At 65.0% G+C, this 49,323-nt stretch carries 41 protein-coding genes, 1 tRNA gene and 3 pseudogenes; 14 read left to right on the top strand and 31 right to left on the bottom strand.

Annotated features, from left to right (window positions below; all coding sequences use genetic code 11):
* Positions 1–126 precede the first annotated feature (126 nt).
* The 11 genes and pseudogenes from ACTU6U_RS14850 to ACTU6U_RS14800 all read right to left on the bottom strand — a co-directional run bounded on the left by ACTU6U_RS14850 (position 127) and on the right by ACTU6U_RS14800 (position 14,775).
* Positions 127–1,704, bottom strand: a complete 1,578-nt coding sequence (locus ACTU6U_RS14850) for an MFS transporter (protein WP_443469886.1) — start codon at positions 1,702–1,704, stop codon at positions 127–129.
* Positions 1,705–1,817: 113 nt separating this feature from the next.
* Positions 1,818–4,376, bottom strand: coding sequence for a glycoside hydrolase family 2 protein (locus tag ACTU6U_RS14845; protein ID WP_443469885.1), 2,559 nt, complete (start codon positions 4,374–4,376; stop codon positions 1,818–1,820).
* Positions 4,377–4,460: 84 nt separating this feature from the next.
* Positions 4,461–6,608: a beta-glucosidase gene (locus ACTU6U_RS14840; protein WP_443469884.1), complete on the bottom strand. Its 2,148-nt coding sequence runs from the start codon at positions 6,606–6,608 to the stop codon at positions 4,461–4,463.
* Between the two features lie 140 nt (positions 6,609–6,748).
* A complete protein-coding gene (locus tag ACTU6U_RS14835) occupies positions 6,749–7,615 on the bottom strand; it encodes a mechanosensitive ion channel family protein (protein WP_443469883.1) in 867 nt (288 codons plus the stop codon).
* 401 nt (positions 7,616–8,016) lie between these two features.
* On the bottom strand, positions 8,017–9,510 hold the full coding sequence (locus ACTU6U_RS14830; protein ID WP_443469890.1) for a carboxylesterase/lipase family protein: 1,494 nt from the start codon (positions 9,508–9,510) through the stop codon (positions 8,017–8,019).
* Between the two features lie 108 nt (positions 9,511–9,618).
* Positions 9,619–10,215, bottom strand: a complete 597-nt coding sequence (locus tag ACTU6U_RS14825) for a TetR/AcrR family transcriptional regulator (protein WP_443469882.1) — start codon at positions 10,213–10,215, stop codon at positions 9,619–9,621.
* 281 nt (positions 10,216–10,496) lie between these two features.
* Positions 10,497–10,808: pseudogene (locus ACTU6U_RS14820) on the bottom strand (IS1634 family transposase); the annotation flags it as partial.
* 810 nt (positions 10,809–11,618) lie between these two features.
* Positions 11,619–12,527 (bottom strand): restriction endonuclease, encoded by a 909-nt coding sequence (locus tag ACTU6U_RS14815; RefSeq protein WP_443469881.1) that lies wholly within the window; start codon positions 12,525–12,527, stop codon positions 11,619–11,621.
* A gap of 254 nt (positions 12,528–12,781) precedes the next feature.
* Positions 12,782–13,354: a hypothetical protein gene (locus tag ACTU6U_RS14810; RefSeq protein ID WP_443469880.1), complete on the bottom strand. Its 573-nt coding sequence runs from the start codon at positions 13,352–13,354 to the stop codon at positions 12,782–12,784.
* Between the two features lie 408 nt (positions 13,355–13,762).
* Positions 13,763–14,305 (bottom strand): hypothetical protein, encoded by a 543-nt coding sequence (locus tag ACTU6U_RS14805; RefSeq protein WP_443469879.1) that lies wholly within the window; start codon positions 14,303–14,305, stop codon positions 13,763–13,765.
* Positions 14,306–14,514: 209 nt separating this feature from the next.
* Complete coding sequence (locus ACTU6U_RS14800) at positions 14,515–14,775, bottom strand: DUF3892 domain-containing protein (protein ID WP_443469878.1); 261 nt, start codon at positions 14,773–14,775, stop codon at positions 14,515–14,517.
* A 186-nt stretch (positions 14,776–14,961) separates the two neighbouring features.
* Between ACTU6U_RS14800 and ACTU6U_RS14795 the strand changes: the two genes are divergently transcribed.
* Genes ACTU6U_RS14795 through ACTU6U_RS14770 form a run of 6 tightly spaced genes read left to right on the top strand, consistent with a single transcriptional unit; the run spans position 14,962 to position 24,721 of the window.
* The gene (locus tag ACTU6U_RS14795) at positions 14,962–16,962 is read left to right on the top strand and encodes a hypothetical protein (RefSeq protein ID WP_443469877.1); all 2,001 of its coding nucleotides are present in this window, start codon (positions 14,962–14,964) and stop codon (positions 16,960–16,962) included.
* An 8-nt stretch (positions 16,963–16,970) separates the two neighbouring features.
* Complete coding sequence (locus tag ACTU6U_RS14790; protein WP_443469876.1) at positions 16,971–18,566, top strand: class I SAM-dependent DNA methyltransferase; 1,596 nt, start codon at positions 16,971–16,973, stop codon at positions 18,564–18,566.
* Between the two features lie 14 nt (positions 18,567–18,580).
* Positions 18,581–19,702 (top strand): restriction endonuclease subunit S, encoded by a 1,122-nt coding sequence (locus ACTU6U_RS14785; protein WP_443469889.1) that lies wholly within the window; start codon positions 18,581–18,583, stop codon positions 19,700–19,702.
* Positions 19,703–19,726: 24 nt separating this feature from the next.
* Entirely contained in the window at positions 19,727–20,344 is a 618-nt protein-coding gene (locus ACTU6U_RS14780; protein WP_443469875.1) for a hypothetical protein, read from the top strand.
* 14 nt (positions 20,345–20,358) lie between these two features.
* The gene (locus ACTU6U_RS14775) at positions 20,359–21,525 is read left to right on the top strand and encodes a GTPase family protein (RefSeq protein WP_443469874.1); all 1,167 of its coding nucleotides are present in this window, start codon (positions 20,359–20,361) and stop codon (positions 21,523–21,525) included.
* A 4-nt stretch (positions 21,526–21,529) separates the two neighbouring features.
* Positions 21,530–24,721: a type I restriction endonuclease subunit R gene (locus tag ACTU6U_RS14770; RefSeq protein ID WP_443469873.1), complete on the top strand. Its 3,192-nt coding sequence runs from the start codon at positions 21,530–21,532 to the stop codon at positions 24,719–24,721.
* An 8-nt stretch (positions 24,722–24,729) separates the two neighbouring features.
* Here ACTU6U_RS14770 and ACTU6U_RS14765 read toward each other — a convergent pair whose 3' ends face one another.
* A complete protein-coding gene (locus ACTU6U_RS14765) occupies positions 24,730–25,290 on the bottom strand; it encodes a hypothetical protein (RefSeq protein WP_443469872.1) in 561 nt (186 codons plus the stop codon).
* A 160-nt stretch (positions 25,291–25,450) separates the two neighbouring features.
* On the opposite strand from ACTU6U_RS14765, the gene ACTU6U_RS14760 reads away from it, so the two are divergent.
* From ACTU6U_RS14760 to ACTU6U_RS14745, 4 genes are all read left to right on the top strand, one after another.
* Complete coding sequence (locus tag ACTU6U_RS14760) at positions 25,451–25,786, top strand: hypothetical protein (protein ID WP_443469871.1); 336 nt, start codon at positions 25,451–25,453, stop codon at positions 25,784–25,786.
* Positions 25,783–26,724 (top strand): site-specific integrase, encoded by a 942-nt coding sequence (locus ACTU6U_RS14755; protein ID WP_443469870.1) that lies wholly within the window; start codon positions 25,783–25,785, stop codon positions 26,722–26,724. Before ACTU6U_RS14760 ends, ACTU6U_RS14755 begins: the two co-directional genes overlap by 4 nt.
* Positions 26,725–26,799: 75 nt before the next feature.
* Positions 26,800–27,792 (top strand): tyrosine-type recombinase/integrase, encoded by a 993-nt coding sequence (locus tag ACTU6U_RS14750; RefSeq protein WP_443469869.1) that lies wholly within the window; start codon positions 26,800–26,802, stop codon positions 27,790–27,792.
* On the top strand, positions 27,789–29,732 hold the full coding sequence (locus ACTU6U_RS14745; RefSeq protein WP_443469868.1) for a hypothetical protein: 1,944 nt from the start codon (positions 27,789–27,791) through the stop codon (positions 29,730–29,732). Before ACTU6U_RS14750 ends, ACTU6U_RS14745 begins: the two co-directional genes overlap by 4 nt.
* Before the next feature lie 244 nt (positions 29,733–29,976).
* On the opposite strand, the gene ACTU6U_RS14740 is transcribed toward ACTU6U_RS14745, so the two are convergent.
* Positions 29,977–30,053 (bottom strand) — tRNA-Pro (locus ACTU6U_RS14740).
* Between the two features lie 108 nt (positions 30,054–30,161).
* Here ACTU6U_RS14740 and ACTU6U_RS14735 point away from each other — a divergent pair.
* From ACTU6U_RS14735 to ACTU6U_RS14725, 3 genes are read left to right on the top strand one after another with little or no spacing between them, the layout of a single operon-like run.
* Positions 30,162–30,743 carry a GNAT family N-acetyltransferase gene (locus ACTU6U_RS14735; RefSeq protein WP_443469867.1) on the top strand — a complete coding sequence of 194 codons (582 nt, stop codon included), beginning with the start codon at positions 30,162–30,164 and terminating at the stop codon, positions 30,741–30,743.
* A gap of 24 nt (positions 30,744–30,767) precedes the next feature.
* Positions 30,768–31,436 (top strand): lysoplasmalogenase, encoded by a 669-nt coding sequence (locus tag ACTU6U_RS14730; protein WP_443469866.1) that lies wholly within the window; start codon positions 30,768–30,770, stop codon positions 31,434–31,436.
* Between the two features lie 35 nt (positions 31,437–31,471).
* Entirely contained in the window at positions 31,472–31,831 is a 360-nt protein-coding gene (locus tag ACTU6U_RS14725; protein ID WP_417512574.1) for an Hsp15 family ribosome-associated heat shock protein, read from the top strand.
* A gap of 6 nt (positions 31,832–31,837) precedes the next feature.
* Here ACTU6U_RS14725 and ACTU6U_RS14720 read toward each other — a convergent pair.
* Positions 31,838–32,329 (bottom strand): annotated as a pseudogene (locus tag ACTU6U_RS14720) (NUDIX domain-containing protein); the annotation flags it as partial.
* A 66-nt stretch (positions 32,330–32,395) separates the two neighbouring features.
* Here ACTU6U_RS14720 and ACTU6U_RS14715 point away from each other — a divergent pair.
* Complete coding sequence (locus ACTU6U_RS14715) at positions 32,396–32,953, top strand: phosphorylase family protein (protein WP_443469865.1); 558 nt, start codon at positions 32,396–32,398, stop codon at positions 32,951–32,953.
* On the opposite strand, the gene ACTU6U_RS14710 is transcribed toward ACTU6U_RS14715, so the two are convergent.
* The 17 genes and pseudogenes from ACTU6U_RS14710 to ACTU6U_RS14630 form a co-directional block, all read right to left on the bottom strand.
* Entirely contained in the window at positions 32,950–34,020 is a 1,071-nt protein-coding gene (locus tag ACTU6U_RS14710) for a Glu/Leu/Phe/Val dehydrogenase family protein (RefSeq protein WP_443469864.1), read from the bottom strand. The two genes, ACTU6U_RS14715 and ACTU6U_RS14710, sit on opposite strands and share 4 nt — an antisense overlap.
* Before the next feature lie 98 nt (positions 34,021–34,118).
* On the bottom strand, positions 34,119–35,642 hold the full coding sequence (der, locus tag ACTU6U_RS14705; protein WP_443469863.1) for a ribosome biogenesis GTPase Der: 1,524 nt from the start codon (positions 35,640–35,642) through the stop codon (positions 34,119–34,121).
* Positions 35,632–36,309, bottom strand: a complete 678-nt coding sequence (gene cmk / locus ACTU6U_RS14700; RefSeq protein WP_443469862.1) for a (d)CMP kinase — start codon at positions 36,307–36,309, stop codon at positions 35,632–35,634. The genes der and cmk overlap by 11 nt, the downstream gene beginning before the upstream one ends.
* A complete protein-coding gene (locus ACTU6U_RS14695; protein WP_443469861.1) occupies positions 36,302–37,426 on the bottom strand; it encodes a prephenate dehydrogenase in 1,125 nt (374 codons plus the stop codon). Before ACTU6U_RS14695 ends, cmk begins: the two co-directional genes overlap by 8 nt.
* Positions 37,423–38,235 carry a pseudouridine synthase gene (locus ACTU6U_RS14690; RefSeq protein WP_443469860.1) on the bottom strand — a complete coding sequence of 271 codons (813 nt, stop codon included), beginning with the start codon at positions 38,233–38,235 and terminating at the stop codon, positions 37,423–37,425. The genes ACTU6U_RS14695 and ACTU6U_RS14690 overlap by 4 nt, the downstream gene beginning before the upstream one ends.
* Positions 38,232–38,828, bottom strand: a complete 597-nt coding sequence (scpB, locus tag ACTU6U_RS14685) for an SMC-Scp complex subunit ScpB (RefSeq protein WP_443469859.1) — start codon at positions 38,826–38,828, stop codon at positions 38,232–38,234. The genes ACTU6U_RS14690 and scpB overlap by 4 nt, the downstream gene beginning before the upstream one ends.
* Positions 38,818–39,648 (bottom strand): segregation and condensation protein A, encoded by an 831-nt coding sequence (locus ACTU6U_RS14680; RefSeq protein ID WP_443469858.1) that lies wholly within the window; start codon positions 39,646–39,648, stop codon positions 38,818–38,820. The genes scpB and ACTU6U_RS14680 overlap by 11 nt, the downstream gene beginning before the upstream one ends.
* Positions 39,632–40,465, bottom strand: coding sequence for a ParA family protein (locus tag ACTU6U_RS14675; RefSeq protein ID WP_443469888.1), 834 nt, complete (start codon positions 40,463–40,465; stop codon positions 39,632–39,634). The genes ACTU6U_RS14680 and ACTU6U_RS14675 overlap by 17 nt, the downstream gene beginning before the upstream one ends.
* Positions 40,466–40,609: 144 nt before the next feature.
* Positions 40,610–41,512 carry a site-specific tyrosine recombinase XerD gene (xerD, locus tag ACTU6U_RS14670; protein WP_443469857.1) on the bottom strand — a complete coding sequence of 301 codons (903 nt, stop codon included), beginning with the start codon at positions 41,510–41,512 and terminating at the stop codon, positions 40,610–40,612.
* A 2-nt stretch (positions 41,513–41,514) separates the two neighbouring features.
* A complete protein-coding gene (locus ACTU6U_RS14665) occupies positions 41,515–42,087 on the bottom strand; it encodes an NUDIX domain-containing protein (protein WP_443469856.1) in 573 nt (190 codons plus the stop codon).
* Positions 42,080–43,777 (bottom strand): CTP synthase, encoded by a 1,698-nt coding sequence (gene pyrG / locus ACTU6U_RS14660; RefSeq protein WP_443469887.1) that lies wholly within the window; start codon positions 43,775–43,777, stop codon positions 42,080–42,082. The genes ACTU6U_RS14665 and pyrG overlap by 8 nt, the downstream gene beginning before the upstream one ends.
* A gap of 14 nt (positions 43,778–43,791) precedes the next feature.
* Complete coding sequence (recN, locus tag ACTU6U_RS14655) at positions 43,792–45,501, bottom strand: DNA repair protein RecN (RefSeq protein ID WP_443469855.1); 1,710 nt, start codon at positions 45,499–45,501, stop codon at positions 43,792–43,794.
* Entirely contained in the window at positions 45,498–46,409 is a 912-nt protein-coding gene (locus ACTU6U_RS14650) for an NAD kinase (protein WP_443469854.1), read from the bottom strand. Before ACTU6U_RS14650 ends, recN begins: the two co-directional genes overlap by 4 nt.
* Entirely contained in the window at positions 46,406–47,203 is a 798-nt protein-coding gene (locus tag ACTU6U_RS14645; RefSeq protein WP_443469853.1) for a TlyA family RNA methyltransferase, read from the bottom strand. Before ACTU6U_RS14645 ends, ACTU6U_RS14650 begins: the two co-directional genes overlap by 4 nt.
* On the bottom strand, positions 47,200–47,379 hold the full coding sequence (locus ACTU6U_RS14640; protein ID WP_443469852.1) for a hypothetical protein: 180 nt from the start codon (positions 47,377–47,379) through the stop codon (positions 47,200–47,202). Before ACTU6U_RS14640 ends, ACTU6U_RS14645 begins: the two co-directional genes overlap by 4 nt.
* A 57-nt stretch (positions 47,380–47,436) precedes the next feature.
* Entirely contained in the window at positions 47,437–48,468 is a 1,032-nt protein-coding gene (locus tag ACTU6U_RS14635; protein ID WP_443469851.1) for an HAD-IIA family hydrolase, read from the bottom strand.
* Positions 48,469–49,323: pseudogene (locus ACTU6U_RS14630) on the bottom strand (primosomal protein); the annotation flags it as partial. It lies immediately after the preceding gene.

Genomic DNA, 49,323 nt, shown 5'->3' with positions numbered 1-49,323 from the left:
TGAAAACCCCAAACAAGACGAGTCAACTAAACCGTCAGCAGTCCCGCCCGTGGATACCCCGCGAGTTGACGCGCACACTCTTCCCTGCGATCGCCGTCCCCCCCGGAGATCCGTATCGAGGCGATGTCACACGGTCTCCCGCGCGTACTGTTCGCGCAGTTCAACCTCCTTGTGCGAGGAAGGCAGGCCGAACCACACGATAATGAGGCCGAGCAGGATCGCGATGCCGCCGATCAGATACGCGGCTAGCGAACCCTCGAGCAGGCTCTCACGGGCCGCCTGCATGATCTGGTCGGCGAACGCGGCGTACTCCGGCTGCTGAGCGACGTTCGCCGCGGAGGCGAAGGACGACTGCAGCGTCACCATCAGGCTGTCGGGCACCTGGCCCGCCTCCGGGCTCGCGGCGACAAGCCGGGCGAAGGCAGTGGCGAACCCCGTCGCCAGGACCGCGCCGAGAAGCGCCTGCATGACCGATCCGCCGAGATCGTTCTGCAGATCGGACGTCGCGGAGGCCTGGCCGACGCGCTTGACCGGAGTGCTGCTGGTCAGCGAGCGGGATGAGGCCGTCATCACGAACGTCGCGCCCGCGCCGATGACGAGGTACCCGACACCGATGAGCGGGTAAGGCGCGTCCGCGCGCCAGAACAGCATGGTGATGAACGCGGCCAGGATCAGCAGATACCCGATGAGCATCGACGCCCTGGTGCCCCGGGACGTCACGACCCGGGCGGCGACCGGCGCCATCAGCACCAGGCCCGCAGCGGCCGGGACGACCGCGAGACCGGCGCCGAGAGGTGAGTATTCGAGCACGCTCTGCATGAACTGCTCTCCGACGAACATTGCGCCGATGAGGGAACCGAACGCAATCGTTCCGGCGAGCGCCGGGACCCAGAACAGTCGACGACGGGCAATGCGCAGGTCGTAGAGCGGGTTGCGAGCGACCCGCTGACGCATGAGGAACGCACCGATGACGATGACGGCGGTGGCCAGCAGCAGAAACCCGGGAATGAGTCCGTTCGGAGCCAGGATGACACTGATGCCCAGCACGAGCGCCGCGACACCGATGGTGGACAGCACACCGCCGGCGTGATCGATCGGCAGAGTCGATTCATCGACGTGCGAGGGGATCGCCACCGCGACGAGAATCAGCCCGATGATCGCGATCGGCACCACGACGAGGAAGACCGCGTTCCACGGCGCAATCGACAGCAGCGCCCCGGCGATCACGGAACCACTCACGCTTGCCATGCCACCGATGCTCGCCCACAGCGCGATCGCACTGGTGCGCTTCGGCCCTTCGCGCCAGAGTGCCGTGATGAGCGACAGCGTGGTCGGGAATGCCATACCGGCCGCGAGCCCCGTGAAGATCCGGGCGCCGATGAGGATTCCGATCGTGGGAGCCCACGTTGAGAGAAGGCTCGCGACGACCGTGAGAATCAGCCCCAGGATGAGCAGCTGCTTGCGCCCGTAGCGGTCGGCGATCGCACCGAAGTAGAGCACGGACATAGCCAGCCCCAGACCCGTGCCGAGTCCGACGAGGTTGAGCTCGGTCTGCGATGCGGTGAAGGCGAGCCCGATATCGGGCAACGCCACGGTCGCCGCCGCGAAGTTGATATTGCAGGCGATGACCGTCAGGAGCAGTGCGGTCAGCGCAAGCCCGGCTTTCTTCGGCGTCGCCTCACGGCCAAGGGCAGTAGTGGTCACGGGAAATCCATTCTCAACGAAAGAGTTAACACGAGAGGGTGATTCGTAGCGGCTTCCGACGTTCTCGATCCCGCCCCTCACCCGCAGCAGCGATCGCTCCAGCGACTCCCGTGTCACGCACTCGGGCGTACACCCGCGTAAGCGTGCACCTGCAGTTCGTGCGGATCAAACTCGGCGGGAAGACCAGTTACTTCGATGTGTGCCAGTCGACCCGGTGCCACGTCGAAGTAGTTGTCGCTGAACCGCACGCCCGGCGCCGGACTGGGGATCCTGACAAGATAAGCGAGCGTGTTCGCCGACACCGTCACTGTCGCCGACCCCGGCGCGCCGGACTCGATCTGAACGGCCAGGTCTGCCGGAGCAAACGGGAGCTCACGGATCTCGCCGAAGAAGAACCGATTATCGGGGAACGAGCCGTCATAGCTGCGCACCCACGCGACAATTGCGGGGTCTGCCGGAGACGGCCCGAACCAGGCCAGCACCGACTCGCCCGCCGGTACCGTTTGGGTCACCCGTTCGCTGAGCTGCACGGTTCCGTCAAATTCCTCGAGTGATACCTCTGCCGTGATCGCCACAGCCGCCGCCGTGCTGTTGCTGAGCCACAGTTCGAGACGTTCCCCTTCGTTGACGAAGAGAGCGATGACCGGTTGGAAAGCACGCTTGGCTGCGTAATACCCGGCCTTCGGTACACCGTCGTAGTCGATGATGGACCAGCTGAAACCCGGCCAGCTGTCGTTGAGCTGCCAGACCAGGGTGCCGTTGTTGTGCGGCTGCCGGTGACGGTAGTGCTCGATGCCGAACTTCAGCCCCTCTGACTGGGAAACCATGCTGAAGTCGATGTACTCGTCCATCGTCTTCGGCAGGCCCGTGATGATCTCGAGGATGGCATCACCCTTGTTCTTCGGGTGGTCCTTGTTGTGCGCGTCGAAGGTGGGGCTGTGCACCGAGAGTAGGTCATCGTCGATCCAGCGGCGTAGCGTCGTCACCTCGGGTGAGGCGTGGATGCCGAACTCGCTGATGAACTTGCCTCGGTCGCGGGCGTAGCGCCGATAGTGGCGAGCCTCGCCGACCGACGGATAGTCCTCGCTGCCCGCACCGAAGTCGATTCCGTGCCATACCTCCCAGGCGTGCCGGTCACCGTCGAGCACGCCACCCGGCGCCATGAAGCCTTCCTCAGCGGCCTCGCCCCAGGGGCTGCCGGGCCAGTACGGGGTACGCCCGTCCTCCCGTGCCACGACGTCTGGAAGGATCTGGAAGAAGATGTTCCAGCCCCACTCGCCGGGCTCGAGGTTGTGGTAGCCCATGCCGTGGAAGAGCTGTGACTCGTTATTGCCGCACCACAGTGCGAGGCTCGGGCGGTTGCGGAGCCGCCGTACCTGGTACTCGGCTTCGGCGGTCACCTCCGCGCATAGCTGCGGTGAGGACTCGCTTGGGTACTCGGCGTTGGCGAACATGAAGTCGTGCCAGATGAGCAGGCCGAGCTCATCGCAGAGCGAGTAGAAAGCATCGTGTTCGTAGACACCGCCGCCCCACACTCTCAGCATGGTCATGCCCCCGTCGGTCGCCAGGGTGAGCAGCGAGCGGTAGCGCTCCTCCGATACCGAACCGACGAGCATGTCGGCGGGGATCCACGCCGCACCGCGGGCGAACGTCGAAACACCGTTGAGGATGAACCGGAACAACCGACCGCCTTCCGGGTCGTCCGAGCGATCGAGCTCGATCGTGCGGACCCCGATGCGGTCCTCGACCTCGTCGAGCGCGCCCTGCGGGCCCTCCAACTGCAACTGCAACCGGTGCAGCGCAGGGTTCCCGAGATCATGCGTCCACCAGAGCTCCGCATTCGGCAGCACGATGTCGATCACGGTCCTCGACCGCCCGATTCCGTCCTCGACCGGAACATCGAGCTCGATCATCTCGCCGACGGGAGTCGTGATGCGTGCCGTTGCTGTCAGATCGTGGCAGACGATGAAGCGGTCCACTTCGAGCTGCAGTCGCAGGTGCGCGGTGCCATCCGCGTCGATCCGATCAGTCCAGACATGATGACCGGCGATTACTGCCTCCTGACGACGAATCAGCTCGACGTGGCGCCAGATCCCAATCGACGCGACCCTGGGGCTGAAGTCCCAGCCCCAGGAAAAGATCGCCTTCCGGCGCTGTGCCGCAAGTTGCATGATGTCGGAGGAGACCGGCATCATTCGGCTCAAGCGAGTCCATGTCTCTGTCGACGTCGGCAGCTCGAGATCGGCCAATGGCGGTGAGAAACGGATCAGCAGTTCGTTGTCCTCCTGTACATGCGAGGTGATCGCGAACTCGGCTGGGCGGAACATGTTCTCGTGATGTCCGAGGTTCTTGCCGTTGAGCCAGACGTCCGCGACCGTGTCGAGCCCGAGGAATCGCAGGCTCAGCGCCTCGCCGGGGCGCAGATCGGTGGGACCGGTGAAGCGGCAGCGATACCACCAGTCACGATCCTCGACCCATCGGACCTCGCTCTCGTTGTCATTCCGGTAGGGGTGCGGGATCCGACCGGCGGTGAGCAGTGATTCGTGCACACCACCAGGCACCTCAACAGGCAGCCAGGCGTCAGCAGGCAGTCCCGCGAGCGCATCAGGCGTCGAACCGAGGGCTGCCTCGGCCAGTTGAAAATCGGACAGAAGGGTGGTGGTGCGGCTCATGGGCCAGCCTTTCTGAGGAGGGGTGAGGGCAGGGCGGTGTCTCGGCGCGGCCTCGATGAGGTACCGCCGAGACACCGCTGAGGGTCAGCGGCCGAAGACTCTCGCGGACAGTGACACGTCCGCCGTGTCCGCTTCACTCACGGCGGAGTATGACAGGGCGATGCGGTAGCTCCCGGCATCGATTGCCCATCGGCCCGCGTCGGAGTCGTAGTGGGCGAGGAGGCGTGGATCGGCGGTGACCTCGATCCGGCGATGCTCGCCCGGCTGCAACTCCACCCGATCGAAGCCGAGCAGACGCTGGCGTGCGGTCCCGTCCACGTGCGTCAGGAATACCTGCGGGACGGTGGCACCGGCCCGGTCTCCCGTGTTTGTGACGGTGAAGGCGGCAGTCACAGTGTCGCCACCGGTCACGACCAGGTCAGCGAAGTCAAACGTCGTATAGCTCAGCCCGTGGCCGAAGGCGTACAGCGGAGTGTCACCAGTCTTTGCGAACCACCGGTACCCGATCTCGGCGCCCTCGTGATAATTAATGGTGATCGGGGTGGCCCACGCCGAGCCCTGGCCTTCGAATTCCGGGCGAGGGGTCTGCTCCAAGCTGGCTGGGAACGTCATCGGGAGGTGGCCCGAGGGGTTCACGGCCCCGGTGAGGACCTCAGCGATCGCTCTACCGCCTGCCTGACCCGGGTACCAGGCCTGGACCACTGCCTTGACGCTGTCATTCCACGGCATCCTGACCGCGCTACCGGTCTCGAGCACGACGACAGTGTTCGGATTAGCTGCGGCGACCGCCGCGATGACCTCGTTCTGCCCCCAGGGGAGATCAATGTCGCCGTTGTCGAAGCCCTCACCCATGAGGTTGTAGGCGAAGACGACCGCGATGTCGCTCCGCTTCGCCATCAACGCCGCCTCGGCCGGACTGATCCCGGGGTCGAATTCGATCGTGGCGTTCGGCAGGGCAGCGCGCAAGGTGTCAACCGGGGCATCACCGTAGAGGTAGATGTTCCGGGCCGGACCCATCATGCCGGGGCCGCCGACGGTGATGATCTCGTTGTACCCGGTGGCAGGAAGGACGGTGCTCGAACCACAGCCGGCCAGGACACCGACCTGTGCGTGGCCGCCGATCACCGCGATCCGCGGCGCCGACGTGGCACTGAGCGGCAGGATGTCGTCGTCGTTCTTGAGCAGCACCATGCCTTGCCGCGCGCCCTCGAGGGCGATGAGGTCGTGCGCGGCCGGATCGACCTCGGGAGCCGGACCCCAGCTGTCGATCCCAACGGCATACATCGAGCGCAGGATCCGGCGCACCATGTCGGAGAGGCGCTCCTTGGGGAGACGGCCGTCGGCGTGCGCCGCGCGCAGCCGGTCGGTGAAGGCCTCGGCGCCCCAGATCAGGGCGTCGAGTTGCAGACCGGATTCCTGGTCGAGACCCGCAAGCGCACTTTCCCAGGTCGGGGTGGCACCCCAGTCGGACATGACCCAGCCCTTGTAGTTCCAGGCCCCCTTGAGTACCTCGGTGAGGAGGATCTCATTCCCGGTCGCATACGCCCCGTTGATCTTGTTGTAGGCGGCCATGATCGTGCCGGGCTGCGATAGTTCGATCGCAATTTCGAAGACGAGCAGGTCGGCCTCGCGGTGGGCGGCAGGGTCGATGATCGCATCGAGCCACTGCCGGTTGGTCTCGTTCGAGTTGAGCGAGAAGTGCTTGATGGTCGAGATCACGCCTTCGGACTGAACGCCGTTGACCGTGCCGGCGGCGAGCTCAGCAGAGAGCAATGGGTCCTCGGAAAAGTACTCGAAGTTGCGTCCGTTACGCGGGTCCCGAACCAGGTTCGCACCGGCCGCGAGCTGCACATTGAAGCCTCGGCTGCGGGCCTCGCGCCCGAGCAGCCCCCCGGCGCTGCGTGAGAGCTCGCGGTTGAAGCTCGATCCTAGGGCCAGCCCGGCGGGGAGCGCCGTCGCGCTGTCACCGGGACGGTAGCCCGGGTTGGTCACGCCGAGACCGGCATCGCTCATCAGCAGCGCTGGCACGCCAAGGCGCGGCACACCGGGGACGTAGCCAGCACTCATGGGGGTACCCTCGGGGATTCGAGGGTCGCGGTCGACCACGATCGGGTTCTGCCCCATAAGGCTGACCAGCAACGAGAAGCGCTCGTCATCCGTCATCTGCGCTTCAGTGATTCGCGCCCGCTCATCAGGGGAATCCGGGTTCCGTGGGTCGACCTGCTCCGTCATTCTGCGATTCCTCCACTAAGCCGATCGCAGCGAGGCGATCCGTATATCTAACACGCGTTAGGCAGCAATTTAGTGGGCACCGCCGGCATTTGTCAACCTCGCGCCACGCTCGACACAACCCCGACAGTCGGCCTTGCCCGTCATGGCTGCGACGGAGGCAGCGGAGCAACCACAGCGTCATTGATGACGGCAGGCGCCAGCGCCAGCGCCAGCGCCTTCTCCGCGCGGACCGCACGAAACGCCGCCTCATGCATCGCCGAGTCAAGCCGATCGAAGGCCTGGGCAGAGTACTCGACCATGAATTTGAGCCGATACCCGTAGCCGTTGAAGGCCGGCAGTCCCCAGCAGGTCGGTGCCGCCTGCAGCTCATGTGGTGCCGCGTGTTGGGCCAGCGCATCTGAAAGCGCCCGAAGAACGGTCTCTTTCGCCAGTTCGATGTCGGAGTCAAGCGTGAAGTCGATTTCTAGCATGAGGCGCAGCCACCCTCGGCTCCGGTTCGAGGTACGCACGATCTCGCCGTTGCGCACCGACGAGAGAAAGCCATCGAAGGCACGTACCTGAGTGACGCGCAAGCTGACGGACTCGACGACCCCCAAACCGAAGCCGACGTCGACCACATCCCCGACGTCGATCTGGTCCTCAGCGATTAAGAAGAGACCGGTGATGATGTCCTTGAGCAGGGTCTGCGCACTGAAGGTGAGCGCCGCCGCCACCACGCCGGCAGACGCGAAAATGGCCGTGATGTCCACCCCGAGGATGCTGAAAATGATCGCCATTGCGATGGCGACCTGCACCCAGACGATGATGTTCGTTATCAGGTTACTCAAGGTGCGCACACGGCGCAGAAGTTGCTGCTTACCGCGGTGGCTCGCGCTGCCCTCCTCCGTGCGGTCCAAGCTCGCCTGAGCGCCCGCAGCGACTTTCGCCGTGACTTTCCGTGCGATTCTGACGAGCGCCCAGGTCACCAGCGCGGTGACCACGATCGTGACCCCGATCAGAATCAGCACGCTATTCGCCTCGTAGAAGCTCTGCGCATCAGAGGCCGAGGCTGTCGTGTCGTCGACGCCCAGCTTGGCACCCGCGAAGGTAGTCGCAGCCCTCAGAATCACCCCGGTCATAGCAGGACGAACCCCACCATACGATCAAGCAGTGCCGTGGCGATCACCGCGCGCATGCGCACCCTCCTTCCCCCTCTGTCCTAGAGGTCGCCCGCGCGGGAAGTTCAGACACGACTCTCCTTTCGCCCATCCGGAAAATGAGCGGCATGTCCCGAATCCGCCGACACGGACCTCATGAACCATGATAGCGGCATGTCTAACTCTCGTTAGATATCCGCGTACTCTTTCGCGCGGCGCCGATTCGCTGGCGGAAACTCACTCTTGATGAGTGGATGAGGCAGCCACTGCACTCAAGGCCGAAAGGCCGTCTTCAGCAAGCATTCGACGTCATTGAATTCGTCCCGGGAGGCACGTGCGGCCACCGCCCCATCTCCGAAGACCTGGGTCGCCCCGGTATCCGCAGTCCACGCCGACCAACCAGGGTCGTGCGCAGAAGCGAACTCCACAGATGCTCGGTGCATAGCCGTGGCCAGCGGTTGCGGCCGGTTCGGCCCGGTGTGCGCCGCGACCTCCGGCGAGTCGAGACAGTCAAACCAGAACGGGACGTCCAGGCAGTGGAAGGAGAATCCGATGCTCGTCGACACGAACGCGAACCGATACAGCCACGTGGGTGCGCCCGCCCGCGCATGAGCCACTCGCAGAACCGTGCTGCGGAAGATCCCATCGGTCAGGTACTTGCCAAGGAGGGCGGCGTTGCCTCGGGCGACGTAAGTGGGTTGGGACGCGATATAGGCGTCGCGCGTCTCACCGCTCAACCCGACCGAGTCGAGCAATGCGGGCAGCGGCAGGGGTGCCAGTTGCTCGCTCTGCCCGGCCACCATGATGAGGAACTCCTCATCGGTCGCACCCAGCATGAGGGCCTTATCCGCTCCGATCCCCATCCGATACGACTCAAACGTCGGGCGTCGAATGAGTTCTCCGTCGACCACCGGGGCAACGAGGGGGCCGTCTTGGACCATCGACTTCAAGTAGTCCATGCCGGGCGGTGTCGAGAGCTCCTGCTGCACCGCGAATATCTGATCCTCGGGCACTGCACGAAGGGCATCGGCCGTTGGCTCGACACCGAGCTTCTTACCGAGGGCAGCCCCGAATTCCTTCGCCAGCGCCATCGGCATGTCACCGAAGGCACCAGAAATCGAATGCACGGCGGAGAAGAGGTGCTGGGCACGTTCCATGCCGAGCAGCGTCATCACTGCTCCGCCCCCCGCCGATTGACCTGCAATGGTCACGCGCGAGGGGTCGCCGCCGAACTCACGGATGTTCTCCTGCACCCATTCGAGGCCGGCGATCCAGTCGAGCACACCGCGATTCGCCGGCGCACCATCGATCCACCCGAAGCCATCGAAACCGAGCCGATACGACAGGCTCACCACGACGACGCCGTTGCGATTGTAGGTGCGGCCGTCGTACCACGGGCTTGCAGGTGATCCACTGAAGTATCCGCCGCCATGAATCCAGACCAGCACCGGCAGACCCGCATCGCTTTCCCTCGGGCGCGGAGTGAATACGTTGAGATTCAACGTTGACTCACCCGGAATGGCCGGTTCAGGAATCGACCCATTGGGAAACTCCGTTCGGGCAGGCGTGGCGCCGTACTGGAGCGCATCACGGACCCCGTCCCACGGCGCCATGGGAGCCGGAGCCGCAAACCGGAGCTTCCCGACCGGGGCCTGCGCGAACGGAATTCCCAGAAATGCAGCGCTCTCGCCCGAGGCGGATCGTCGCCACTTTCCCCGGACTTCCCCCTGTTGTGTGCGAACGCTGCCGTACGTTTCCGAGCCCATGTCAGTCACTCCCCCTGCCTAGTCGTCACGGAAAAGTCCGCCACTCTCACCTATCTAACAGCAGATAGATTAGCGGACAGCGCACTCGAGAGCACTCATCGAGTTCGATTAGTTCCGCTTGCGGAGATGGTCGAAGCCGTCGAACACGGTATCGCGAACGAGCTCCCAGTCACCGAGGTAGTCGGGAGGAGTTTCCGAGCGCAGCCAACGCAGGCGTAGCCCTTCGGCCACCAACCCCAGCACAGAAACGACGGCGATCGGATCCTGGTACTCGCGTTCCGCGAGCATGAGCGTCAACGGCCGGAGCCGCCTCACATCGCTTCCCTCCCGATAGAACGCATAGGCGGGATGTGTGGGGTCCGCGAGTGCGACCATCTCGAGCCGGTCGAAATTGCGGCTCTCCTCCGGCCGGCTCGCCGCGATACGCACCGTGGCATCGGCAAAGTCGCGCAACGTCGCTTGATCCCCGGCGGTGTCGATCGTGGCCGCATACATCTGCCGCTCTTCTTCGGCCCGCGCGGTGAGCACGGCTTCGAGGACCGCGGTCAATCCATCAAAATGGTGCAGCAGGCCCGGTGCGCTCATTCCGCACCAACGGGCAACCTCGCGCAGACTCAGATTCTCGGCCCCCTGCGCGGCAATCATCTGACGCGTACGAGCAATGATCTCCGCTTTGCGAGCTTCCGGTACCAAACGGCGAGCCATATTAGTTCTTCCCTCCAGGACTCTTCGATGATAGCCTGGTCGGCCCTGGGCTTCCCGGACGGTTCGCTTGTGGTGATCATGCCGCGACGATGGTCATGTGACCTTGATCCCTTCCACGAGGTTGACGTTACTGCTCGGGTCGACCCGGGAATGGTCATTTCATAGGCAGGCCTGTAATGGTCCCGACCAAGCGGAGCACCAACACCACCCCTGCCAGCCGACCAGGTCAGCCACTCAGAGACTTACCGGCGATTCAGTCGTCCGGCCTGTATCGTGTCGCCCTAGTGCCCCGCGTCGGACCGTAGCAGGGCGAGTATCTCGGCGGCTTCGCCGGTGGGCGGGGTGGTCGCGGTCGATTGGTGTCCGTCGACGCTGATCGTCACGTCACGGAGCGGGCGGAGCGCACGGATGATGCGGCGGACGCTCACGCCCGTGGTCGCATAGAGGTGTCGGCTGATCGCGAGAGCTGCGAAGACGACGGTGAGGTGTGCATGGATCGACTCGGCGGTCGAGGCGAACATGGGTCTCGCGCGCAGGTCGGTCTTCGCCATCCGAAAGGACGCTTCGACTTTGAAGAGGTCGTGATAGACGGCCGGATCAAATCTCACCAACGCAAAAGCCGCGGAAACCCTTGAGTTTCCGCGGCTTGCTGGTGGGCTGTTGGCACTACCTGGTCTATCGCGCGATAGGACTCCCCACCCAAGGTCTGTTTCCTGAGGGTGCCGCGCCGTTTTCCTGTAGGCAGACTCGTCCCGGGCGCCGCGGGCGACAGGACTCTCAGACGGCGAAGCGGTTCCGTCTCGCCACATCGATGAGCTCCACGAAGGACTCCTCGAGGCTGTGCTTCGCGATGCTGAACAAGACGCAGCGGCGTGGCGCTCTTGATTCGCCGTACTTGACCTCGACCGCACTGTCCTCGACGAGCGGAACCGAGCCACGGCATCGGGTTCACGGCGCCTTCGACGTTCTCGGTCAGTTACCGCCACAACTTCCCGCCTTGGGCACGCAAATCCTCGACGACATCACGAAGGTCCCACGGAAAGACTTCTGCTGGTTGATGAACACGACGAGTGCATCGCCGGAAGACACTGCGAGATGGTGACTTCCACGTCGAGATCACGGGATGTCGCGGGGCTCCCGGTGACGGGGCAGGATGACGTTCCGTTCGATCCAGGTGACCGTCGGCTCCGCATGAGAGCGTGTCGGCTTCAGCGCCTGTGACCAAAGCCATCTCCGGAACGCTCTATATCTTTCGGTGAACGTGTCGTTGAGGATCCGCGGGCTCTGTGCCTCAGGGGCTTCCTGGGGTCGAGGTCAGTACTGCTCGAGCTCGGTGGCGAAGCGCTTGTGCTCCTTGCGCGACAGGAAGCGGCGCTGAGGTGGAATCTCATGCACGTGCGTGCTCAGGGCCGGAATGCAGCGTTGAGGTCGCCACTGTCAATGGCCTTCTGCGCCAGGGGGTTCTCACCGTGCAGCGTCCCGGCGTGCGCGTCATACCGGAACAGGGCAACCTTCGCCCGCTCGGCGAAAAGAATGGCCTGAGCCGTGTAATAGGTGTTCGCGAAGAAGACGCCGTGTTTGCCGGCTACGCTTGCGACGCCGGCGAGGCGGTGAAGGTCCGGTCCGCCCACGCCGCCGGTGAGGTGCTTCACCTGGGCGACGAAGTGCGCACTGTCGACGTCGATGCCGTCGTCCATGACATGGCGGGTGGTCTCCGCGTCTAGTACGCGCAGATGTCTCATCCACTGGGCGGCCAGGTGCTCTGCACCTTCGTGGTCCACGCCGAGAGGGTGCGGTTCCGGTGCCGCGGAACGTGGCGGCTCCGCCTTCGCCTTTGCCTTCGTTGGCTTCTTGGTCATAGCTTGGCGGTCGGCGATGGTCGCTGCGATTGCTCCAAGCTGCTCAGGTGTGAAGTCTTCTACCGGCTCAGCCGGCGCCTTGGCCTTCTGCTTTTCCACCCACGCCCGCTGCTCGGGCGTCAGAGGGGTGATGTTGTGCGGTCCCCGCCCGGTCTGGTGGTGCGTCGTCGGGGCTGGTTGGGCGACGGGTATTGCTAGCCCTGCGGTGCCGAAGCCCTGGCTCATCCTCACGATCAGTGCCCAGACGAGCCACAGGACACTGAAGGTCAGCCAGACGAACATCGGCGCCAGCCCCGCACCGTTCGCTGTCGCTACGTACCCGCCGATCAGTAGCGCCAGGCCGATGAGCGTCGCCACCCAGAATCGGATGTTCACGAGCACCATGCCCGAGTGCGTCTGCCCATACTCGAGGAAGGGGTTGCGCGTGGTCGGTGTCCCGGCGGGGCTGTTCATGACCTCATTGTGCCGCAGGCCGCCGACGGCGCTCTTCACATACGGGTCGTGCCCCACGTCCGCGCCAGCAATTCCCGAGATTCGACGTACGCGATCTCAGGCAGGCCTCCGGCGCCGAGGCGGCTTGACGGGTGCAACTCTTGGTAGCCGTGCATGTAGAACCGAGCGCGTCCATCTGGGCCCTGGGCCGTCGTCGAGGTGGCGCAGCAGTTCACGTGCTCGCGATGGGATCCGCCAGGGATGATGCTAGGGCCTCATCGGATTCCATCGGATCCGCCAGAGTCGAAGGACTGTGGACGGTCGCTGCGCACATCCGATTCCGACCTGTCGCGTCCATGCCGCACGAGCACCGTCAGCAGCTCTACGAAATCGTCATCTAAATCGACAGTCGCCAGCGCAGCGTGTAGGCCGTCGAGCAGTGTTTGAATGTGCGCAGTGTTCTCGGATCGCGATGAGGACCCCTCGTTCTCGCCTGTGTCATGGATACTCAAGATGAGCATGACTCGGCTGGTGCTGCGGATGGTACCGAGATACTGGCGGTCGGGGTGGTCACGATCCGCGACGTTCCGCTTCCACCACTCAATCTGACCCGACCCTGACATCGGGTCGAAGAAGAAGCTGCGCACCCCGGTCAAAGGCTCGCCGTCCAGGGTCAACGAGTTTGCACACGGGTAGCGGGTGATCGTCGAGGACGAGTCGCCGGCGACTACCTCCACGTGATAGAGGGTGCGTGAGGCGGTGATCACGAGGTAGATGCCTGGTGTGGATTGCTCCGTCAGCGGCCGGTTCGGCTGGTAGCCGTCAGTCCGCACGGATGCGTCGTTCACGGCTGTCGCCGGCGCCCTGCACGCCGCCACGGCCAGCCGCTTGTCGCTGCCCCGTTCGCTCGCAAACGGGGGCCTACGGCGTCGCATCATCAGCTCTCCATCTCACCCATCGGCTCGCACCTGCGGCTAAGCAATTCGATGGTCACGACGATTCCGCTGATCGGGCCTCACGAACTACCGATCCCACGACAGCACGCCGTCTGCCGAGGACGCGGACGGATGAAGCGGCCCCGCATCGACATCACGCGTCGTATGCCCGCACAGCAATGTCAGTAACCGCCAGCGTCGTACCAGTGCTGTTTCGCGAACAGCGTCGCGCCGCCGGTCAGCGCCGCCGCGCAGCCCCGCTAAGTAACGCTGCGGGGATGACGATGAAACTTGTGGGGCCGGCGAGAACCGGTCCCGGCCCTACTTATACGGGTAGAGGTCGTCGTCATCACCGGCATACAGCACCTCGGTTTCCGTGGCGACGAGTACGGCGGTGTCGGTAGCCGTCACGTCCTCGATCTGCCCATCGTGATCCCATCGGATGGACGCGGGAACGTCGACATAGTCGGATGAAAAGTCGATGGTGACGGCGACGTCGTCCGGAGCCCCGTCACGGTGTCTGTCGACTTTGCCGAGGATGTCCCCGAATAGCCGTAGCTCCGCAAGCCCTGCCTGCTTGTCATCCTCGGCACCGACCCGAAGATTATGAACTTCGACGTTCTTCACATGCGTGATCTGGATCGACGACAGGTAGTCCTGTGCTCCTGATTCGCGGTGGTCAGCATCGGAATCCAACACAACACCCACCCGACGGAAGGAAATCGTGTCGCCGTGGCCGCCGTACTGTTCGTTGAGAAAATCTGGAAGGTTCTGCTCCAGTTGGTCAGCCAATCCTTCGACCTCAGCAGCAGTCCACGGGGACGAGCCAGTAGGGGCATCGGTCTCGTTCGAGCTATCCACCATGACCTCATGGTACCCGCGCAATCACGGGGTCGCGGGTCGCCAACCCCAGTTGACGGGCTGGGTGACTGTGGTGATGGCGATGAGCTCGACGGGTGAAAGATGGTGATGTTGAGGACCGGAGCGCCTGCTGGGGAGGTGCATCCCCAGCACCCTCCCCAGCAGGCCCACGACGCAAGATCGACTTGGTCGCGGCCATCCGGCCTGTACCCCTACAGGTCCGGGAGGTCGTCGAGGTTGTTGCGCGTCGTGGCGTCCCGGTCGGTGCGCAGGTACTTGCCCGTTGCCCCCTGCACAACCCTGATCTCCGTGCGCTTCTCCGGCCACTGAACAAAGTACGTGTGCATCCGGGACTCGATGTCTCGGATCGCGTCCGCCCTCAGCCTCGGTGACCAAATCTGACCGGGCTGACCGACGGCGGTGATGTCACCGTTGCGGTCTTTTCGGCTGTGTGTGATGCGGCGATCTGCCATGGTTCTGTCCTCCTGACAGGTGGGTACTGCTTCAGAGGTGGCGCCGGCCAGCGAACCTCACGAGCCCTCGTTGAACTCGCAGCACCGACAGTACGAAGCATCGCGGCACAAGTGACAATCTCTCCTGATAAGCATCCTTATCAGCAAATTTGGTGCAATGTCTGCAGTTTTGGATATCTTTGCGACATGACCTCAATCGCCCTGTCTGATGACGACCGTGCCGCACAGCGCATGCTCGTCTCGCTCCAGGGAATCGCAGATCTCGCGCACGTTCGCCGACCCGTGGTGTCGATGTGGAGGCGCCGGTTCCGGGTGGGACCGGACGCGTTCCCCCGACCAGTCGAGCAGGACAGCTCGCGACCCATGTTCGACACCTTCGAGGTCGCAGAGTGGCTCGAGACGACCGGGCACGGCAACAACGCGGACGCGCGCGCGGATTCCGCCGCAACGGCGGCCCCCGCCGACCTTTCGCTCGCGAACCCCACGCATGTCGCGGAGCTCGAGTCGCTCATCCTGCTCCAGGCGCAGACCGGGCTTCTCACGGGGCGCCCGCTGACGGCGATTCGCGAGGACGCAGCGCGGGTCGACCCCGACGACCTCTCCATCCGATCAGAGGTCGAGGGCCACCTGACAAGCGGTCGCGACTGGCGCGATTTCGCAGACCGGATCATCGACGCCGCGTACTCGCCGGCAGGTGCTCTCGAGGTCATGGCCCGCAGGTCAAACGCCGCCACACCGCCAACAGGCTCCCACGCCCCCCTCAACGACGCCGCAGCGGGCCTCCTCATCACTCTCCTCGACGCCTGGCCACTACGGCCCATCATCGTCAGCGACGGCGTCGATGCGGACCTGGGCGTGCGTGTTGCGTCCACGGTGAGCGACGACTCCGCCCTCTCCCTCACCCGGGGCACTCATTCACGGAAGCTGCGTCGCCGGCTCATGGCGCTCGGCATCTGGCTTGCCGAAGCAGACGCACTCGAAGGCGCTGTCCGCGTCGACCGTGTGCCCCATCGACCAGACGACACCGACGCGGACGCGCTAAACGCCATCGACGACCTCTCCCTCGAGTTGGGCGGGGACGACATCGCGGTCGTGCTGGGACCTGCGCGCATTCTGACTGACGCGCTCGCACCACACGAGCGTGGAATCCGTGCTGACGTGCTACGCACGGATCGTGTGCGGGCGGTTGTCCGTCTGCCAGCGGGCCTCGTTCCCGGGGCTACTCGCGAGGCTCTCGCGTTGTGGGCGCTCGGTCCCGCGCCGTCGCACCTCGCCACTGACGACCGTTACACGGCCGTCGCCGACCTCACCGACGTGCCGCTGACGCCCACACGCCAAGCCGACCTCGTCAGCGACCTGGTCGCGAGCATGGGCACACAGGATCAGCTCCGTGCACGCGCGTACCGCTTCATGTCGCTGCCGCGCACGTCGTCGCTGCGAGCCCGAACCGGTGCGCTTGTCTCTCGCACCCCACCGCGTCGCGGCACACCCAACGTGGTAGAGCTCACCACGCGCATCAGTCACGCGGCACGCGAGCTCGGAGACGACCACCCGGACGTCGTCCTCGACGACCGATCCCCCACGTCTGCTTCAGCTCCGGCAGTACTGACTGATCTCATCGGCGAACGGCACGCACGCATCATCCCCGGTACGCGCATCTCCCCCGAGGATCTCGGAAAGACCGGACTTCGCGTCGTCCTCAGCCGCCACCTCGATGACCCCGCCGGCATCGGTGACGACTGCATCGATCCGCTCACTTACGCGGAGCAGTACCCAACATCGCAGTTGACGCAGCCGGGCGATATCGTCTTCCGTACCGGGCCAACGACCGCAGCATGGGTCGACCACGACGGATCCTCCGTCGTCGCCTACCCCGCGCGCATCCTCCGCATCCGGCGCACCGACCCCGGCGGGCTGATCCCTGAACTCGTCGCCCAAGACATCGCCACACAACCCGCCGGACCAGGCGCCTGGAAACGCTGGCACCTCCGACGCGTTCCCCCCACATCCGTCGCCGCACTCCGCCAAGCACTCGCCGAGATCGCCGCAACGCGAGCCAGCCTGACCACACGTCTCACCCAACTCAACACATACGCTGACGCCCTCGTCACAGGCATCGCCGCTGGTGCCGTTACTCTGACCATGAGCCGACCGGACGGCGACACCGTCACGGCTGCAGAAAGCTAAGAGGATCCATGCCCCGTACCACCAAGACCGCACCCGCGGCACCGTCCACCATAAAAGAACTGAAGGACACGCTCTGGAAGGCCGCCGACAAACTCCGCGGCTCCATGGACGCCTCCCAGTACAAGGACGTCATCCTCGGGCTCGTCTTCCTCAAGTACGTCTCCGACGCCTTCGACGAACGCCGCACCGCCATCCGCACCGAGCTCGCAGCCGACGGATACGACGCCGAACAGATCAGTGAACTCATCGACGACACCGACGAATACACCGGCCGCGGCGTGTTCTGGGTCCCCGCCACCGCCCGCTGGGGACACCTTGCCGAGAACGCCAAGAGCACCGAAGCAGAACGCCCCATCGGCGCGCTCATCGACGAGGCGATGGATGCGATCATGCAGGCCAACCCGAGCCTGGCCGGCACCCTCCCCCGCATCTTCAACCGCGAGAGTATCGACCAGCGGCGCCTGGGCGAACTGATCGACCTTTTCAACTCAGCCCGCTTCGCCGGACAGGGACAGTCGGGCGAGACCGGACGCCGCGCCCGCGACCTCCTAGGGGAAGTGTACGAATACTTCCTCGAGAAGTTCGCCTCTGCGGAAGGCAAACGCGGCGGAGAGTTCTACACCCCCGCCAGCGTCGTCCGCGTCCTCGTCGAACTCCTCCAGCCCACCCACGGCCGCGTCTACGACCCCGCCTGCGGCTCTGGCGGCATGTTCGTCCAAGCAGAGAAGTTCCTCGAAGCCCACCACGGTGAAGGCTCAGACATCTCCGTCTACGGGCAAGAACTCAACGAACGCACCTGGCGAATGGCAAAGATGAACCTCGCCATCCACGGACTCTCCGGAAACCTCGGACCCCGCTGGGGCGACACCTTCGCCCGCGACCTCCACCCCGACCTTCAGGCCGACTTCATCATGGCCAACCCACCCTTCAACATTAAGGACTGGGCCCGCAACGATTCAGATCCCCGCTGGCGATACGGTGTCCCACCCGCAGGAAACGCCAACTACGCGTGGATCCAGCACATCCTCGCCAAGCTCGCACCCGGTGGACAGGCCGGCGTGGTCATGGCCAACGGTTCCATGTCGTCGAACTCCGGCGGCGAAGGACAAATCCGCGCGGAGATCGTCGAAGCCGACCTCGTCTCCTGCATGGTGGCCCTTCCCACCCAGCTCTTCCGGTCCACCGGGATTCCTGTCTGTGTCTGGTTCTTCACGAAAGACAAGGGAAGGCGCGCCGGCGAGGTGCTCTTCATCGACGCTCGAAACCTCGGTCACATGGTCGACCGGGCCGAGCGTGTGCTGAGCGACGACGATATCGCAAGGATCGCAGAAACATTCCACGCGTGGCATGGAGTCAAATCAGATTCGATGCCCGATGGGTACGCAGATGTCCCAGGTTTCTGCAATTCCGCCACCCTCGCCACGATCAAGGCCGCAGATTATGCCCTCACTCCAGGGCGCTATGTCGGCGCTGCCACATCCGACGGTGACAGCGAGCCCATCGAGGAGAAGCTCGCGCGCTTGTGGACCGAGTTGGACGCACGGTTCGCAGAATCCGCACGACTTGCAGACGTCGTTCGCACACAACTTGGACGAGTCTCGTGAAGACTCTTGCGGAGATGGGCTTGGCAGTTCTCGACTGCGAGCACAAGACCCCAGCTGCGCAATCCGTTGGCGTCCCTTACATTGCGATTCCAGACATACGAGACGGACGGGTAGTCACCGCCAACGCCCGGCTTATCTCAGAAGACGACTTGGCCGTTTGGACGCGCCGGACAACCCCTCTCGCGGGCGACATCCTCGTGACACGTCGTGGACGGGTTGGCGATACAGCGCCAATCCCGGCGGGTTTGCGGTGCGCAATCGGCCAAAACTTAGTCCTCTTGCGCAGTGACGGCACGGAGGTCGATCAGAGGTACCTTAGGTGGGCGACGCGTAGCCCGTATTGGTGGTCCGAAGTCGACCGACTTTTGAACGTGGGCGCTGTGTTCAACAGTCTCAACGTGAGGGACATCGGCCGGATCCGGCTGCCAATGCCGCCGCTCCCTGAGCAGCAGGCGATTGCCGAGGTGCTGGGCGCCCTCGACGACAAGATCTCTGCCAATACCGCGCTCGCCGCCACCTTGGATGAACACATGAAACTGGCGTTGCTCGAGCGCGCGGCCGATGGCGCGAAGGTCCAGCTCAGGGACGTCGCGGTGTTCCATAATCGGCAACGCGTTCCTCTGTCTGCTGCCGAACGAGACTCACGCCCAGGGAGCGTGCCCTACTACGGCGCCACTGGCGTGTTCGGGTACGTCGACGAAGCTATTTTTGATGAACCAATCGTCCTCGTAGGTGAGGATGGTTCGGTTATCAACGCCGACTCGTCGCCCGTGACCCAATATGTTTGGGGTCCGGCATGGGTGAACAACCACGCACACGTACTGCGAGGGAACGGAATCTCATCTGAGATGCTCTTTCAATCCCTGCGTACGGCGGACGTCTCAACGCTCGTGACGGGCGCCGTGCAACCGAAGATCAGCATGGGAAATCTCAAGCGACTCCAACTGGTCATCCCGTCGACGCCCGATCTCCCGCGGATCGAAACCACCATCGCGTCAGAGACGGCGGCCAAGCGAGCAGCGCTCGACGAAAACCGCACACTCGCCGCAACCCGCGAGGCGCTTCTCCCGCAACTCATGTCCGGCAAACTCCGCGTCCGCGATATCGAGGCTGTGGCATCCGCCGCTGGCGCCTGATCCAGCCTTACCGAAAGAGACGCTATGAAGAAAAACCTGATCCTGTGGCCAGCGCTGGTCATCGTCGGTGCGCTCCTTGCCGCCGGCGCGCTCTTCATCGTCAAGCCACCGCTGGGGAATTGGATCGGCGGGACGACCGACAAGAACACCCAGATCGTGAACGCGATCACGCGCACCCAAGAGGTAGCGCTGGTGACGCTCGGGATTGAGGGTATCCGTGAGCGGAAGACCGAAGCCGGTCAGTTCCTGTTCCTCAGCATCCCGAATTCGCGAGCGGCGTTCTTGCGCTACAGCTTCGATGCCAAGCTCGGGATCGACGCGAAGGACGTGAAAATCGATGAACAACCGAATGGCTCGTTCGTCGTGACCATCCCGTCCTTCATCGTGATCGGACTCGACAATCAGAACGTTGAGACTGCGGCCGAAAGCACAGATGTGCTCAGTTGGACGACACCCGAGATCGACAAGGTCGCGATGGTGAACGATGTCTTCGGCGACGAGCTACAGGCCGAGTACCTCGCCAAGAACGCTGACCTCTTGAAGGATCAGGCCCGCATGTTCTACACCAACATCATCACCGCTATCGACCCTGACGTCACCCTGGAGTTCGAGTTCGTCTCGGCCGCTCCAGCACCGAAGTGAAAGCAGACACGGACATGACCGATATGCCAGACGCCCGCCCCGTCGACCTCCCCACGGTCGACGAGCAGCCGTTCCTCGAGGCGAACGAGACCGCGAAGTCGCGGTACGGCCGGTTCAACCTGGCTGTCGTCGGGGGAACCGGCGTCGGCAAGTCGTCGCTCATCAACGCGGTTTTCGGGCGTGACCTCGCGAAGGTTGGCAAGGGTCTCCCTGTCACCCGCGGCGCTGACTACTACCACGATGACTCTCTCGGAATCTGGGACCTCGAGGGATTCGAGATCGGCTCGACCACGTCTCCCGCCGACACCCTCCGCGCAAGCCTCGCGACCATCGCGAAGCGTCCTGCCGTCGAGCAGATTTCCGTGGTCTGGTACTGCGTCCTATCGAAAGCAGACCGTCTGACGTCTCCCGATATCGCCATGATCCGCGAACTCGATGCCGCTGGGCTACCGGTGATCCTGGTACTCACCAAGGTCGACTGGTCGAAGAACCCGGTGACGGGCAAGCGCAATCCCCCGAGGGACGTCGAGGAGTTCACGTCGTGGCTGGAGGATCCGGTCGACGTCGACGGAAACCGCATTGACCTTCCGATTCAGCGTGTCATTCTCACGTCGACCCGCGACAAGCATGGGAAGGGTTCGGGGCACGGCCTCGGTGAGCTCGTCGCGGAGACTCTCACGCTTTCGCCGGAAGACGAGAAGGATGCCTTTCGCATCGCCCAGCGTCTCAACCTTCCGTGGAAGCGCGAGATGGCCCGCCCGGTCATCGCTGCAGCGGCGGCTGCTGCAGCAGCTGCCGCCGCAGTTCCGATCCCGGTCGCAGACGCGATGGCCCTGGCACCGATCCAGATGACGATGATGGGCCGCATCGCAGCGATCTACGACCTGGAGCTGAAGACGATGCTGTCTGCCACTGCGCTCGCCCAGCTGGGTGTTCAGATCAGTGGGCAGGCTCTCGCCCGCAGCTTTCTCAAACTGATTCCGGGCGCGGGGAGCGTCGTCGGGGCGAGCGTCGCTTTCGCGCTCACCGCGGCCATGGGCGAAGGTTGGATCCGTCTGTGCGAGCAGGTGCACACGGGGAAGATCGATGTGGACAAGATCGCGGAGACGTGGGGCGCCTACGCGCCGAGTTTCGTCGACGTTATCCGGAAGATGGCCGGTCAACGGCTGACAGGAGTGTGAGCCCATGTCCGGTATCTCTGAGTCCGACTGGGAGCAGGCGACGCTCGATACGCTCGCCGAGCCGCTGTTCTGGCACCCGCTCCGCGGCGAAGAGATCGCCCCGGGAAGCGGGGAACGGGACACGTGGGATGAGCTTCTGATCCGTCCTCGGCTGGTAAATGCGCTGCAGACGCTGAACCCTACCGTGCCATTGCACTATCTGCAGCAGGCGGCATCCGAGATCGCAGCGCCCAAGTCGCAGGACGCGGTGACGGAGAACCACCGGATCCACGAGTACCTCGTGGGCGGGTACCCGCTGAGCTACCTCGACGCTGACGGACAAGAGCAGAACGTGCGGGTACGTCTGCTGAGTGTCGATCCCGCCGATAACGACTGGTTAGCGGTGAACCAGGTCACGCTGCGGCAGGGCGATCTCCATCGCCGGTTCGACGTGGTGCTGTATGTCAACGGGATGCCACTCAGCATCGTGGAGCTCAAGCGTGCTGGCGCTGCCAGTGCGGGCGTGTCCTCCGCACGTGACCAACTGAACACTTACCTTCGTGAGTTCCCGATGGCGTTCCGGTTCTGCGCCTTCGTCCTTGCCAGCGACGGCTTGGACGCGAAGTACGGCACGCCGTTCACTCCGCTGAACCACTTCGCGCCGTGGAACGTGGACGACGACGGCGCTCGCCTCGAGCAACCCCGCATCGAAGGTGAACAGGATGTACTTCCGCTCGACGATGCACTGACCGGACTGTACAACCAGGAACGATTCCTGCAGCTGCTGCGAAACTTCATCGCATTCGACGAGGGCTCCGATGGCCTCGTGAAGCGGATCGCGAAGCCTCACCAGTACTTCGCCGTCGCCAAGGCGGTCGGCAGCACCGTGCAGGCGGTCGAATCGAACGGCAAGGCCGGTGTCGTCTGGCACACGCAAGGGTCGGGCAAGTCCATGGAGATGGAGCTGTACACGAACCTCGTGTCACGGCATCCGAAACTCAAGAATCCCACGGTCGTCGTTGTCACTGACCGCACCGAACTCGACGGTCAGTTGTTCCGTACGTTCGACCGCAGTCTCCTGCTACCTGAAAAGCCGGCGCAGGTCACCGAGCGTGCGCAACTGCGTGACGAACTGCGCAACCGTGTTACCGGCGGCATCTACTTCACGACGTTGCAGAAGTTCGGCCTCAGCAAGCACGAGAAGGACGCGGGCACGCAGCATCCGCTCCTGACCGACCGGCGCAACGTGATCGTCGTCGTCGACGAAGCACACCGCAGCCACTACGACGATCTCGACGGCTACGCCCGCCACCTGCGCGATGCGCTCCCGAACGCCACGCTCATCGCTTTCACGGGCACCCCGATCTCGTTCGCCGAACGCGACACGCGCGCGGTGTTCGGTGACTACATCGACATCTATGACCTCACCCGGGCCGTCGCCGACGGCGCTACCGTCCCGGTGTACTTCGAGCCCCGGCTTATCAAGGTCGCGTTCGCGGAAGAAGCAACGGAAGAGGACATCGACCGGGCCGCCGACGAGTACACGGTCGGACTGGACGATACCGAGAGGGCCCGCCTCGAGGCCTCCGTCGCGGTCGTCAATGCCGTGTACGGAGCACCGCAGCGGATCGCGACCCTTGCTGAGGATCTGGTATCCCACTGGGAGGAACGCCGCGAAAGGATGCTTCCGTTCATTGAGTCGCCCGGCAAGGCGCTCATCGTCGGCGGAACCCGCGAGATCTGTGCACGCCTCTACGACGCCGTCGTCGCGCTGCGTCCCGATTGGCACTCGGGCGCGCTCGATGGCGGCCGAATCAAGGTCGTCTATTCCGGCACCGCAGCTGACCAGCCACCGGTCAGCGATCACGTCCGCCGCGACTCCGAGAACGCCGTCATCAAGGAGCGCTTGAAGAACCCGGACGACGAGCTCGAATTGGTCATCGTCAAGGACATGATGCTTACTGGGTTCGACGCTCCACCGCTGCACACCTTGTACCTGGATCGCCCACTCAAAGGCGCGCTACTCATGCAGACGCTCGCACGTGTCAACCGCACCTTCCGCGGCAAAGATGACGGACTTCTCGTCGCGTACGCGCCGCTCGCGGACAACCTCGCCCAGGCGCTGTCCGAGTACACCCAGGAAGATCAGGAATCCCGCCCCATCGGTCGCAACGTCGACGAGGCGGCGGCCCTTGCGCTCGAACTGATTTCGGACATCCGCAGCATGCTCAACGGATGCGATTGGCGCGGAGTCGTTCGAAGCGGCGGCCCACGCGCACTGATGACCGCGGCGACCGTCGCCACGAACTTCCTCCGCGACAGCAGCAGTCCACTCAACGACCCTTCACTGGAGAATCAGACGCTGAAGGCTCGCTACCGTGCCGCTAGTGGCGCGCTGTCCCGCGCGTGGGCTCTCGCCTCGGGGCGGAACTCTCTGGGCGAACTCCATAATGAGATCGCTTTCTATGAAGAGGTTCGCGTGTGGATGGCGAAGTTCGACGCGTCTGAACGTCAGGCCCGTGACGAACCGATTCCCGAAGACATCCAGCGGCTACTCAGCGCTCTTGTGGCAAAGGCAATGGCCTCTGACGAGGTCCTCGACATCTACGACGCTGCCGGGCTTCCCCGCCTCACAATCGACAACCTCGGTCCGGAGTACCTCGCCGAGGCTCAGAAAGCATCGAATCCGCAGCTCGCTATCGAGGCACTCCGGAAGTCTCTTATCGATGCAAGCGCCGCTGCGACACGGGGGAACCTGATCCGACAACACGCATTCTCCGAACGGATCGCGGCGGTTATGACCCGGTACACGAACCAGCAGCTCACCGCCGCAGAGGTTATCGCCGAGCTCGTTGCCATGGCTAAGGACGTCGCCGCTGAGGCCTCGCGGGGATCCGAGTTCACGCCGCCGCTGAGCAGCGATGAGCTGGCGTTCTTCGATGCTGTAGCGACGAACGAATCCGCCGTCGACGTTCAGGGCGAGGGCGTCCTCGCTGAGATCGCCCGCGAACTCGTGCTCGTGATGCGCCGGGATGTACGCACCGACTGGACGGTGCGTGATGATGTCCGCGCGAAGCTGCGCTCATCCATCAAGCGGCTGCTCGTGAAGTACAAGTACCCGCCGGACAAGCAGCCCGAAGCCATCAAGCTGGTGATGGATCAGATGGAAGCGATGGCACCGCGATACGCGGAGGAACGGGACGGTTCGCAGCGGTAACGGACGCTCTAGTGTCGGCTGAATCGGAGCAGGCCGTGCAGCTCCTCGGTGCGCTTCTGATCCAACCGGCCATCCTGAAGTCGAAGCAGTTGACGGCCGAGCCAACGCGCTGACGCGAACTCGACGCGGTCGTCAGCATGCAGACGCGGAAGCCGGCGGTTCGCCTGTACGAACGTCACGCACTCGATGAACCTCGCTCGCCAGAGGGTCTCGAGCGGATCCCACTCGAACGCCGGCGACAGGTCCAGGCGGGCGCTTTGATAGGCATTCAGTTGATCCTCGAATCGTCGCTGATACCGCGCCCACTCGCCGAGGTTGCGTTCCTTGGTCGGAAGTGAGGCCATCGCACGAGTTTTCTCCCGCGGCGCGTGCCCCACCTCGCGCCAATGGTCCTCGTAACGGTGCAACGTGGCGGCCCAATTGGTCGCGCGTCGCTGTGCGCCCGGACGCCCGCTCAACAGCAGTGCGGCGGCATCAGCGTAGCGCGCGGCGGCAAGATCATCGGGGTGTGTCGGGCGCCAGAGTGCGTCGGCGTGAGCGTGGAGTTCAGCGGAAGTCGGAGCATGCACGGGGGTCCTTTCGGGGCGTGAATGGTGCGCCCACATGCACCTATGCGCAGCCGTGCTTCCCGAGGTGACCAGACGGCGTGGCGGCAACGTTGTCGCTGAGTCGGCGGACTGCGTTCCGCCCGTTTCGTAGCGTTACTGACACGCGAACGGAGGTCCCGCCATGCCGCATCACGACGACTCGCTGGACCGTCTGCTGGACGAGGCGGAAGGCGTCTTCGTCGTCATCACTGATGACGGCGTGACGCACCACCTGGATATGGATCAGCGTCTGGTCACCAGGACCGATGAGGTCAGCCCGCGCGTGCGCATCGTCGTCGATTCCGCGCCGGCGTCCATACTCACGGTCGCCACATGCCGACTCGGCGTTCCGATGGTGCTCCTCATCGACCGGAATGCGCCCGGTGTACAGTTCACCCGCCGTACCACCGCGGCCGTCATCAGCATCGAAAGCGCGTTCTCTCCCGCACGTCCAACGACTCGAACGGCCACGTCGTGACATCGCATGCACGCGGCGGCAAGAATAGAGACAAGCCGGCCGATCTCAATGCCGCCGGATTCATGCCGATCAAGGCCGCGCCTTACTGGGATGCACTAGAACCAGTCGTTGTGGCCGCGGTGTCCAAGACAGCGCGACTCGCAGGGCGGGAACCGCAGACTCTGTACCCAGTTGCGACAGCGTTCGTAATGTGGGCATGGCAAACCAAGGGCATCGATCTAAACGTGGATCGGATGTTCCGGCGACGCACGATTGAGGAGTTCGTGCATCGTGGGATGAGCTCGTACACCCGCGGCAGTCGCGCGACATACCGCTCGATGCTGATCGCCATCGTCGATGCGGTCACGCCACCGTCCGAGCAACCGTTCCCCATCCCACGGTCCGACCCAACTCCGCCGTATACGCCGTCAGAGGTCGCTGCGCTGCGTAGCTGGGCAAACAGCCAGGGAAGCAGCACACGACGTCAAGACGCATCCGTCTTGCTCGCTTTGGGCTTCGGGGCGGGGTTGGCCACACGCGAACTGCTCGCACTTCGCGTCAGCGACGTGGACGTGCGGCCCGACAGCGTGCATGTCCTGGTGTGGGACAAACGGCCCCGCCTGGTTCCCATCCTGCCTGTGTGGGAGACGGCGCTGCGGGAAGCGGTGCGCGACGCCGCCCCGAGCGAGTGGCTCTTCCGGCGCGGCCGTACCGGCGTTCGACCCGGACAGGTCACCGACTTCCTGCACCGCGGGCACACGACAGAGTTGGACGTGCGGCCCGCGCGAATGCGCACGACGTGGATGCTCACCCACCTACATTCGGGAACGCCGCCCCGCGAGCTGCTGCGAATTGCCGGGCTGGAAAATCTGGCGGCCCTCGACCGGGTCACTCGGTTCCTTCCTGCGCGGGCGCCGAGTCCGCCTTTGAAAGCGACGCCCGGCAGTCGGACTGAGTAGCGACGGTGCCCGGTGTTCCGGCTAGTACGACACGCCGTACGCGAGCTTTTTGTCCGCGCCGCGTACATGGCCTGCATGACCGCGAAAAACCGACTCATCGACATTCCCACCGAGTTCGTCGAACTCCGCATTTCCTGCCCGCAGATCCCTGACTTCGCCTGGCGCATCATGCTCGGCTACCGGCCGAACGATGCGTCCGCGATGGGCGCGTGGGACGCGGTGCGGTCCTTCACCATCGAGACGGCCGCAGCGATGCTCCCGAGCACGTACGACGCGGCGCGCCGACTGATGACCATGACCGCCCGCTTTCACATGTGGGTGTGGGCGCGCACCGGCACCGTCCTGACCGTCGGGCGCGTCTACACGCAGCTCAACATCGACCGGTTCCTGGCGGCCGCTCACAAGAGCCGCTCCGCGTCTCACCGGTGGGGAGTGTCCCGCCAACTCGTCAAGGTCGGCCGTGAACTCGCCGACGCCGATCTCGTGGCCCTGCCGCTCCCCGGCGGAAACGTGCGCGCTCCGTTCACGACCAAACAGATCGCGACGATGCACAGCTGGGCGAACTCACTCACCACCGTCAAGAAGCGTCAGAACGCACAGGCGCTCCTCGGCCTCGCCGGAGGCGCGGGTCTGACTGCGGCGGAGATCGTCGACGCGCGCGTCACCGACATCGACCGCGATGGCGACCTCGTGTTCGTGAACGTCGTCGGCGCGCAGCCCCGTCGAGTGCCCGTGCGGCATGCGTGGGCGCGTGTGCTGATGCGCAGCATTGACGGCCGCGAACGCACAAGCGAGCCGCTGTTTCGTGGCCCTCGTATCGAAGAGTACCCGCCGCGCATTATCCAGACGTTCCTCACCGACCACCCGGCTCCCGTACGCCCCACCCCGGCCGCCCTGCGAGCGGCCTGGCTCGTGCACCACATCAACAATCACGTACCGCTCCAGGTACTTCGCGACGTCGCGGGCTTCGACCATTACGACTCGCTTGTGCGGTACTACGCGCACGCGAACGTGCTCGACGTTGCGGACTTCACCGCGCAGCTCGTCGGAGCGGAGGTCGCGCGATGATCTCCACGGACGTTGATTACTACCCCGCACTGGGCGATGACGAGTGCGGCATCACAGAACGCGAGATCCTCGGCCGCGGCCGCAACCTTCAGAAGTTCGACGACTCCACCGTCGCGCTGATTGAAGCCCGCGTTCGACAGTCCGGCATCCTCGAGCAGCTCGACCGTTGGGCGGCCGAAGACTCGAACCCGGAGGGTATGGGCGGACGGCCCGCAATGATCTCCATCCGAGCGCTGCTCACCGCGCTTCTGCTTCTCGCCCACGAAGGGGCCCCGCTGCACATCCGACGTGCCGCCTACGTGCTGCAGCACCGCCTCTCCTCGCATTCTCGTGAGCTACTTGACCTTCCCGAGTCGCCGGTGAGTTTCGCTACCCACGTCCCCACGACCAAGCGCTGGTACACGAACACCATCCGTGCGTTTCACAGGATGAAGAGGCTGATGGACCCGTACCCCCAGGAGCTCTACACCGCCAAGACTTACACACAGGTTCAGGAGATCCTCCGGAACCACGACGAACAGCGCGCGGAGAAGTACAAGGCGCGTCTCGACGAGTACACACGACTGTTCATGCGCATGACCTTCATGGCGCAGCCCCGGGCGGTCCGTCGCGCGACGAAGCATCTCGACGTGTCCTTCGATCAGACCTACATCGGCACCCCCACGACCAAGGGTTACAGCCGCAAGAACCTGGGGAGCAAGGTCGCCGCCGAGCGCACGGCCGACTTCGGCGAGCGAAGCCCCGGCCCCGTCGACGCATTTGCCGGATGGCACGTGAAGAGCGGCAAGGGCGAACGCACTGACAACCAGAAAGGCGAGATCGACCAGACCACGCCTGAGCGCGGTAAGTGGGCGGACTACGACTGGGGCTGGGTAGCGAACCTCGCCGTCCGAGTCGACGCGGAGCAGCCGGGCTCCAAGCGGTTCCCGAGTCTCGTCGTCGCTGCATCGCTCAGCATCCCGAACATGGAAGTGGCCGAAGAAGCCGCTCACCTGCTCGAGGCCGCAGCGACCCTGGAGCTCGCCCCCGGCATCGCTGACGCCGACAAGCAGTACTGGGCCAACGCCAAGCCGTTCCGGCTGCTGAAGCCTGCCTTGAAGACCGGCTTCACCCCGTCAACCGACTACCGCTCCGACCGCGTCGGTGTGAAAGGCGGGAAGCACGGCGGACTGTTCGTCGAAGGTGATGTCTACTGCCCGAGCACGCCGAAGCCATTGCTCACCGCGACGAAGGACCTCCTCGACAAGAACATCGATATCGAGACCTACCGCGCGCGCCTGGAGGAGCGGAAGGCGTACCGACTCCACGTGAAGCAGAAGGCCAACGCCGACGGCAAGACCATGCTCCGCTGCCCCGCCCTCGGCCCAAGCCCCACGGTGACCTGCCCGCTGCGCGAGATGATGCTCACCGCCGCGAAGAAGAACCGCCCGGAAGTGGAGCCCGAGACTCTCGAGGAGGAGTTCCTCGACACCATCTGCAAGAAACACTCCGCGTCCTTCGACCTCACCGAGATGCAGGCGCCTCAGCAGGCCTTCGATTACGGAAGCGACGAGGGGGAGGAGTTCCACGACCACGCCCGCAACACCGTCGAGTCGGAGAACCAGCAGCTCAAGGCATCCGGCGACGAAGACATCGCAACCGCCGGACGCCGCCGCGTCCGTGGAATCGCCGCCGCACAGATCATCGTGACGCTCCTGATCGTCAACCACAACCTCCGCAAGATCGCCGCGTTCCTCAGCGATCAAGCGATTGAACGTGCTCGTACGAATCGGCGCGTGCACACCCTGCGCCGCCGCGACCGCGTCTGGGCCAACCGCTACACCAAGACCACGGGCAACGGTGACCTCACCATCCCCCGGGGCAATCGAACATCCGCGTCGTCGACGCCCGCGACCACTCTGGAGCGCGACACGCTCACGATGACGCCAATGCGCACTTGACCCGCGGCTCGCACTGACAACGCCTGCCGGCGGCACGACCGGCACGCTTCCCGCTGAACCCAGGACAATTGAACGCGCCCGAAAACCGGGCGCGTTCGTGTTTTCGCCGCGAGAATCGTCCGAACCCAACTATGTGGACCCGCGTTGGACTCCAAAGACAAGAAAAAGGGAAGGGCACCTGCTCAAGGCAGGTGCCCTTCCCTTTTCTCTAGCTGTTCTGCAATCAGTATTGCCAACAGCCCGCTGGTCGGGCTGACAGGATTTGAACCTGCGACCCCCTGACCCCCAGTCAGGTGCGCTACCAAGCTGCGCCACAGCCCGTTGTCTTGCGCTTTCGCGCAGGCAACTCCCCTATCTTAGCCGCATCAACGGGCCCTTCGCGAACCGGCCCTCTTGCCCGTGTCGCACCCCGGGCGTACCCTGCCGGACATGCCCACCATCACGACTGCACTCGCAAGCCCAGAGGTCTGGGATGACATCCAGCATGCGCTCAGTGGCGGCGGGGACGGCCGAAGCTGCCAGTGCGTCTGGCCGGTGCTGATGAACAAAGAGTGGCAGACCACCGACCTCGATCAGCGCACCGCGCTGTTCCAACAGGAAGTGGCATCCGACCGCCCACCGGGGATCGTCGCCTACGTCGACGGTGAAGCCGCGGGGTGGATCCGTGTCGGTCCCCGCCCCGCGCAGCGACGCCTCGGTCGCACGCGCAACATCGTCGCCACCACCCGCGAACCTCTTGACGATGAGAGCGTCTGGGCGGTGAGCTGCTTCGTCGTGCGCAAAGAGCACCGCGGCCAGGGCCTGAACGCCGCTCTCCTCGCCGCGGCCGTCGACTTCGCGCGCGACCACCGTGCTCGAATGATCGAGGGGTACCCGATCGACACCACCCAGACGAGCGTCCACGTCAACGAGCTTTTCCATGGCGCACTCTCGACGTTCCTCGCAGCTGGTTTCTCTGCCACACCCAGCCCCAAGCCCGACCGCCCCCTCGTGACCCTCGACATCAGCTGACGTCCCGCAATCTACGATGGAGGGATGCAACGCCGCACCCTGCCGAGAACAGCCCTCCCCTGGACGTTCGTTCCCTACATCGTGATGTCGATCGTCCACGTCACAGCTCTCGCAACCGGCAGCGATATCGCCCCTCCGACGAAACTGTGGCTGATGCCGCTGCTCGCGATCCCGGTGCTCTTCTCGCTCCGCGTGCGCCCTGCATTCGCGATCGTCCTGCTGCTCACAGCGATCGTGTTCTCGTGGCTGGGTGACGGCGCCGGTGCGTTCTTCCCGACCGGGCCAGAACTGCCGCTGATGCTGCTGTTCTTCGGTCTGGCCCACATCGCCTACATCGTGCTATTCATTCGTGTGTTGCGAGTGCGTCGTCTGCCGTGGTGGACCCTCGTCTATGCCGCGTGGTGGGTCGCGATGGTGATCGTGCTCGCGCCGCACACCGGCGGTCTGCTCGTCGCTGTCGCAGCCTACGGCCTCGTCCTCGGCGGCACCGCCGTCTTCGCCGCGCGCTGTCACCCGCTCGTCGTCGTCGGCAGCATCTTCTTCCTGATCAGCGATACCGTGCTGGCCTTCCGGCTGTTCCTCGACGGAATGCCCGACTGGACGAGCCCACTGGTCATGATCACCTACACCCTCGGTCAGGGTCTGATCATCATCGGCGCACTCGTCACCCTTCGCGAGCGAGACACCCGATGACACCCGAGCGTCCCGTACCGCACCAGAACGCGCTGATGGATGCCCCGGTGCGAGTCGACAGCTGGCTATGGGCGATCCGCGTCTACAAGACGCGCTCGGCGGCAACGACCGCTTGCCGAGCGGGGCATGTACGGGTCAACGGCGAGAAGGCCAAGGCCGCCCAGACGGTGAAGCCAGGTGATGAGCTGCGCATCCGCATCAGCGGGTTCGACCGCATCCTCACCGTGCGCAAGACGCTCACCAAGCGCGTCGGCGCCCCCGTCGCAGCCCTCGCGTACGAGGATCGCACCCCTCCACGCGAACCGATAGCCGCTCTCGGTCTTCGCGATCGCGGAGCCGGGCGCCCCACCAAGCGCGAGCGCCGCGATATCGACAAGCTGCGCGGACGCGACTGAAGATCAGAGGCGCTCGCGCAGCGCGGGCCACGCGTTCGCGAACCCCGGATGCAACGGACGCTCGGTCACCTCATCGATCGGAACCCACTCCAGGGCAACGCTCTCCGGGTCGCTGATCACTGCTTCGAACGGCGTGATCACATCGGCCACCACCGTCGTATACGACCAGATACCCAGATCGAGAACGGTCGTGAAGCTCACTCGCACTGCACCAGCGGGAATCCCTGCTTCCTCGGTGGCTTCGCGGAGCGCGCCATCGATGGGCTCTTCACCCTCGTGCAGTGCGCCGCCGGGAAGACCCCAGGTGCCGCCGAAGTGGCTCCAGCTCACGCGGTGCTGCAGCAGGATGCCTCGCTCAGAATCCACCGCGAGCAGTCCTGCGGCACCGAAACGGCCCCAGTACCGCTCTCCTGACTCAGCCACGACCCAGGCGTCTCCGGGGTCGCGGGGCCCGTCAGGGCGTCGCGGCTCATCAGGTGCGGGGGGAACAATCGTCACCGCTCCAGCTTTTCACAGCATCCGCGTGAGCGGGCGATCTGCGACGCGCTCTGAAACAATAAGAGAGTGAAGCTTCTCGTTGCCGCCCTCGATTCCGAACTCATCGCCTTCCCTGAAGACCTTCCCGGCTTCACCCGACTGGTGACCGGCCCAGGCAAGCTCAAGGCGACCTATGCGCTGACCCGCGCGCTCGACGCCGCGACCTACGACGAGATCCTCGTCGTAGGCACCGCCGGTGCGCTCGATGAGACCATCGAGTCCGGCGTTCACGAGGTCCACTGGGCGTTCCAGCACGATGTCATCAACGAAGAGGGCGTGCGTGGCGAGCACGTCTCGATGCCGCAGCGCATGAGCCTCGGCGCCGGCGACATCTCCATCGCCACCGGAGACAGCTTCATCGATGACGCCGAGGCTGTGACGATTATCCGCTCACTCGGCGGACGCCTCGTCGACATGGAGTCCTACGCCTATGCGTGGGTCGCCGAGCAGTTCGGCGTTCCGATCCGCATCTGGAAGGCAGTGTCCGACCGGGCCCAGGACGATGCGAACACCACCTGGACCGAGGCCGTCACCGCGTGCAGCCACCAGCTGCGCGAACGCGTGCGCGAGGTCTACGGGGTCTAAACGGCGAGAGCCGATGCCCCATCGCGCAGCCGTGCGGCCGCGAGTTCTTCGGCAGCCTCGAGCGGGGTGATCCCCCGTTCGTCCGCATCGGCGAGGATTCGCCGTACGGTGTCACCGATCTGCGAGACGCGAGCCATGATCTCGTCGCGAGATCCGAGCTGCTTCGCCTCGTGGTCGAGGTAGATCACACCACCGGCGTTCACCACGAAGTCCGGCGCATACAGGATGCCGCGCGCAGCCAGCCGCTCAGCGCCCTCATGCGATGCCAGCGGGTTGTTCGCCGGCCCGCACACGGCAGCGGTGTCGAGCGCATCGATGACATCGTCGGTCAGCAGCCCGCCGATGCCGGCCGGAACGAATACGTCTGCCGGAAGCAGGTGCTCTGTGCCGGGTTCTGCCCATGTCGCGCCGAGCTCGCCGGCGAGATGCTTGCGCTGCGGGTTCACATCGGTGACGGTGAGCACAGCACCCTCGGCAGAGAGTCGGACGGCGAGACGGCCGCCCACCTGTCCGAGTCCGGAGATCGTGATGCGTCGACCGGCGACATCAGCGCTGCCGGTGGTGCGCTCCAGCACCGCGCGCAGAGACTCGTACACTCCGAGGCTTGTGGGACCCGCAGGCTCCCCTGAGCCGCCGGCCGCATCCGGAAGGCCTACGACGTGCGCGGTGCGCTCACCGACGACCGCCATGTCATCCATGGTCGATCCGACGTCTTCTGCCGTGCGGTACAGACCGCCGAATGACTCCACGACATCACCGAGGTCGAGGAAAGCATCACGACGGCGCTCCGCGTCGAGCTCGGTGCCTGGTTCGAGGCCGATGACCGACTTTCCGCCACCAGCATCCAGACCAGCGGTCGCATTCTTGAGCGTCATCGCCGCGGAAAGCCGCAGGGCGTCGCCGAGTGCGTCACTCCAGTGCGGATAGGTCCACAGACGCGCACCGCCCAGCGCGGAGCCGAGCACAGAGGAGTGCAGCGCGACAGCGATGAAGAGCCCGCTGCGCGTGCCTGTGGTCACCTCCACCCGCTCGTGGGAGAACTCGGGAAGGGGCAGGGTGTGCGACATTGCATCCTCTTTCGGCAGGCCTTGTGGGCAGCGATGGTGGATGCCGCAGGGTCGCAGCATCCACCATCCATTGCACCACTGAACCTGGCGCGCGGCAACTAGCGCTGGCGCTTCTCCCGCACACGCATGTTGATCACGATCGGCGTGCCGTCGAATTCGTACAGCTCGCGCAGGCGGCGCTGGATGAACCGGCGGTAGCCGGGGTCGAGGAACCCGGTCGTGAACAGCACGAACGTCGGCGGACGCGTCGAGGCCTGCGTGCCGAACAGGATGCGCGGCTGCTTGCCACCGCGCAGCGGGTGCGGGTGCTCGGCGACGAGTTCGGTGAGGAACGCGTTGAACTTACCGGTGGGGATACGACGATCCCAGTTCTCCAGCGCCGTCTCGAGCGCCGGTACGAGCTTGTCGAAGTGGCGCCCGGTCTTCGCCGAGATGTTCACCCGCGGCGCCCACGTGACGTGAGCGAGGTCCTGTTCGATCTCACGCTCGAGATAGCGACGACGATCCGCGTTCTCCAGGTCGATGTCGTTCAGGCGATCCCACTTGTTGAACGCGAGCACGAGTGCGCGTCCTGATTCGAGCACGAGATCGATGATGCGGACATCCTGCTCGCTGATCGTCTCGGAGACATCGAGGACGACGACGGCGACTTCGGCCTTCTCGAGCGCTGCCGAGGTGCGGAGGGACGCGTAGAAATCCGCACCCTGCTGCAGGTGCACACGACGGCGGATGCCGGCGGTGTCGACCAGGCGCCAGAGCTTGCCGCCGAGCTCGACGACCTCGTCCACCGGGTCGCGCGTGGTGCCGGCGAGGTCGTTGACGACAACGCGATCCTCGCCTGCGGCCTTGTTCAGCAGCGACGACTTTCCGACGTTCGGTCGGCCGAGGATCGCGACGCGACGGGGTCCGCCGATCTCGTACTTCGCAACGGCCGAGATTGAGGGAAGCTTCTCGAGCACTGCATCGAGCAGGTCGGCGACGCCGCGCCCGTGCACGGCCGAGGTCGGGTATGGCTCACCCAGTCCGAGGTTCCACAGGGCCGCAGCCTCGGGCTCCTGGCGGGTGTCGTCGACCTTGTTCGCGACGAGGAAGACCGGCTTACCGCTCTTGCGCAGCAGCCTCACCACGTGCTCATCGGTCGACGTCGCGCCGACCATCGCATCGACGACGAAGAGCACGACGTCGCACAGTTCGATCGCGACCTCTGCCTGAGCTGCGACCGAGCGGTCGATGCCCTTGGCGTCGGGCTCCCACCCGCCGGTGTCGACCAGCGAGAAGCGGCGATCGTTCCACTCAGCCTTGTAGGTGACGCGGTCGCGGGTGACACCCGGGGTGTCTTCCACGACGGCCTCACGACGACCGAGGATGCGGTTCACGAGTGCGGACTTGCCGACGTTCGGGCGTCCGACGATCGCGACCACGGGCAACGCAGGCAGGAACTCGATCCCACCCTCGCCCTGGGTGAGACCTGCGAGCAGCGCCGCGTCATCCTCATCGAGGTCGTAGTCGGCGAGACCCGCGCGCAGTGCCTCCGCGCGCTGTTCGACGAGCTGCTCGTCGAGCTCGCTCAGCTTCTCGGCGAGGTGGTCAGCGCCACCCTCATATTCTTCTTCAGCGGCCATGTTCCGCTCCTTGCTTTCGGTCGATCACCGAGAGTACGGCGTCGATGGTCTGGGAAAAATCGAGTGCAGTCGAATCGACGACTTCAACGCCTTCTGCGGCATTGAGGAAGTCCACCACTGCACTGTCCGAAGCATCGCGCTTGTGCAGCGCCTCTGCCACGGCTGCCGCGTTCTCTCCGGCGAGCTCGCCGGCACGGCGGGCCGCACGCACCTGAGGTGCGGCGGTGAGGAGGATTCGCACCGGAGCGTCAGGTGCGACGACGGTGGTGATGTCGCGTCCTTCGACGACGACAGCAGGAAGCGGAGAATTCGCCACCAATGAACGGAAGAAGGTGTTGACTTGCTCGCGCACGGCAGGCACACGCGCCACACCGCTGACCGCGCTCGAGACGCGCGGCTCCCGGATGGCGGCGGTGATGTCGGTGTCTCCCACGGCGACCGTGCGGTCGTCGGGGTCGAGCCCGAGGCGCAGATCGAAATCGGATGCCGCGGCAATGACAGCCTCGGCATCATCAGTATCCGCCTGGTTCTCGAGCATCAGCCATGCCAGAGCGCGGTAAGCGGCACCGGTGTCGAGAAGTCCGTACCCGCGCTGACGCGCGATGGCTTTGGAGACACTGGACTTCCCCGAGCCTGCCGGCCCGTCGATAGCGATGAAATCACTCATTGGTCGCTCCTGCAATCCGCCATCCGCGCTCCTGCAGCCCTTCCACCGCACCGAGCAGCGCAGCGGGCGCCACACTGATCTCTGCGAGGCCGAACTGCGCGCCCGGCGAATGCTCCAGGCGCAGGTCTTCCACGTTCACACCGAGTTCGCCGAGTTCGCCGAACAGGCGTCCCAGTTGACCTGGGGTGTCGTCGACCATGACGACGAGTTGCTCGAACCGGCTGTTCTGGCCGTGCTTTCCCGGCAGACGCTCCACGCCGTCGTTGCCCTGGCGGATCGCCTCGGCCACGACGCGGCGCGCACCAGGCGCAGTCGGTTCGCGCAGAGCATCCGACACGGTCTTCAGGTCAGCGGCGAGCGCATCGAGCACGTCGACGACGGGCTGCGCATTCGCACCGAGGATCTGCACCCACAGCTCAGGTGCGGAGGCGGCGATTCGCGTGGTGTCGCGAACCCCCTGACCGGCGAGCCGGAGGGCGTCTTCATCAGCGCTCGCAAGGCGGGATGCGAGAAGACTGGCCACGACCTGCGGCACGTGAGAGGTGAGTGCGACCGAGCGGTCGTGCTCCTCAGGGGTCATCTCCAACGGCATCGCCCCGACGTCGAGCGCGAGGTCTTCGACCAGGGCGAGATCAGCGGCACGAGTCTCTTCGTCACGGCAGACGACCCACGGACGTCCGATGAAGAGGTCTGCACGTGCGGAAATCGCTCCCCCGCGCTCACGCCCGGCGAGCGGATGCGAGCCGATATAGCGGGTGGTGTCCACGCCGCGAGCGGTGAGCTCTCGGAACGGCTCGAGCTTCACACTCGCGACGTCCGTCACGACGGCATCCGGGAATCGGGTGAGTTCCGCTTCGACAACGTCGGCGGTGACATCCGGCGGCACGCAGACCACGATCAACGCCGGAGCATCGTCATCGCGCGCAGCGCGGCCCGCGCCGTAGTCGATCGCCAGACGCAGCTGCGCCGGTGAAGCATCCGAGAGAACGACATCGATGCCCTTCGCGCTCAGCGCGTGGCCGATACTCGCGCCGAGCAGACCCGCTCCGACGATTCTGACCGTCCCCGAAAGACGCGGCGCGTTGCCGTTGCCATGCGTCTTGGCGGTATCGCTCACTCGTTCTCCTGGGCGTCTCCCGGCGTAGCGTCCGCAGGGGCATCATGGCGCGCGAGAGTCAGAAGCGCACCACGTTCGATTTTACTCAGTTCGCGGGACTTCCCCGCAGGGAGCGTTCCCAGGTGGAGCGGACCGAACTGACGACGCACGAGTTCGGTGACCGGATGCTCCACAGCGGCGAGCATCCGACGCACGATCCGGTTGCGTCCGGAGTGCAGAGTCAGTTCGACCAGGCTCGCGCCCTTCGACGAATCCAACAGGCGCGCCTTGTCTGCCTTGATGAATCCGTCTTCGAGGTCGAAGCCCTTGGTGAGCTTGGCGATCGTCTGCGCCGTGACCTGACCGGTGACCTTCGCGATGTACACCTTGGTGACCCCGAACGAGGGGTGTGCGAGCACGTGTGCGAGCTCGCCGTCGTTCGTGAGGATGAGCAGACCGCTGGTCTCGGCATCCAAGCGGCCGACGTTGTAGAGACGCTCCTCGTAGTCGCCGGTGAAGCGGCGCAGGTCAGGACGACCGTTCTCGTCCTTCATCGTGCTCACGACGCCGGTGGGCTTGTTGAGCATCACGTAGCGCTTGGAGACATCCAGCTGGATCGCTGTGCCGTCCACGTCGACGAGGTCGTTCTCGGGGTCGATACGACGGCCGAGTTCTTCGACGACGACGCCGTTGACTCGGATGCGCCCCTCGACGATGTACTGCTCCACCACTCGGCGGGATGCGACGCCCGCAGCGGCGAGCACCTTCTGCAGGCGGACGCCCTCTGGTGGCGTCGACCCGTCGACAGGCTCAGGGATCGGAGTATTCATCTGATGGTTCCTTCGTCGAATCCGTCGGCACCGTCGTCGAGCAGCGGAGAGATCGGAGGCAGCTCGTCGAGCGAGTTGATACCGAGGTTCTGCAGCAGGGCGTCTGTCGTGCCGTAGTTGATGGCGCCGGTTTCTGAATCGGCGAACAGTTCTGTGATGAGGCCGCGGGCAAGCAGCGTACGGACGACCGAGTCCACGTTCACCGCGCGGATGGATGCCACCTGACTGCGCGTGACCGGCTGCTTGTAGGCGATCACGGCCAGGGTCTCGAGGGCTGCCTGTGAGAGCCGCGCGGGTGCTTGTCCGCCCACGAACTCGGCGACGAGAGCATCGTGCTCCTCGCGCACGTAGAGCCGCCAGCCCCCACCGACCTCGCGCAGTTCGAAACCGCGCCGTGGCCCATCGCCGTTGCCGTCGTACTCGTCGACCAGTCGCTCGAGGCTCTGTCTGACGGCCGGCACGGGCGCACTGACGGCTGCGGCGAGCGCGACGAGACCCAGCGGCTCGTCGATGATCAGCAGGATGGCTTCGATCCGCTCGGTGAGCGGTGTCTCGACTACGGTCGCTGAGTCCATCGAAGTGTCATCGGTCATAATCAGCCCCCAGGCTCGCAAGCGTCTCATCCGACCAGGAGTCGGTGGCCCAGCGCAGCGTCAGCTCGCCGAGCGGTTCCAGTTGTTCGAAGGACAGCGCCGCGTGTCGGTACAGCTCGAGGACCGAGATGAAGCGTGCGACGACGATCCCTGGCTCCGTTGCGCCCGCGACCAGCTCGCGGAAGGTCAGTGACTCGGAGCTGCGTAGGAGCGTCACGACGATCGCCGCCTGCTCCCTGATGCTGACCAGCGGTGCGTGCAGATGATCGAGGCCGACATGGGGAAGTTCTTTGGGAGCGAAGGCGAGCAGCGCGATGGCGGCGAAATCGTCCAGGCTGAGCGTCCACACCAGCTCCGGCGTCTGGCGCCGGTACTTCTCGTCGAGTCGCACCGCACGAGTGTGTCGGCGATCCTCACGAACCAGGCACCGCGCGAACCAGGTGGAGACCTCTTTGAATGCCCGGTACTGCAGCAGACGGGCGAACAGCAGGTCGCGTGCTTCGAGCAGCGCGACGGACTCGGCGTCGACGAGCTCGCCCTGAGGGAGGAGACCTGCGACCTTCATGTCCAACAGGGTCGCCGCTACGACAAGGAACTCGGACGCCTGATCGAGCTCTTCATCGTGCTCGAGCTCTTTCAGATACGCGATGAACTCGTTCGTCACCGCGCTCAGCGAAACTTCGGTGATATCCATCTCGTGCTTCGAGATGAGGTTCAGCAGCAGGTCGAAGGGACCATCGAAGTTCGTCAGCGAGACACGAAACCCTTCGACAGGCTCAGGGACCGCTTCGACAGGGTCAGTCTCAGGCGACGGCGCCACGGGCGACCAGCTCCCGGGCCAGTCGCAGGTACGCCTGGGCGGCGGCATGCTCCGGCGCGAACTCGGTGATGGGAACACCCGACACCGATGCGTCGGGGAACTTCACGGTGCGGCCGATCACGGTCTCGAGCACGTCATCGCCGAAGGCCTCGACCACGCGCTCGAGCACCTCACGCGAGTGCAGCGTGCGGGCGTCGTACATCGTCGCGAGCAGACCGTCGAGCTTGATGTCGGGGTTCAGGCGATCGCGCACCTTCTCGATCGTCTCGATGAGCAGCGCCACGCCGCGCAGGGCGAAGAACTCGCACTCCAGCGGCACCAACACACCGTGGCTGGCGGTGAGCGCGTTGACGGTGAGCAGTCCGAGCGAGGGCTGGCAGTCGATGAGGATGACGTCGTACTCCCCCGCGACCTGACGCAGCACCCTGGCGAGGATCGTTTCGCGAGCGACCTCGTTGACCAGGTGCACTTCGGCAGCCGAGAGGTCGATGTTGGCGGGAAGGACGTCTAGGCCTTCAACGCCGGAGTGCACGATGACCTCGTGCACGTCGCGCTTGGTGTCCAGCAGCAGGTCGTAGATCGTGGGTACATCGTGCGTCGGGATGCCGAGGCCGGCAGAGAGTGCCCCCTGCGGGTCGAAGTCGACGGCGAGCACCTTGCGCCCGTACTCGGCGAGGGCGGCCGCGAGGTTGATCGTTGTCGTCGTCTTGCCGACGCCGCCCTTCTGGTTGCACAGCGCGATGATGCGCGCCGGCCCGTGGGACTCGAGCGGTGCGGGGGTTGCGAAGCCCTGGTAGGGGCGGCCGGTGGGGCCCATGGGAGTGTCGTCGACCTTGGACTTCTTGCCCTTGGTCTTCGCCGCGTTCTGAACCACCGAGTCTCCTGCTTCCCTCATGCTTGCTCGATTCTAGCTATTCGCCCGCGATTCCGCGTCTTCCCGTCTCGGCGATCCCCGATAGTCTCAGCGCGCTCGGGGATGAGAGGTCGCGTAGATATCTCGCAGAGTGTCTACCGAGACGTGCGTGTAGATCTGCGTCGTCGCCACGGAGGCATGACCGAGCAGCTCCTGCACCACACGCACATCGGCCCCGCCCTGCAGCAGATGTGTGGCGAACGAGTGCCGCAGAGTATGCGGAGAGACCTCGGCGGTGATCTGCGCCCGCTCGGCGGCAGAGCGAATCACCAGCCACGCGCTCTGTCTCGACAGCGGCGCCCCGCGCGCCCCGAGGAACAGCTTGGCCGACGCTCTGCCCTTCGCCGCGAGGGCGGGCCTCACCCGCGTGAGGTAGGCATCCACAGCATCCCTCGCGAAAGAGCCGATCGGCACGATCCGCTCCTTCGACCCTTTTCCGTACAGCCGCAGAACATCCCCGTGCGCGAGGTCGTCGACGTCGAGTCCGATGGCCTCGGAGACGCGCGCACCCGTCGCGTACAGCAGTTCGAGCAGGGCCCGGTCCCTGATGCCCAGAGGCTCCTCCGCAGAGGGCGCACCAAGCAGCCGCTCGACCTGATCGATCGTGAGCGCTTTCGGCAGTCGCTGCGGCGTCTTGGGCGGCCGCAACCGGCCGGTCGGATCCTCGACTTCGATCCCCTCGCGCACGAGGAATCGGTGCAGGCCACGCACCGATGACTGCAGTCGCGCCAGGCTCGTCGCCGCCGGTATCGGCACCGCAGCCGAGCGGTCAGCGATGAACCGGCCGATGATCGACCCGCTCACCGCTGCGGTGTCGTCCATCCCGGCATCGGTCAGCCAGGCCTGGTAGACGGCGAGATCGCGGCGGTACGCACCGACGGTGTGCTCCGAGAGACCGCGCTCGACCGTGATGTGGCGCAGATACGCGTCGATCGCACGGTCTACCCGCATGACTACTGCCGCAGGGTCCGCTCGGCCGCCAGGACGCCGATAGTCAGGATGCCGTTGCGGAGCCGCCCGTCCAGGACAGCGTCGACGGCGTCGGAGAGCGGCACCCACTCCATGCGGATGTCGGCCTCTTCGCCCTCACGGTCGAAGGCCTCTGGCGCCGCCTCGATGCCGGTCGCGAGATAGATGCGGATGAGCTCGCTGTTGCCGCCTGGAGTGGTCCAGCTCGACGTCAGCAGCCGCCAGTCGCGCGCGACAATGTCCGTCTCCTCTGCGAGCTCGCGCTGTGCCGCGACCAGCGGGTCTTCTCCTTCGATATCGAGAAGACCTGCGGGCAGCTCCCAATCACGGTGGCGAATCGGATGCCGGTACTGCTGAATCAGCAACACTCGCCCCGCATCGTCGAGAGCGAGCACCGCCACGGCACCGGTGTGCGCGACGTACTCGCGAATGATCTCGCCATCACCGTACGCAACGCGGTCGGAGCGGACGTCCCACACCCAGCCCTTGTAGACCAGGTCGCTCTGCAGAACCTGCGGCTCGAAGGGCTCGTCGCGGAGCTCTGCGGCCTCAGTCATCTTCTTCGACGTCGAACAGCTCGCTGGAGCGGTGTCGTTCGATCGCTGCGCCGATGAGACCGCGGAACAGCGGGTGCGGATCGGTCGGCCGCGAGCGCAGTTCGGGGTGCGCCTGGGTCGCGATGTAGTACGGGTGAACGTCGCGCGGCAGCTCGACGAACTCGACGAGGTCGAGCTCGGGGTTGAGTCCCGAGAACACCAGACCAGCTTCCGCAAGACGTGCACGGTAGGCGTTGTTGACCTCGTACCGGTGACGGTGTCGTTCGGAGATCTCCGTGCTGCCGTAGACCTCTGCGGCGAGCGAGCCTTCAACGAGAGCTGCCTTGTAGAGACCGAGGCGCATGGTGCCGCCGAGGTCGCCGCCCTCGAGAATGTCGACCTGCTCTGCCATCGTCGCGATGACCGGCTCGGACGTCTCCGGGTCGAACTCGCTGGAGGAAGCCTCCGCGATGCCCGCCATGTTGCGGCCGTACTCGATGACCATGCACTGCAGGCCAAGGCAGAGACCGAGCGTGGGAATGCCCTGTTCTCGGGCGAACTTCAGCGCACCAAGCTTTCCTTCGATGCCGCGGATGCCGAAGCCGCCGGGAACACAGATTCCATCGAGATCCCTGAGAGCCTTGGCCGCGCCCTCAGGCGTTTCGCACGAGTCAGAGGGAATCCAGCGGATGCTGACGTGCGCCTCGTGCGCGAATCCACCGGCGCGGAGCGCCTCTGTCACCGACAGGTACGCGTCCGGCAGGTCGATGTACTTGCCGACCAGGCCGATCGTGACCTCGTGCTTGGGATTGTGGACAGCCTGCAGCACCTTCTGCCAGCGGGACCAGTCGACCTCGGACGCGGCCTTCACATCGAGACCAAGCCTGCGGACGATGTAGGAGTCGAGCCCCTGATCGTTCAGCGTCGAGGGGATGTCGTAGATGCTCGGCAGGTCGACGGTGTTGATGACGCCTTCTGCGTCGACGTCGCACATCAGAGCGATCTTGCTGCGGTTGGACTCGCTCACCGGACGATCGCTGCGCAGCACGAGTGCATCAGGCTGAATGCCGACCTGGCGGAGGGCTGCGACCGAGTGCTGGGTGGGCTTGGTCTTCTGCTCACCCGAGGCGCCCATGAACGGCACGAGCGAAACGTGCACGAAGAACACGCTGTCGCGTCCGAGCTCATGACGCAGCTGGCGGGCAGCTTCGAGGAACGGCTGCGATTCGATGTCGCCGACCGTGCCGCCGACCTCGGTGATGATGACGTCGGGACGCGGCTCTTCAGTGGCCTGCAAGCGCATGCGGCGCTTGATCTCGTCGGTGATGTGCGGGATGACCTGCACGGTGTCGCCGAGGTACTCTCCGCGGCGCTCCTTCGCGATCACCTGGGAGTAGATCTGACCGGTGGTGACGTTAGCGGCCTGCGACAGGTTGATGTCGAGGAAGCGCTCGTAATGTCCGATGTCGAGATCGGTCTCTGCACCGTCGTCGGTGACGAAGACCTCACCGTGCTGGAACGGGTTCATCGTGCCCGGATCCACGTTCAGATAGGGATCGAGCTTCTGCATGACCACACGCAGTCCGCGCGCTGTGAGCAGGTTGCCGAGGCTTGCTGCCGTCAGGCCTTTGCCCAATGAAGAAACGACACCACCTGTCACGAAGATGTGTTTGGTCGTGTCGTTTTCGGGCCCCGCAGCAGAAGAGTTCATCACGGGCTTCAATCCTAACAGTTAGCCGGGGCCGCGAGACTGAGAAGTTCTCGGGCGTGGGTGAGAGCAGCATCCGAATCGGCGAGTCCCGACAGCAGACGCGCCATCTCGGCCTCGCGTTCGGTCCCCTCCAGACGCCGCACGTTCGACGCGGTGACCGCGCCGTCATTGGACTTCACAACGGAAAGATGGTTCGACGCGAACGCTGCGACCTGGGCCAAGTGGGTCACTGCGATCACCTGCGATGACTCTGCGAGTCGGGCGAGTCGCCGCCCGACTTCGATCGCAGCGGCACCACCGATGCCGGCATCGACCTCGTCGAATACGAACGTAGGAACCGGATCCGTGCCGGCGATCACGACCTCGATCGCGAGCATCACTCGCGAGAGTTCACCACCTGACGCGCTCTTTGCGACTGATCGTGGTTCAGCACCAGGATGAGGGGCGAGAAGGATCGCGACATCGTCACGACCGTGCGTGCTCTCTGCACCCTCGCGCACAGCAACCTCGAGCCGGGCATCGGGCATCGCCAGCGCGTGGAGCTCTTCTGTGACCTCTGCGCCCAGTCGGACCGCGGCTTCGGTCCGCGCGGCGGTGAGAGCGGCAGCTGCCACGTCAAGATCGGCACGCGCGGCATCGCGCTCAGCCTGCAGCCGTTCGAGTCGATCACCATCGTCGTCGAGTTCAGCAAGACGGGTGGATCCCGTGCGCCAGACTTCGCGTGCCTCGTCAAGGGACCCATGCGCGCGCGCGAGCACCGTCAGCGCAGCACGACGCTCTTCGACCGCGGCGAGTTCGAGTGGTCCGGTCTCATCGAGGTCGGCGAGGTACGCTGACAGCTGCAGGGCGAGATCGGCGAGGCGGTAGCCGACATCAGCTACGCCCTCCGCGATGCTCGAGAGTACCGAATCTGTCGCACGCTCAAGCTCGCGCTTCGCTTCGGCGACAAGTGCCGAAGCATCCGTCTCGCCCTCTTCGCTCGAGATCGCATTGCGAGCAGTGGATGCCGCAAGGCGCAGCTCTTCTGCATTCGCGAGCCGCTCGGCGCGCTCGGCGAGAACGATGTCCTCACCCTCCTCCGGGTCCGTCGCCTCAATCAGCGCGAGTGCTTCGCGCAGGCGAGCAGCTTCCTCGGCCCGGCGGTCTCGGTTCTCCGAGAGATCAGTGATCTCAGCATCCAGTTCACGCCATCGCGCGAACGACGCCGCGTAGCGCTCGTGCGCCGTCGCGATCGGCGCGCCGCCGAAGCGATCCAGTGCTTCGCGCTGAGCAGCCGACGAGCGCAATCGCAGTTGCTCGGATTGACCATGCACCACCACGAGCTCATCGGCCAGCGCGGAGAGCACCCCGGCTGGGGCCGCGCGACCTCCGACGCTTGCGCGGCTGCGACCCTCGGCGCTGAGGCTGCGCGAGACATAGAGCTCGCCCTGCGCCTTCTCGCCATCTGCCGTGTCGAGAGCCTCGAGCTCTCCCCCGGCGTCGGCGACGATATCGGCGACGCTGCCTTCAGCGGGGACGATCCAGACTCCCGCGACCGACGCCTGCTTCGCGCCGGCGCGCACCGCACCGGAATCAGCACGTTGACCGAGGAGCAATCCCAGCCCGGTGACGACCATGGTCTTTCCCGCGCCGGTCTCACCAGTGATCGCGGTGAAACCTGGGCCGAGCGGGAGCACTGCGTCGTCGATGACGCCGAGCCCCTGCATCCGCATCTCTTCGATCACGTTGCCGCTCCACGCCAGCCAGCCACAGGCAACTGGAGCTTGCGCACGAGGCGATCAGTGAATGCGGTCGGGTGAAGTCGCGCGAGACGCACCGGGCGCGATGAGCGCCGCACGACGACGCGAGCACCCGGTGGAAGCTCATGCGAGCGACGCCCGTCGCACCAGAGGATGCCGGTGCCACTCGTCCGCTCGAGCACCTCGATCGCGACCGAGGCATCTGGGCTGACGACAATGGGTCGTGCGAACAGCGCATGAGCCGAGAGCGGAACCACGGCGATGGCCTCGACAGTGGGCCAGATGACCGGGCCTCCCGCCGAGAAGTTGTAGGCGGTCGAACCGGTCGGGGTGGAGATGACCATTCCATCGCAGCCGTAACTCGACAGCGGGCGGCCGTCGATCTCGACGACGACCTCGATCATGCGCTCTCGACTCGCCTTCTCGACGGTCGCCTCGTTCAGTGCCCAGGTCTCGAAGACGACGTCGCCGAGGGCATCCTTGACGCGCACGGCGAGAGCGAGGCGCTCCTCAACGACGTAATCGCGTGCGATGACGCGCTCGACAGCATCGACCATGGCGTCGCGCTCGATCTCAGCGAGGAATCCGACGTGCCCCATATTGATGCCGAGCACAGGAGCGCTGTGGGTGCCGCGGACGAGCTCGGCGGCACGCAGGATCGTCCCGTCTCCGCCCAGCACGATCGCGAGTTCGAGATCGTCGACGCCGACTTCTTGGCCCAGCGCATCGACAGTGGAGAATTCTTCGTCGACGGCAGAGAGTTCAGTTCGGTCTTCTACCGCGAGGACTGGCCTCGCACCGGCAGCGCGAAGCAGTTCGATGACGCGGCGGGCTGCAGCGACGGTGTCGTCTCGGCCCGCGTGAGCAACGACCAGGATGTTGCGCTCGTTCATCGTCCTCCTGCCAGCTCGTTGATGCGTCCTGTCCATTGTGACGGATCACTCCCCCGTCCGGGGCTCAGGTGAACGAGGAACTCCGCATTCCCGTGTGTTCCGAGAATGGGTGATGCGGCGATCCCCCGCATCCCCAGTCCCGCATCCCACGCGTTCCATGCGACGCGGGAGACCGCGTCCGCGCGGGTCGCTGGGTCGGTCACCAGGCCGCCTCTGACGGCGGTGCGTCCTACTTCGAACTGCGGCTTCACCAGCAGCACGATGTCGGCATCGGATGCTGCGACAGCGGCTACCGCCGGAAGGATCAGCTCGAGTGAGATGAACGACAGGTCGCCGACGATGAGCTCCGGCACGGCCGACTCCGCGGTGGCCTCACTGAGGTTCTGCGGCGTCATGTACCGGACGTTGAATCCTTCGACGCTCACGACCCCTGGGTCATCCGCGACAGAGGGTGCGAGCTGCCCGTGCCCGACATCGACTGCCAGCACCTTTCGAGCCCCGCGCTCGCGGAGCACCTGCGTGAATCCGCCGGTGGATGCTCCCATGTCGAGCGCGAGTCGCCCGGTCACCGGAACCGCGAAGACGTCGAGTGCGGCAACAAGCTTGTGAGCGCCCCGGCTGACGTAGTGATCGGTCTCGGCGACGGTGATCTCAGCGTCGTCAGAGACCGCCGTCGAGGCCTTCACGATCGGGCGGCCATCGACGCTCACGAGGCCGGCCGCGATCAGAGTGCTTGCCTGGGTACGCGAACGCGCCAGCCCGCGCAGTGCAAGGGCGGCGTCGAGACGAGTCACCGGTCCCCTGACGGAGACTTCATGGAGTCGAGCCGCGCGCCGCTCTCCAAGCGGCGGAACAGCTCATCGTGGACCGTGGCGTAGGCGTCGGCGCGCGCGGCTAAGGGCTGTCCCTCGATCAGACGCAGACGGCTCCACAGTCCGTCAGTCGGCTGCGTATCAGTGTCGTCGCTCACAGTTCCACTTTACGTCGAGGTGCCGACATGCTCGGGAGGGCGCACGCAGAAGAGCGCTCAGGGACGGTGGAACGGGTCCTCGAAGAGCTTCTCCGGAACGTTCAGCACGAAGACCGGTGTTCCGGACTCCCAGATCGCCGTTGCACCCGCACGGACGAGGTCGATCTGGCGCGTTCCCTCAGCGAGGATCTCCACGTCGCCGCCGACGACACGAACGGATGCGCCGTTGACCGTGACCGCGCCGTTCTTGCGCTGAGCTACTGGGTACGGTTCATGCAGTTCACGCAGGTCGCTGAGCACGTAGGTGGGCCGGGAGCCTTCCGGCGCCGCAAGCACGTGCTTCGGCCGGTCGATACCCGTGAGCACCAGCGCAGAGTCGATACCGACTCGTGCGGCGCCGAGAATGTCGGTGTCGAGACGGTCACCGATGAACAGCGATCGTTTCGCGCCGAAGCGAGCGATCGCCTCCTCGAAGATCGGCATCTCGGGTTTGCCCGCAACGGTCGCCAAGCGGCCGATCGCCGTGTGGACGGCAGACACCAAAGTGCCGTTGCCCGGGGCGACTCCCCGCTCGCGCGGGATCGTCCAGTCGGTGTTGGTGGCGATCCAGGGGATGCCGCCCTCGTCCTCCGGCAGCTTCAGCGCGAAGGCCGCCTCGGCAAGGTCGGTCCAGGCGATGTCGGGCGAGAAGCCCTGCACCACGGCATCCGGGGCGTCATCCGCGCTGCGCGTGACGCGATAGCCGGCCTTCTCCGCCTCGACGACCAGGCCATCGCCACCCACGATGAGGAGTGTGGCGGGCGCGGGAACAATCGATGCCAGCAAGCGCATCGCCGCCTGTGGGCTCGTGACGACCTCATGGGGTGCGACCGAGAGACCAAGCTCAGTCAGGTGGGACGCGACGGATGCGTCGGTGCGCGACGCGTTGTTGGTGATGTACCCGATCCGGCGGGTCTGCGCGGCGCGGTTGAGGCTCTCCACCGCATGCGGCAGAGCGCCGGGACCCGCGTAGACGACGCCGTCAAGGTCAGCGAGGACGACATCGACGCCGTCCAGAGGAGTCGCCCGTGCTTTGGAGAAGAGTCCCACTCAGTCGTCCTGTTCTTCGACCAGACCATCTTCGACGACGATCTCGTCCTCGTCGTCATCGCCCATTCCAAGCGCGTCGGCTGCGACTTCAGCGCGCTCTGCCCAGTACGCCGCCTCGTCTTCGCGTCCGAGGTCCTCGAGGACAGCAGCGTGTGCGCCGAACAGCGCCGGGCTCCACTCAAAGGCGCGATTCGGGTCGAGCTCAGGGATCTGCAGCTCGCCGAGTGCGAGCTCAAGCTCGCCGAGATCAAGACGCGCACCCGACATCGCGATCGCAAGCGCAACCCGGACCGGAGCGGAAAGCGCAGCACGATCCACGGCACGACCCGTTTCAAGCGCGCGGTCAGGCCGGCCTACCCCGCGCTCGCTGTCGACCATGAGCGCGATCTGGTCGTCTTTGCCCGAGATACGGCGGTAGGTGCGAAGTTCACGAAGCGCGAGAGCGAAGTCGCCCGTTGCGTACGCGGTGATGCCAAGTGTTTCGCGCACGAGCGCGATGCGGCCTGCGCGACGGGATGCCGCCAGCGCATGCTCATGCGCAAGAGCCGGATCCTCATCAATGAGGCGCGAGGCCATTGCAAGGTGACGCGCAACCTCTTCGGCGTTCTCCTTGCTCAAAGTCTTCAGCTCGTTGCGCGCAGGACCTGCAAGGTCTCTGCCGGTGACGTCTTCAGGAATCGCCGGGTCGTTGTAGCGCGGACGGTCATCGGCCTGCCGATCAGGCCGTTCGCGACCTGCGCCGCCGCGCTGGGGGAACCCGCGCCCGCCAGTCGAGTTCCGAGTGTCGGTGCGGCGGTCGCCATCGCGCTTCTGGTAACCACCTTCACGACGGTCACCATCGCGACGCGGAGCCGC

Origin of the sequence: Microbacterium zouquanmingi (genome assembly GCF_052266695.1) — a bacterium.
Classification (GTDB): domain Bacteria; phylum Actinomycetota; class Actinomycetes; order Actinomycetales; family Microbacteriaceae; genus Microbacterium.
This window is presented reverse-complemented; position numbering and strand designations above follow the sequence as displayed.

Bases quoted from the DNA above. Each gene is read 5' to 3' on its own strand.
- ACTU6U_RS14845 (WP_443469885.1), bottom strand. From the start codon at position 4,376: ATGAGCCGCACCACCACCCTTCTGTCCGATTTTCAACTGGCCGAGGCA.
- ACTU6U_RS14840 (WP_443469884.1), bottom strand. From the start codon at position 6,608: ATGACGGAGCAGGTCGACCCACGGAACCCGGATTCCCCTGATGAGCGG.
- ACTU6U_RS14830 (WP_443469890.1), bottom strand. From the start codon at position 9,510: ATGGGCTCGGAAACGTACGGCAGCGTTCGCACACAACAGGGGGAAGTC.
- ACTU6U_RS14825 (WP_443469882.1), bottom strand. From the start codon at position 10,215: ATGGCTCGCCGTTTGGTACCGGAAGCTCGCAAAGCGGAGATCATTGCT.
- ACTU6U_RS14815 (WP_443469881.1), bottom strand. From the start codon at position 12,527: ATGAACAGCCCCGCCGGGACACCGACCACGCGCAACCCCTTCCTCGAG.
- ACTU6U_RS14805 (WP_443469879.1), bottom strand. From the start codon at position 14,305: ATGGTGGATAGCTCGAACGAGACCGATGCCCCTACTGGCTCGTCCCCG.
- ACTU6U_RS14800 (WP_443469878.1), bottom strand. From the start codon at position 14,775: ATGGCAGATCGCCGCATCACACACAGCCGAAAAGACCGCAACGGTGAC.
- ACTU6U_RS14795 (WP_443469877.1), top strand. From the start codon at position 14,962: ATGACCTCAATCGCCCTGTCTGATGACGACCGTGCCGCACAGCGCATG.
- ACTU6U_RS14790 (WP_443469876.1), top strand. From the start codon at position 16,971: ATGCCCCGTACCACCAAGACCGCACCCGCGGCACCGTCCACCATAAAA.
- ACTU6U_RS14785 (WP_443469889.1), top strand. From the start codon at position 18,581: ATGGGCTTGGCAGTTCTCGACTGCGAGCACAAGACCCCAGCTGCGCAA.
- ACTU6U_RS14780 (WP_443469875.1), top strand. From the start codon at position 19,727: ATGAAGAAAAACCTGATCCTGTGGCCAGCGCTGGTCATCGTCGGTGCG.
- ACTU6U_RS14775 (WP_443469874.1), top strand. From the start codon at position 20,359: ATGACCGATATGCCAGACGCCCGCCCCGTCGACCTCCCCACGGTCGAC.
- ACTU6U_RS14770 (WP_443469873.1), top strand. From the start codon at position 21,530: ATGTCCGGTATCTCTGAGTCCGACTGGGAGCAGGCGACGCTCGATACG.
- ACTU6U_RS14760 (WP_443469871.1), top strand. From the start codon at position 25,451: ATGCCGCATCACGACGACTCGCTGGACCGTCTGCTGGACGAGGCGGAA.
- ACTU6U_RS14750 (WP_443469869.1), top strand. From the start codon at position 26,800: ATGACCGCGAAAAACCGACTCATCGACATTCCCACCGAGTTCGTCGAA.
- ACTU6U_RS14745 (WP_443469868.1), top strand. From the start codon at position 27,789: ATGATCTCCACGGACGTTGATTACTACCCCGCACTGGGCGATGACGAG.
- ACTU6U_RS14735 (WP_443469867.1), top strand. From the start codon at position 30,162: ATGCCCACCATCACGACTGCACTCGCAAGCCCAGAGGTCTGGGATGAC.
- ACTU6U_RS14730 (WP_443469866.1), top strand. From the start codon at position 30,768: ATGCAACGCCGCACCCTGCCGAGAACAGCCCTCCCCTGGACGTTCGTT.
- ACTU6U_RS14725 (WP_417512574.1), top strand. From the start codon at position 31,472: ATGGATGCCCCGGTGCGAGTCGACAGCTGGCTATGGGCGATCCGCGTC.
- ACTU6U_RS14710 (WP_443469864.1), bottom strand. From the start codon at position 34,020: ATGTCGCACACCCTGCCCCTTCCCGAGTTCTCCCACGAGCGGGTGGAG.
- der (WP_443469863.1), bottom strand. From the start codon at position 35,642: ATGGCCGCTGAAGAAGAATATGAGGGTGGCGCTGACCACCTCGCCGAG.
- cmk (WP_443469862.1), bottom strand. From the start codon at position 36,309: ATGAGTGATTTCATCGCTATCGACGGGCCGGCAGGCTCGGGGAAGTCC.
- ACTU6U_RS14690 (WP_443469860.1), bottom strand. From the start codon at position 38,235: ATGAATACTCCGATCCCTGAGCCTGTCGACGGGTCGACGCCACCAGAG.
- scpB (WP_443469859.1), bottom strand. From the start codon at position 38,828: ATGACCGATGACACTTCGATGGACTCAGCGACCGTAGTCGAGACACCG.
- ACTU6U_RS14675 (WP_443469888.1), bottom strand. From the start codon at position 40,465: ATGGGCCCCACCGGCCGCCCCTACCAGGGCTTCGCAACCCCCGCACCG.
- xerD (WP_443469857.1), bottom strand. From the start codon at position 41,512: ATGCGGGTAGACCGTGCGATCGACGCGTATCTGCGCCACATCACGGTC.
- ACTU6U_RS14665 (WP_443469856.1), bottom strand. From the start codon at position 42,087: ATGACTGAGGCCGCAGAGCTCCGCGACGAGCCCTTCGAGCCGCAGGTT.
- pyrG (WP_443469887.1), bottom strand. From the start codon at position 43,777: ATGAACTCTTCTGCTGCGGGGCCCGAAAACGACACGACCAAACACATC.
- ACTU6U_RS14650 (WP_443469854.1), bottom strand. From the start codon at position 46,409: ATGAACGAGCGCAACATCCTGGTCGTTGCTCACGCGGGCCGAGACGAC.